This is a genomic window from Kitasatospora sp. NPDC058032, from assembly GCF_042885845.1.
Lineage (GTDB): Bacteria > Actinomycetota > Actinomycetes > Streptomycetales > Streptomycetaceae > Kitasatospora.
In genome coordinates this window covers 350,765-406,725 of the sequence record NZ_JBHVRK010000003.1, presented here as the reverse complement: position 1 = coordinate 406,725, position 55,961 = coordinate 350,765, and the positions used below count along the sequence as shown (strand labels likewise).

The following is a 55,961-nucleotide window of genomic DNA, read 5'->3' as shown; positions in this document are numbered from 1 at the left end:
CGAACGCCGGGCGCCCCGGGACGCCGACGGCCTGCCCGTCCGCCACCCCGACCCGGCGGCCGGGGGCTGGACCGAGGTGCTCAACGACGGCGGGTACCGCGAACCGGGACGGGCCAACAACAGCCTGGAGATCGCCCTCTCCGCCGTCGACACCTTCACCGGCCGGCCGACCTGCGCCGCCCCGCGCGTCCCCACCGAGGGCGACGCGGGCGAGCGCGGCGGCCGCGACCGCGCCGAGCGCGAACTCGGCGCACCGTTCCGCGACCTCGGCGACGGCGACCGGGCCTTCGTCCGGCTGGCGGGCGCGCTGCGCCGGGCCGGCCACGGTGCCCAGGCGGTGCTGCTCACCCTGGACGGCTTCGGCCGCCCGCACGCCTGGAACGCGGTGAACCACCGGGACACCGTGACCTACCTCGACCACCAGACGGGCCGCCGGGACCCGGCGCCGCTGCACCCCGCCGACCACGGCCTCTGGGCCGTCGCGCTCGGCCCCGAAGGCCGCCCCCTCGACCTGCTCGCCCCCACCCCGTGACCTCGGTGGCACCCGTAGACCGGTCCATGTGCGCGACGCCATCAGGTCCGTGAGGCCCCGCCGGGTTGTCGCTCAATCAGATGCCCACTCGTGTTCCAGGATCGAGTAGGTGATCGAGTCGCGCCACGCCCCGTGGACGAAGACATGGTCACGGATCCGGCCGTCCTCGGTCATCCCTGCGCGGAGAAGCGTTCGCGCGGATGCCTCGTTGAGCGGTGATCGGGCGGCCCAGATGCGATGCAGGCCGAGGACGTCGAAGCCGAGGGCGCAGAGCAGGTGGACGGTCTCGGTGCCGAGGCCCTTGCCCCATGCGGCCGGGTGGAGGGCGAAGCCGATGGTGGCGGCCTGCTGCGGCTCGGTGGCCAGGCGCGCGTAGCCGATCAGCCGATGTTCGCCGCGCCGGGTGACGGCCAGGCAGTACTCGGTGCGCGGGGTGGCGTGCGCGGAGTCGATGGAGCGGGCGGTGATCGCTTCGACCTGCTCGCGGGTGCGGGGTTCGAAGCTGAGGTGCCGGGTGGCCTCGGGGTCGCCGTAGATCGCCAGGAGGTCGTCGGTGTCTCCGGGTTCGACTTCGCGCAGTGCCAGGTTGGGGCCGGTCAGGCGGAGTGGGGTCATGGCCGCGGAGCCTATCCGCGAGGTCACCGGACCAGGGCCGAGGTGGGGGTGGCGGTGAAGGCCTCGATCTCCTGGCGCAGACCGGCTGCCGCGCCGCCGCTGCTGCGACGGCCGGCGCCGTGCAGGGCGGCGTGGACGCGTTGGGCGCTGCTGACGATGCCGAAGTTCCGATGTTCGACGGGGAGGTCGAGCACGGGGCGGACGGCCTCGGCGGCGCCCTCGATCTCGCCGCGGGCGATGCGGGCGAGGGCGAGGTCGGTCTGGGCGCCGGCCTGGTCGCCGAAGGCCCACTCGTCCTCGGTGGCATTGCGGTAGGCGGAGACGGCGGCTTCGGACTGGCTCTCGCCGAGGGCCGCGTCCTCCCCGAGCTGCACGGTGGCCTCGGCGACGTAGTAGAGCTGGCGGGGCAGCGGGAAGGTCATGATGCCGCCGAAGGCGTCGAGGTCGTCGGGTTCGACGGTCGCGCGGGCCTCCTCGGTCTGCTGGATGGCGGTGCGGGTGGCCTCGCCGTCGCCGAGGAGGGAGTGGGCGCGGGCGGAGAGGCAGGCCAGCCAGACGCTGGTGGTGCCGCGGACATCGCCGATGGCGTCCCGTCCGAGGGCGGCGTAGTCGGCGGCCTCGCCGGGGCGGCCGGCCCAGTAGGAGATCAGCGACTGGAGCGAGCGGACCCAGGCGCGCATGGCGTGGTGGTCGGCATTGTCGGCGCAGACGAAGGCGGTGCGGGCCTGCGTCATGGCGGCGCTCGGGTTGCCCAGGTCGTGGCTGGCCTTGGCGAGCATTCCGGAGGTGATGCCGGCGAGCAGGTACAACTCGCGGGCCTGCGACGGCTTGGCCCGTCCGTGTTCCAGCAGTTGGAAGGTGAGGTCCTGGACCTCGATCAGGTCGCCGAGCAGGGTCGGCAGTGCCAGCTTCGGGTAGGCGACAGTCAGCCGCCGCACCTCGTCGTTGATCTGGCCCAGGGTCTCCGAGCCGATGTTGCTGCCCTCCGCCATCGCGGTGAATCGAAGTGCACGACGAGCCGCCATCGTGACCTGCCTTTCCAATTCCGTGGTGCCCGCGTCGAAGCGGGGCTCGCTGCTGAACGGGCCACCGACAGGCAGCGCCGCTGCCTGCTCGGGTGGGAGGAGGACAGGGGCCGGCCGAGGTGGCGGGACGGCGAACGAGGCGGTGGTGGCGGGCACGGATACGGGGCCGGCTGGTGCGGGCGCGAGGAGTTGGTCCACGCCGACGCCGAACAGGGCCTCCAGCACCCGGCACTGGTCCGGGTAGGGGCGGGTCTTCACCGCGCCGCCGTACCAGCGCTCGAACTGCCGCTTGGAGACCGACAGGCCCCGGAGCCGGGGGTCGCGCTCCTGCTCGGCGGCCGAGTTCGCCGTCGCCTCGAACCGGAGACGGAAGGTCTCGTAGACCTGCCAGTGTCGCTGAAGCGTCAAAACCCTCAGGAGTGTGGGAGTTTCAGCCACCGCGGATCATCTCCGTCCCCGTTCGTCTGCCCTGACGATAGCCATCGTCGCTCGACAGGAAACCCGTTCGATGGCGTCCCGGCACAGATGACGGCGACCGTGACGGCAGTCGTGACGCACGCCGGCATGGCTCGGCTCTCGGGACGGCGAAACGGTGACGGCAGCCGCGTCGTATCGGTGCCGCACCTGGCGCCGCCATCCTGAACGCCACCTCGCTGTCCGTGCATTACCGATAGCGAAGCGTGAGATCAAGGGCGCTTGGATCGGCGCCTGATCGACTCCATCCAGCACCGCGTGCATTCCGGCTCGCCATGCCGCGAGCCGGCCCGGGAGGGAACCGATGGACAGCACCCTGACCGCTCTGGCCGGGCAGATCGCCCAGCTGGACGCCGTGGACTCCGCCCACCTGGAGCGGATGCGCCACGAAGCCCTGACCGCTCAGGCCCCCTGGAGGTCGGAGTACGGCGCCTACCAGTCCGGCGGCTGGTGGACCACCTCGCTGATGAACGCCTCCGGTGACGCCGCCGACGTGACGATCGGCGACTGCGCCGCCCGTCCGACCGACCTGCTGGGCCGGATGCCGGCCACCGCCGCGTTCCTGGCCGACCTCGGCCTGGACTTCATGTGGGTTCGGCTCGCCCGGCTGGAGGGCAACGCCTTCCTCTGGGAGCACCGCGACTACGACGAACTCGACCAGGTCGAGCGGCACCGGCTGCACGTCCCGCTGCACACCAACAGGTCCGCCTTCCTGGTCACCGGCGGCACCAAGGTGCACATGGCGGGCGGGCGGATCTGGCGGCTCACTCCGACCTACGCCCACGGGGTGTGCAACCTGCTCGGCCCGGACCGGATCCACCTGGTCGCCGACGTGTACGCCGACAATGCCTACCGCCACCTGGCCCGACGCCCCGCGCTCAGCCCGGTGGTCGCGGAGCCGCTGCCCGTCGCCGACCAGACGGTCCTGGCCACACGGCTGGAGAGCGCCCGCAACATGGCTGCCCTCGGCTACACGGAAGCGGCCGAGCGGATGCTGCTGCGGCTCTTCTACACCTACGCCCTGCCTGAGGGCACGGTCTACGACCTGATCGCCGAACTGCACGCCTCCCTCGGCGACATGGAGGCCGCGACCCGTTGGGAGACCGCCAAGCGCCGTCTCCTCGCCATCCCCGCCTGATCCCAGCCCGCACCCACGCCCGGAAGGAAGAAGCGCATGCCCACCCTGCAACTGGCGGCGATCACCCAGGCCAACCGGCCCGCGCAGCTGCCGCTGCTGTCGAAGCTCGCCGACATCCTGGCCACATCCCCGGCGGTGACCCACCTGATGGTCCGCGGGTCGCTGGCCCACGGCACCGCCGACCGCCTGTCCGACGTCGACTTCGTCGCCGGCGTCCACGACGCCTGGTTCCCGTCGTTCGTCGAGGCCCTGGACACCCTGATGCCGGTCGAGGCCGGCGCCCTGCTGCCCGGCTGGCGCGACACGATCGTCGCCGACCTCGGCGGCGTCGGGATGGTCTTCCTCGTCCCGGACGAGGGCAAGCTCCACCAGATCGACCTCTATGTCGCACCGGCCTCCCGGATCCCGCGGCTGCAGGAGACGATCAGCACCGCCGTCCTCCTCGACCGCAGGCCCGGACCGGTCGCCGCGCCGGACGTCGCGGCGGCCGAGAGCTTCGCCGCCGCCTTCCTCGCCCGGCCGCGCTCCTGCACCGAGTTGCTGATCGAGCACCTGGTGCTGGCCGTTCTCCTGCACAAGCGGATCAAGCGCGGCCAGCGGTTCGTGGCGTACTCCGAGTGGCACCGGCTGCACACGGCCACGAAGGACCTGATCAAGACCGCCCTGGCCCCCGCCTCGCGGTTCTGGGGCTGGTACCAGCTGCGCGAGGAGATCGCCGTCACCCCGATCGGCCGCGTCTGCCTGGGCGACCTGGACGCCGCGATCAGCGGCCCGGCCATCCCGGAGGCGGCCGACGTCACCGAGGCGATCGAGCGGGTGCTCGCCCTGGCCGAGCGGGCCTGCCCGCAGGCGCTCGACGGCCTGCACGACGCTGTCGCCGCCTACCGCACCTACCAGGAGCTGGTGTGAACGCACTCCACCTTGCGGGCCCGGCCGCCAGCCGGGCCCGCAAGGGCCTGACCGCCGTCTTCTTCGGCGGCGTAGTCCCCGCCTCCGCCCAGGAGGAGACGTTGGCCGAGGAGATCGGCCGGGCCCTGGCCCAGACCGGGTACCAGCTCCTGCACGGCGGCTACAACGGGCTCATGGAGGCCGCAGCCCGCGGAGCCGGAGGCCAAGGAGCCACGGTCACCGCCGTCACGCTGACCGGCAAGCACGACGAGTGGGGCGCGTTCAACCCCCACACCACCCAGTCCGTCCACCTGCCCGATCCCGGCGCCCGCCTCAACCACTACCTGGAGAACGCCGACCTGGTCGTCGCCATGGGCGGCGGAGTCGGCACCCTCCACGAGCTGACCGCCGCCCTCTACTACGCGACCACCATCCGGCCCGTGCCGGTCTGTCTCGCGGGCGCGTCGGCCCTGCGCCTGCTCGCCTTCCTGCGCGAGGAACGGTGGCTGTACGAGACCCCGACCCGGCCGCTCGGCTTCCTCGTCACCGCCGAGTCCGCCGACGCCTTCCGCGCCCACTTCGCCTCGCTCGACACCACCTCGATCGGAGGAGCATGACCACCCGCACCCCGTCGGCCGGCCTCGCCGCCCGACTCGCCGAAACCGCGTGCGTCAACGCCCCGTTCAAGCTCGCCGACGGCGGCCGGCTCGACGCGTACTTCGACGAGTACCGGCTCGCCTCCGACCCCGCGCTCCTGCGCGACACTGCCACCGCCATGGCCGGCCTCGTCCCCGACGGTGCCCAGGTGCTCGCCGGCATCGAACTCGGCGGCGTCCCCCTCGTCGTGGCGCTGTCCGCCGCCACCGGCCTGCCCGCTGTTTTCGTGCGCCGCAGGCCCAAGGGCTACGGCTCGTGCCACCAGGTCGAGGGCCCTCCCATCGACGGCCGCCGCATCGTCCTGGTCGACGACGTGGTCCGCTCCGGCGGCCAACTGCTCCACATGGCACGCATCCTGCGGATGGTGGGCGGACCTGTCACCCACGCGCTCTGTGTCCTGGAGCGACCGCTCGGCGGCCGGACGCTGCTGGCCGAGCATCGCGTGACCCTGAACTCGCTGTTCACCGAGGCCGACCTGCCGACGCCTCGGGCGGGTGGTGCCGCGTGAAGCGAGCCGTGCTCTTCGACCTCGACGGCGTCCTCGTCGACAGCCGAGACGCCCAACTCGCCACCCTGGCCGGCTATGCGACCGCCGCCTTCGGCAAGCGGGTAACCGTCGCCGATCTCCCGGCCGACGCCGCGACCACCCCGCGCGAGTACGTCCTGTCCAACCTCGGACTGGACGGATCGATCAACGAGGAAGGCTGGGCCGCGGCGAGTGCCACGGCCACCCTGACCGCCGAGGTGTTCCCGTACGTCGCCGAGACCCTTGCAGCGCTCCGCGAGGCCGGAGTCGGCACCGGTGTCGTCACCCTACGAAGCCGCGAACGCGTCAACTGGCTGCTGCCGCAGGACATCCTCGACCAGCTGGACACCGTCGTCTGCTACGAGGACGCCCAGCCCAAGCCCGCCCCCGACGGCGTCCTGCTCGCCCTCGACCGGCTCGACGTCACCCCGAGAGCGGGCATCTTCGTCGGCGACACCGAGACCGACATCCACGCCGCCCACGCCGCGGGCGTTACCGCCGTCGGCGCCGGCTGGGCTTCGCCGGCCCCGAAGCCCTCACCCGGGCCGGAGCCCACCTCGTGATGCCCCGCGCCGACCACGCCGCCTTCGTCCTCCCCCTCCTGGTCGGCATCGGCCGACAGGAGAACAAATCCAAGCGATCTTGACCCCGGAGCCGCTACTGTTGGTGGCGCAGTCGCAGCGGACCGTCGCGTCCGTTGTCGGCTACGCCACCTCAGAGCGACGGATACCGGAGTCATGGTCTACACCGTGGGGGCGCGAGCTATCTGCGCCGAGCTGGAGAACTGAGAACCACTCAGTCCTCGTTCTCGGCCCGGCTCGGCGTGTGATCACCCCCCACCTCTCCGCGACTCTTCCGTGAGGGCCCTACCGCCATGCGCTCGACGCAGATCCGTTCCACCTTCCTGGACTTCTTCACCTCGCGCGGCCACCGCCACGTCCCGTCCAGCCCGCTCATCCCCTCCGATCCGACCCTGCTGCTGGCCAACGCCGGCATGAACCAGTTCAAGCCCTACTTCCTGGGCGAGGTCACCCCGGAGTACCCCCGCGCCACCACCATCCAGAAGTGCGCCCGCACCTCCGACATCGACAACGTCGGACGCACCAACCGGCACGCCACGTTCTTCGAGATGATGGGCAACTTCTCCTTCGGCGACTACTTCAAGGCCGACGCCATCGCCTACGCCTGGGAACTCCTCACCCAGGGCTACAACCTGGAGAAGGACCGCCTCTGGATCACCGTCCACCAGGGCGACGACGAGGCCGAACAGCTCTGGCGCAAGATCGGCGTCCCCGCCGAACGCATCCAGCGCCTCGGCGCGGACAACTTCTGGGACATGGGCGTCCCCGGCCCCTGCGGCCCCTGCTCCGAGGTCAACTACGACCGGGGCCCGGCCTTCGGGCGTGCGGGCGGCCCGGCCGCCGACGGCGAACGGTACGTCGAGATCTGGAACCTCGTCTTCATGCAGTCCATGCGCGGCGAGGACGACGACAACGGCACCTTTCGGATCCTCGGCGACCTCGCCCAGCAGAGCATCGACACCGGCCTCGGCCTCGACCGTCTCGCCGCGATCCTCCAGGACGTCGAGAACGTCTGCAGCACCGACCTCCTCCTGCCCACCCTCACCACCGTCCAGGAACTCGCCGGCCGCGACTATCCGGGCAGCGGCGACGAGAAGGTCTCCTTCCAGGTCGTCTCCGAGCACGCCCGCTCCATCGCCTACCTGATCGCGGACGGCGTGCTGCCCGCCAAGGACGGCCGCGGCTACGTCCTGCGCCGCCTGATGCGCCGGGCGATCCGCCACGCCCGTCTGCTCGGCATCGACCAGCCCGTCCTCGCTCCGGCCACCGCCAGCGTCATCGCCAACCTCGGCGACGTCTGGCCCGAACTCAACCACCAGGCAAGCCTCATCGAGCAGGTCGTCGCCGCCGAGGAGGAGTCCTTCACCCGCACCCTCACCCAGGGCACCCGGCTGCTCAACGCCGCCATCACCCGCAGCCGCGACAGCCGCTCCACCACCCTCACCGGAGACACCGCCTTCGAACTGCACGACACCTACGGCTTCCCCGTCGAGCTGACCATCGAGGCCGCCCTCGACGCCGGGCTGACCGTCGACGAGGACCGCTTCACCGCCCTGCTCTCCGAACAGCAGAAGCGTGCCAAGGCCGGCGGCAAGGCCAGGACCGCCGAGGCCCTGCGCCGCCAGGACGCCTACCGCGAACTGTCCTCCCGCCACGGCCGCACCGACTTCACCGGCTACGACCGCCTCGACACCGAAGCCACCGTCCTCGGCCTCCTCTCCGACGGCGCCGTCGTGCCCGGCGCCGACCAGGGCAGCACGCTCGAACTGGTCCTGGACCGCAGCCCGTTCTATGCCGAGTCCGGAGGCCAGGTCGGTGACACCGGCACCATCCGCACGTCCTCCGGCGCGCTCCTGGAGGTCCTGGACACCAGGCTCGGCCTGGAAGGCTTCCACGTCCACACCGTCCGCATCCGCGAAGGCGAGATCCGCAGCGGCGAGCAGACCGAAGCCCTCGTCGACGGCCCGCGCCGCGCCGCCGTCGCCCGCTCCCACTCCGCCACCCACGTCCTGCACGCCATGCTCCGCCGCACCCTCGGCGACCACGCCCGCCAGCACGGTTCACTCGTCGACGCCGGCCGCCTGCGCTTCGACTTCGCCCACTTCTCCGCCGTCGACCCTGCCCAGCTCGCCGCCATCCAGGCCCTCGTCAACGACCACCTCCTCGACGACCCCGAAGTCCGCATCTGGCACGCCACCCGCTCCGAAGCCGAGGCCGCCGGAGCCACCGCCCTGTTCGGCGAGAAGTACGGCGACCACGTCCGCATCGTCGACATCGGCGACTTCTCCCGCGAACTCTGCGGCGGCACCCACGTCCCCCACGGCTCCAACGCCGGCCCCGTCCGCATCCTCGGCGAAGCCTCCATCGGCTCCAACCTCCGCCGCATCGAAGCCCTCACCGGCCGCGACGCCCTCACCTACCACGACACCGAACGCCACCTCCTCGAAGAACTCTCCACCCTCCTCGGTACCCGCCCCCAGAACGCCCCCGACACCCTCCGCAAGCGCCTCGATGCCCTCACCGCTGCCCAACAGGAACTCGCCCGCCTCCGCGACGCCGAGCTCCGCACCCGCGCCCAGCAACTCGCCGCCACCGCCCGTACCGTCCCGGGCGGCCGGATCGTCACCGAGAAGGTCACCGGCGTCGGCCCCGACGAACTCCGCGCACTGGCCGCCACCACCGCCGATCTCCTCAACAGCGACCTCACGGTTGTCGTCCTCGGTACTGAACGTGAGGGCAAGGCCCTTCTCGCCGCCGCCGTCACCCGAAGCCTTCACGATGTGGGCACCCAGGCGGGCCAGATCCTCACCGCCGCCGCCCGCGCAGTCGGCGGCGGGGCGGGCGGGAAGGGCCCCGTCGCCAGTGCCGGCGGGCGCCACACCGGAGCACTCGACCAAGCGCTCGCCCTCGCCGCCAAGGACGCGACCCGGGTTCTCAGCCAGTAGGGCCAGGCCGGCCGACCCGGGCCGGCGGTACTTCCCTTCCTCAGGGCGTCACCGTCGGCCCGTGCCGTCCCGGCAACGCGCCAGCAGGTCCTTCAGCAGGACCACGCTCTCGTAGTTGGTCACGTCCCACCGCCATGTCCCGACCGGCACATACCCTCTCCTGCAGTACCAGCCGACCAGGTCAACGGCTTGGACCGAGGTGTCGATGACCGCTTCCGAGGCCCCGAGCGCAACAATGCGATCCTCCGCCAAAGCCAGCAACTGCTGTCCCAGTCCCACCTTTCGATGCCTTGGATCCACTGCCAGTTGCCAGAACGATCCCGCTCCTGTCGGGGCCGGATACCCCTCAGGTGTCCCGTACGGGGCAGCCACGGTCACCGAGCCCACCAGCTCAGCGCCGATGAAGGCGAGCCAGCATTCCCCCTTCATCACTCGGTCAGCCGTGTCCTGCGCGGACTGGTACGAGGCGAAGAAGGCCCGACCTGCCTCGGCGTGCTCGGTATAGGCACGATGAAGCAGGCGGGTCAGGCCACCCATGGAATCGCCGGTGGTGAAGCGTCGCACCACGACACCTGCGCAGTGGCCCTGCGGTTCGGGGATGCCGGCTGATGGGGAGGCCACGTCGACCAGTGTCGGCCGGGCGCCGCCGCCCGGCATGTCGGGGCAGGAGCCGACCCCACCCAGCACTCACGGTAGCCCGCTCCGGAGTCCGAGAGGTCCGGCCCGGACCGCGCCTGTGCGGTCCGGGCCGGACGGTGCAGAGGCGGCGGGGATCGGCACAATGAGGTGGGCGCGGTGGGGCTGGGCACAAGGAGTCGGAGGTGGCCGCGGTGGCGGTGACGAGGGCGGCGGCGACCGAGGCGGCGCACCGGTGGATCAACGGCGACCTGCCGACGGCGCGCGCCCGGCGGGTCCGCCTCCACGAGTTCGAGCTGGGCTGGGTGGTCTGGGCGGAGCCCCCGCCGGTCCACGTCGACCCGCTGACCGGGGAGCGGCGGGCGCCCGAGGAGATCGGGGCGGCCTGCGCCGTGGTGGACCGGGTGGACGGCCGGTTCACCGTCTGGCCGTCCGTCCCGGTGCCCGAGGTGGTCCGGCTGTACCGGGACTTCGTCGGCGCGGGCGGGTACGACCCCACCCGGCCGCCCGCCACCGGACGCGGTACCCGCGCCGAGCTGACCTACCGTGACCCGGCGGGCGAACGGCGGGTCCTGGCCCTGCGGTCGGCGCCGGGCCTGCCGCACCCGGCACTGCGCGGCTGGTGGTGGCTGCGCGAGCAGGGCGTCCGGCCCGAAGAGGTGCTCGCCGTCCGCACCGACCTGCGGCCGAGCGCCCTGCCGGGCGGCTACTGGGCGTACGCGCTGGCGGCCGAACTCCCCGGCGTCCGCCTGGACTTCGACCTGCCGTACGGGCCGCGGTTCGACCAGCGGGCGGCGGCCGTGCGCGCGCTGCCGGTGGAGGAGGGCGCCGGGCCGGTCCGCAACCGGGTGCCGTTCCCGCGTGCCGTCCCGCCGTCGCCCGCCGAGCCGGAGCACGTGCTCGCGCAGCGGCTGACGGCGCGGTTCGGGCCGGACGGCGTCCGGCGGTTCGCACCGGCGGACGTCGCCCGGGCCGATCTGCCGGCGGCGGACGCCCGGCTGCTGCTGAGGGTCGGCGTGCCGGTGGCCGTCGACGGCTGCTTCGCCCTGGACGACCCGCGCCCGGACGCCGTCCCGGGCGCCCGCCCCGCCACCGTGCTCCCGCCGGTGGCCGACCACCTGGCGGCGGCGGGCCGCGGCACCCGGGTGGCCGAGCGGGAGCGCCGGGCGCTCGCCCCGCAGGTGGTGCTCGGCACGGACGGCTGGGCGCTGATCACCCTGGACACCGCCTGCGGCGCCGTCCGCGCCGTCGATCCCGACGACGCCACGGCCCGGCACTGCAACGCCTCGGTCACCGCCTTCGTGCGCTCCCTCGACCTGTTCGCCGGCCGGCTGCCGGGCCTGCGCGGGCTCGATCCGGAGGCCGCCGGGGCAGCCGTCGCCGAGCTGCAGCGCGGCCTCGCGGCGGTGGACCCGGAGGTCTTCGCCGACCCGGAGAACTGGTGGGCGGTCGTCGTCGAGCAGCTCTGGGACGGTCTGCTCTGAACCGATGAACCGATGAACCGATGAACCGATGAACCGATGAACCGGCCGACCGGTGCGCGGCCCCGCCGCACCCGCCGTCCACCGTCCGGGTGAACGCCGGAACAACACCGTCCGAATACTGTTCGAACGGCCCCGCCGATCCCGCCGTGGACCGCCCGCCGGAGCCGCGATCAGCGCCCGGACCAGCAAGAACACCGGTACGGGCCGGTCTCCTCCGGCCCCGGATCGCGTAGCGTGGAGATTTATGCGACTCGGTGTGCTCGACGTAGGTTCCAACACGGTCCACTTCCTCGTGGTGGACGCCCATCCGGGCGCCGCCCCCCTGCCCGCCTACTCCCACAAGGCCGAGTTGCGGCTCGCCGAACTCCTCGACGAGCAGGGTGCGATCAGTGAGACCGGCGTCGAGAGGCTGATCGCCATGATCTCCTCCTCGCTGCGGGTCGCCGAGGACAAGGGCGTGGTCGACATACTGCCCTTCGCGACCTCCGCCGTGCGCGAGGCCGCCAACGGCGAGGCGGTGCTGCGCCGGGTCGCCGACGAGACCGGCGTCGAACTGCGGGTGCTCTCCGGCCAGGACGAGGCCCGGCTGACCTTCCTGGCGGTCCGCCGCTGGTTCGGCTGGTCCTCCGGCCGGCTGCTCAACCTCGACATCGGCGGCGGCTCGCTGGAGATCGCCTGCGGCCTGGACGAGCAGCCGGACGCGGCCTGCTCGCTGCCGCTCGGCGCCGGCCGGCTGACCGCCAGCTGGCTGCCCGGCGACGTCGCCGACCCCGAGCAGCTGCGCGGCCTGCGGCGGCACATCCGCGCCGAGATCGCCACCGTCGTCGGCGAGATCTCCCGCCTCGGTGCCCCGGACCACGCCGTCGCCACCTCCAAGACCTTCAAGCAGCTCGCCCGGATGACCGGCGCCGCCCCGGCCGACGCCGGCCCGTACGCCGACCGCCGGCTCACCCGCAACAACCTGGCCGCCTGGCTGCCCCGGCTCTCCGCGATGACCGTCGCCGAACGGGCGCAGATCCCCGGCGTCTCCGAGGGCCGCGCCAAGCAGCTGCTCGCGGGCGCGCTGGTCGCCGACGCCGCGATGGACCTGTTCGGCCTCGACGAGCTGGACGTCTGTCCCTGGGCGCTGCGCGAGGGGATCATCCTGCGCCGGCTGGACGCCATGGACACCGCCGCCGACCGCCGCCGGCCCGCCCTCACTCCCTGAGGACTCCCTGAGGACTCCCTGGGGCCACCCCCGGACGGACGGCGCCCGGGACGGCCGGGCGGGCACCCGTCCGCTCCCCGTTCCGGGCGCCGTCCGCTTACGCTGTCTCCCGTGGCGCAACCAGCGGGCGAGGACGGAACGCGGGAGGGCCGCGCTCCCGAGGACGGGCAGCCGCGGTCGGAGGCCCCACGCCGCGACGCCCGCCCCCGCAAGCTCGGCAAGGCCGCCCGGGAGGCCGCCGGCGGCGTCGCCGAGAAGGCGGCCCGGAAGGCCGCCACCAGAGCGGCGAACAAGGCCACCGCCAAGGACCGGCCCACGGCCACACCCCTGGACGTGGCCGAGGCCGCGTCCAGGAAGGCCTCCAGGACCGCCCCCGAGGCCCCCGCCGCCCAGCCGGCCCGCGGCACCCGCACCGCCCGGGCCGCCGGCGCCGCCAAGGCCGCCGTCCAGTCGGTGAAGTCCGTCAAGGCCGCCCGCCAGGCCGCCGCCCGCCCCCCGCTGCTGCGCACCACCGACCGCCTGGTGCTGCCCGCGCATCCGACCCTGCACATCCCGGACACCAAGGTCGCCCTGTCCACCGCCTCCGTCTACCCGGCCAACACCGCGGTCGCCTTCGAGCTGGCCGCCAGGCTCGGCTACGACGGCGTCGAGGTGATGGTCTGGAACGACCCGGTCAGCCAGGACATCGAGGCGCTGCGCCGCCTCTCGGACGCCCACGGCATGCCGATCCTCGCCGTGCACGCGCCGTGCCTGCTGATCACCCAGCGGGTGTGGACCACCGACCCGTGGACCAAGCTGGTCCGCGCCCGGGCGGCGGCCGAGAAGCTCGGCGCGAACGCGGTCGTCGTCCACCCGCCGTTCCGCTGGCAGCGCCAGTACGCCCGCGAGTTCGTCGAGGGCATCCACCGGATGGCGGGGGAGACGGACGTCCGGTTCGCCGTCGAGAACATGTACCCGTGGCGCTACAAGGACCGCGAGATGCTCGCCTACGCGCCCGGCTGGGACGTCACCGACGAGGAGTACCGGCACTTCACCATCGACCTGTCGCACGCCGCCACCTCGCGGGTGGACGCCTTCGCGATGGTCGAGCGGATGGGGGACCGGCTCGCCCACATCCACCTGGCGGACGGCTCGGGCTCCGGCAAGGACGAGCACCTCATCCCGGGCCGGGGCAAGCAGCCCTGCGCCGAGCTGCTGGAGCACCTCGCCCGGACCGGGTTCGACGGCCATGTGGTGCTGGAGGTCAACACCCGCCGGGCCGCGTCGCCCGCCGAACGCGAGGCCGATCTCGCCGAGGCGCTGGCCTTCACGCGCCTGCACCTGGCCACGCCCGCGCGCGTACGCTGACAGCACACGAACTGCCGTCCAACGGGGGAGACATGGCGGAACACAGCGGAGCGGTGAACCGGCCCAGCAGCGACTTCCGGAAGCTCGCGGAGTCGTTCGGTGGGGTGGCGGCGGAGTACGACCGGGCGCGGCCGTCGTATCCGCAGGAGTTGTTCGACGAGTTGGAGCGGTTGTCCGGGCGGGGCTTGCGGGGTGCCCGGGTGCTGGATGTGGGTGCGGGGACGGGGATCTCGACCCGGTTGCTGGCGGGCCGGGGTGCGGATGTGGTCGGGGTGGAGCCGAGCGCGGGGATGGCGGCGCGGTTCCTGGCGTCCGGGCCGGGTCTGGCGCTGGTCCGGGGCAGCGGCGACGACCTGCCGTTCCACGACCGGTCGGCGGACTTCGTCACCTATGCGCAGGCCTTCCACTGGACGGATCCGGAGCGCTCCGTTCCCGAGGCGGTCCGGGTGCTGCGCCCCGGCGGGGCCCTCGCCGCCTGGTGGAACGTGAAGGACACCGGCGTCGCCTGGGTGCGGGCGATGGGCGAGCGGCTCGCCGCCGCCCTGTCCGAGAGCTACCACGGCTACGGCGCCATCGACGAGTTCGCCTCCCACCTCGCCCCGTACGGACTGCGGACCGGGCACACCGTGCTCCACTGGGAGCGCCGGATCACCGTCGACCACCTGATCACCGACCTCACCTCGCGCTCCTACCTCGCCGCGCTCACCCCGGATCGGCGCGCTCCGCTGCTGGCCGTCGAGCGGGAGGCCCTGCTGGCGGAGTTCCCGGACGGCTGGGTGATCGAGCCGTACGTGCTGGACCTCACCGTTGCCGTCACCCCGGCCTGACCGCGCGCGTACGCTGACGCGTGACGTGAACTGCCGGACGGGGGAGTGGACATGACGGACATACAGGAATTCCGGAAGCTCGCGGAGTCGTTCGGTGGGGTGGCGGCGGAGTACGACCAGGCGCGGCCGTCGTATCCGCAGGAGTTGTTCGACGAGTTGGAGCGGTTGTCCGGGCGGGGTCTGCGGGGTGCCCGGGTGCTGGATGTGGGTGCGGGTACCGGGATCTCGACGCGGCTGCTGGCGGGCCGTGGCGCGGATGTGGTCGGGGTGGAGCCGAGCGCGGGGATGGCGGCGCGGTTCCTGGCGTCCGGGCCGGGTCTGGCGCTGGTCCGGGGCAGCGGTGACGACCTGCCGTTCCACGACCGTTCGGCGGACTTCGTCACCTATGCCCAGGCCTTCCACTGGACGGATCCCGAGCGCTCCGTTCCCGAGGCGGTCCGGGTGCTGCGCCCCGGCGGGGCCCTCGCCGCCTGGTGGAACGTGATGGACCCGGACGTGCCCTGGGTCAGGGCGTCCGGAGACCGGGAACGCGCGCTGCTGCCCGGTGCCGTCCGCCAGTTCGACGAGCTGGAGTCGGCGGCTGACCAGTGGCGCCGTCTCGGTCTGGAGTCCGCCACCACGGTGCTCCGCTGGGAGCGCCGGACCACCGTCGACGACCTCGTCACCGACATGTCCTCGCGCTCCTACGTCGCCGTCCTTGACGAGGACCGGCGCCGTGCGCTGCTGGAGGGCGAGCGCGAGGCGCTGCGGGCCGAGTTCCCGGACGGCCTGATCACCGCGCCGTACCTGCTGGACCTCACCGTGGCGGTCGTCCCCGGCTGACCACCCGGCCGACCACCCGGCCGACGACCCGGCCGGCCACCCGGCTGACCGCATCGCGGACGCGGCGTCCGCCGCCCGGACGGCGGGCGTAGGCTCGACGGACACAGCGGCCCCGCACCCTCCGAACGACCGGGGCCGCCAGCCGCCTCCGAAGGAGTGGAGCACAGTGCCCGAGCTGAGGTCCCGTACGGTCACCCACGGTCGCAACATGGCAGGCGCCCGGGCGCTTCTCCGGGCGGCCGGCGTAGCCCGCGAGGACTTCGGCAAGCCGATCATCGCGGTCGCCAACTCCTTCACCGAGTTCGTCCCCGGCCACACCCACCTCCAGCCGGTCGGCCGGATCGTCTCCGAGGCGATCAAGGAGGCGGGCGGCATCCCGCGCGAGTTCAACACCATCGCCGTCGACGACGGCATCGCGATGGGCCACGGCGGCATGCTCTACTCGCTGCCCTCGCGCGACCTGATCGCCGACTCGGTCGAGTACATGGTCAACGCGCACTGCGCCGACGCGCTGATCTGCATCTCCAACTGCGACAAGATCACCCCCGGCATGCTGATGGCCGCGCTGCGCCTGAACATCCCGACGGTCTTCGTCTCCGGCGGCCCGATGGAGGCCGGCAAGGCCACCCTGGTCGACGGCACCGTGCGCAAGCTCGACCTGGTCGACGCGATCTCCCAGGCGGTCAACGAGAACGTCTCCGACGAGGACATCGCGATCATCGAGGAGAACGCCTGCCCGACCTGCGGCTCCTGCTCGGGCATGTTCACCGCCAACTCGATGAACTGCCTCACCGAGGCGATCGGCCTCTCGCTGCCCGGCAACGGCTCCGTGCTCGCCACCCACACCGCCCGCCGCGCCCTCTACGAGCGGGCCGGGCGCACCGTCGTCGAGATCACGAACCGGCACTACGGCCAGGACGACGAGTCCGTCCTGCCGCGCGCGATCGCCACCCGCGCCGCCTTCGAGAACGCCATGGCCCTGGACATCGCCATGGGCGGCTCGACCAACACCATCCTCCACCTGCTCGCCGCCGCCCAGGAGGCCGAGCTGGACTTCGACCAGCGGGCCATCGACGCGATCTCCCGCAAGGTGCCCTGCCTCTCCAAGGTCGCGCCCAACGGCGCGTACTACATGGAGGACGTGCACCGGGCCGGCGGCATCCCGGCCATCCTCGGCGAGCTCTACCGCGGCGGGCTGCTCAACGAGGACGTGCACACCGTGCACGCCGACTCGCTCGCCGAGTGGCTGAAGACCTGGGACGTCCGCGGCGGCTCGCCCTCCGACGAGGCCGTCGAGCTCTGGCACGCCGCCCCCGGCTGCGTCCGCTCCGCCGAGGCCTTCTCGCAGTCCGAGCGCTGGGAGTCGCTGGACACCGACGCCGCCCGGGGCTGCATCCGCAGCGTCGAACACGCCTACTCCGTCGAGGGCGGCCTCGCCGTGCTGTACGGCAACCTCGCCGAGGACGGCTGCATCGTGAAGACCGCCGGCGTCGACGAGTCGATCTGGACGTTCAGCGGCCCGGCCGTCGTCGTCGAGTCCCAGGAGGACGCGGTCGAGGCGATCCTCGCCAAGCGGGTCAAGGAGGGCGACGTCGTCGTCATCCGCTACGAGGGCCCCAAGGGCGGCCCCGGCATGCAGGAGATGCTCTACCCGACCTCCTTCCTCAAGGGCCGCGGTCTCGGCAAGGCCTGCGCGCTGGTCACCGACGGCCGCTTCTCCGGCGGCACCTCGGGCCTGTCCATCGGCCACGCCTCCCCGGAGGCCGCGTCCGGCGGCACCATCGCGCTGGTCGAGGACGGCGACACCATCGCCATCGACATCCCGGGCCGGCGGATCTCGCTGGAGGTGCCCGCCGAGGTCCTGGACGAGCGCCGCCGCGTGCTGGAGGCCGGCGGCGGCTACCGGCCGAAGAACCGCGACCGCCAGGTCAGCCAGGCCCTGCGCGCGTACGCCGCGATGGCCACCTCCGCCGACAAGGGCGCCGTCCGGGACGTCGGCAAGCTCGGCTGACCCCGCCCTCCGCGGCAACACCGACGAGGAGCCGTCCCGGCCACCGGGACGGCTCCTCCGTCGTTCCCGCCCAGCGGGGATAATCGGATCCGTGACCCAGGAACCCACCCCCTCCGCCCAGCCCGTCGGCGCCCCCGAGCCGGAGCCGATCCGCTGGTTCGGCACCAGCTGGGTCGAGCGCGGCGGCGACTACCGGCTGCGCCGCGTCCTCGTCCCCGTCGGCGCCCTGCTCTGCGCCGCGGCCGCCGCCCTGGTGCTGCGCTTCGCCGTCGACGGCATCCGGGTGGCCGACAACGGCGGTTTCCTCAACGGCCTGCTGGTCGCCGCCGTCGCGATCTGCTCGCTGCTGGCGGCGCTGCGCACCTGGAAGCTGCTCACCGAGGGCAAGGAGAACCTGACCGGCTGGATGGCCGAGGAGAAGTCGCTCGGCGTGGTCTGGATCATCGGCGGGGTCGGCGCCTTGCTCGCCTACTTCGTCCGCAGCCTGCGCGAGGCCCCGGGCGAGGCCGTCCGGCGCGCCCGCTACGAGCAGGAGCGCGACCGCTACGAGCGCCGGCAGGCCGGCCGCAGCGGCCGGCCCGGCACCAAGGCGCCGGGCCGGGCCAAGCGCCGGCGCTAGCCCGGCTCAGCTGCGGGTCACCGTCCCGCACTCGCCGTCGCCCTCCGACAGGTCCTTGCTGCGGTCGTACGGGTCGCTGGCGGTGCCGCTGGGCGCCGGCTCGGGGCCGCCGAACGAGGCCGCGAACTGGTCGAACTGCGGGTGCAGGTAGCCGTCGTAGACGTCGCAGGCGCTGTTGCCGATCTCGGACCGGCTGTTGATGTTCAGCTTCTTCGGGATCACGTTGAAGCGCTTCGGGTCGTAGAACCGGAAGGTCTCCACCCTGCGGACCACGGTGCGGGTGGTCCAGGTGTCCCCGGCGACGTCGGCGGCCGGCACCGTCCAGCCGACCGGCCGAGCCGTGCCGCCACCGGTACCGCCACCGTTCGTGCCACCGGTCCCACCGCCGCCGCCCTTGCCGCCCGGGGTGGACGGCCGCGGGGTGGGCGTCGGCTTGGGCGCGGCGGCCCGCTTGGCGGCGTCCGGTCCCGGCCGCAGCGCGTACACGTAGGTGAAGTCGGCGTGCACCAGCACGCCCTTCTCGCCGTCGCCCTCGACCGTGAGCATGCCCTGGAGCTTCACGGTGCTGTTGACCGGGATCGCCTCGGCCGGGTCGAAGCGGGTGAACCAGTGTGTCGGGTCGGTCTCGGCGGACGGCTTGGCGAGCGCCTTGACCGCCGAGTTCTGCTCATCGGCGTCCAGCATCGCCAGCGCGGCCGTCGGACGCCCGCCGGCCACCACCGCCGGGTCCAGGTTGGCCGCCGCCAGGTACTGCTTGACCAGCTCGACCTGCTCGGCGACCTCCTCGGCGGTGAACACCCCGACGGCGCCGGGGGTCTCCTTGGGCGCGAACGCCGCGATGTCGGTCGGCCACCCCTCGGCGGGGGAGCCGGCCCACGGGTGGTCGACGGTCGGGCGCTGCTCGGCCGCCGCCGATGGCGCGGCGGTCGGCCGGGCGGTCTCCGGGGCGACGGTCGGTACCGGCCCCGACGCGGCGGGCGTGCCGCCGGAGCCGTCGCCGAAGCGCGTCGAGTACCAGGACCGCAGCCCGTCGACGTTGAGCGCGGCGAGCACCAGGGCGACGGCCAGCAGCACGAACAGCGGCGTGCGCCACTCCAGTGAACGGCGTGGCCGCGGGTTGCCCCACGCGTCGACCGGCCGGCCCTTGCGGGCGAACCGTTTCTTCGGTGCCGGCCCGTCGTTCACCGAGCGGCGGCCGCCCGGGTCGACCGGCGGGGTGTGCTTCCACTGGGCGGCGAGCATTCGGGTGCGGCCCGTCTGCTCCTTGACGGAGGCTCCCCGGACGAACTCCTCGTCGAGCACGAGGTCGGCGAACGGGTCCTTCCCGTCCGGTCCGGTCGGGGCGGTCCCGTCCGGTTCCCGGCCCTCGGACGGGCGCGGTTCTGGATCTTCGGCGATCGGCATCGCGCCAGTATGCCGACGGGGTGTGACGGATGTTCGATCGGGGCCACACCGGTCGGTGAACACCCCGGCGGTGTGCGAGGATCAGCCCGTTTTGTCCCCTCCTGGGGGAGCGCGGCCACGCCCCGTCAGCCCTTGCCGCGGGCCTTCTTCACCGATCCGACCACCCCCGCGACGGTCACCAGCATGGCGGCCGGGAACAGCGACTCGAAGAACGCCTCGAACACGCCCGCGTCCCCGAGGAACAGCTGCGCCAGCATGTTCAGCACCAGCAGCCCGCCGCCCGCCGGGAGCGCCGCCTGCCACGGGTGCTCGTTCGCCCACTGCTGCAGCCGCCGGTCGCTGCCCTCCCGGCGCATCCGGGCGCCGACGGTGCCGACCAGGAAGAAGAAGAACAGGCCCCAGCCGGCCGGACCTGCCAGCATGCTCAGCGACCAGTCCCCGTCGATCAGATCGATCACCAGGTCCGTCGCCCCCACCACCGCACCGACTCCCGCGGCGGTCCGCCACGGCCCCAGGGTCGCCGCGGCGACGGCGACCTGCCGGTTCTCACGTCGGGACATCTCTCCGTGTGCCATGACTCCACGGTGCTCCCGCCTCCACCCCCGGGCCATAGGGGAGAACCCGGAGTTTCGCCCTAGGGGCTGACGTCGCCGGCCGTGCCCGCAGAGTGGACGCTGCGGCCGGGGGCGGGCGCGCGGTGCGAGGATGGCGGCGGTACCGGAACGCGATACCGGAGGCAAGGAGCGGCCATGACCAGCAGCGCGGCGCACGGACAGAAGATCGCCTTCCTCGGCACGGGCAAGATCGGGGAGGCCCTGCTCTCCGGTCTGCTGCGGGCGGGCAAGGACCCGGGGGACGTCCTGGTGACCGCCCGCCGCCCCGAGCGGGCCGCCGAACTGGCCGCCCGTTACGGCGTCGGCGTGGTCGGCAACACCGAGGCCGCCAAGCTCGCCGACACCCTGATCCTCGCGGTGAAGCCGCAGGACATGGGCACCCTGCTGGACGAGCTGGCGCCGCACGTCGCCCCGGACCGGCTGGTGATCTCGGCGGCGGCCGGCATCCCCACGGCCTGGTTCGAGGCCCGGCTGGCGGCCGGCACCCCGGTGGTCCGGGTGATGCCCAACACGCCCGTCCTGGTCGACGAGGGCATGAGCGTCATCTCCGGCGGCTCGCACGCCACCGAGGCGCACCTGGAGCGGGCCGAGGAGATCTTCCGCTCGGTCGGCAAGGCGCTGCGGCTGCCCGAGTCCCAGCAGGACGCGGCGACCGCGCTCTCCGGCTCCGGCCCGGCGTACTTCTACTTCCTGGTCGAGGCGATGACCGACGCCGGCATCCTGCTCGGCCTGCCCCGGCAGGTGGCGCACGACCTCATCGTGCAGTCGGCGATCGGCGCCTCGGTCATGCTGCGGGACTCCGGCGAGCACCCGGTGAAGCTGCGCGAGGCGGTCACCTCGCCGGCCGGCACCACCATCGCGGCCATCCGCGAGCTGGAGAACCACGGGGTGCGGGCGGCCCTGCTGGGCGCCCTGGAGGCGGCCCGGGACCGCTCCCGGGAGCTGGCCTCCGGCGGCAAGTGACCGCCGGGGCCGGGCCGACGGGCCGATAGGGTCGAACGCATGGCCTATGAACTGGTGATCTTCGACAACGACGGTGTCCTGGTGGACAGCGAGCCGCTCTCCAACCGGCTGCTGGCCGAGTACCTGACCGAACTCGGCTTCCCGACCACGATCGAGGACTCCTACCGGGACTTCATGGGCACCGCCGCCCACCGGGTGCACGACGTGATCGCCGAGCGCCACGACGGCGCCCGGCTCCCGGAGGGCTTCGACGAGGCCTTCCACGGCCGGGTCTTCGACGCCTTCGCCACCGAACTCGCCGCCGTCCGGGGCGCGGACGCGCTGCTGAAGGAGCTCCAGCGGCGCGCCGTGCCCTACTGCCTGGCCTCCTCCGCCCACCACAGCTGGATCCGCGCCGCCCTGGACGTCACCGGCCTGCGCGGGCACATCGCGGAGGAGCGGATCTTCAGCGCCCAGGACGTCGGCGTGGGCAAGCCCGCCCCGGACCTGTTCCTGCACGCGGCCCGCACCCTGGGCGTCGACCCGGCGGCCTGCCTGGTGCTGGAGGACAGCCCCAACGGCGTGCTCGCCGCCCGCGCGGCCGGCATGGACGTCTACGGCTACACCGCGCTGACCGACCCGGCGAAGCTGACCGCGGCCGGCGCCACCGGCCTGATCGCCGACCTGTCCGAGGTCCCCGCCCTGCTCGGCTGAGGTGCGCGCACCCCCTCCCGAAAACGGCCGTCTGCCCCTACGCTCTCGCCACCGACCGCCTTACCGGCCAGTAGCGAGGTGCATGTGCGTACCGAGGACGCCGAGAACGCCGACCCTGCCGAGAGCTCCGGAGGGCTCCCGATCACGCCCCCGGCCACGGCCCCGATCACGCCCGGGCTCCGGGCCGGCCGGGCCGCGCTGGCCGCGAGCTTCCTGCTCCAGGGCGTCACCTTCGCCCTGCTGGTCACCTGCATCCCGGAGATCCAGGACCGCTACGGGCTGAGCGACGCGCTGCTGCCGCTGTTCCTGGCCGCCGTTCCGGTGCTGGCCGGGGTGGGGTCGATCGCCTCCGAGCGGCTGGTCCGCCGGACCGGCGCGCGGGCCGTGCTGCGGGTGGTCCAGCCGGCGGTCTGCGCCACCCTGGCCGCCACCGGCCTCGGCGACACGCTCTGGCAACTGGCGCTCGCCCTGGGCGCCTTCGGGCTGCTGGTCGGCGCGCTGGACGCCAGCATGAACATGCTCGGGGTCGGCCTCCAGCACCGCTACGGCCGCTCGGTGATGCTCGGCTTCCACGCCGCGTTCAGCCTCGGCGGCATCCTCGGTGCGGCCGTCGCCGGCCTCGGTGCGCACGACGACCTCGGGCTGCCGGTGCTGTTCGGGACGGCCGCCGCGGTGATCGCCCCGCTCGTGCTGCTGGCCGGCGGCTTCCCCCGGCCCCCGGCCGGGGGGACCCCCGACGCCGGGACCGCCGAACTCGGCGACGCCGTCCGGGAGGCCGCCGAGGCCGCCGCCCGGACGATCCCCTGGCGCCCGCTGCTGCCGCTCTGCCTGGCGATGGCCTTCGCGTACATCGCCGACGCCTCGGTCTCCAACTACAGCGTCAAGTACCTGACCGACGGGCTGGACAGCCCCGAGGACATCGCCAAGCTCTCCTACCTCGGCTACATGGTGGCGATGCTGTTCGGCCGGGCGCTCGGCGACCGCGCCGTGCAGCACTGGGGCGCCGTCCCGGTGGTGCGCGGCGGCGCCGCCCTGGCCGCGCTCGGCTTCGCGGTGGCCGCCGCCGCGCCGGGCGCCTGGGCCGGGATCGCCGGGTTCACCGTGCTGGGCCTCGGCATCTGCGCGATCATCCCGCAGGTCTTCGCGGCCGGCGGGCGGCTCTTCCCGGCGGACTCGGACGCCGCGGTGGCCCGGCTCAACCTGTTCAACTACGTGGGCTTCCTCGTCGGTTCGCCCCTGGTCGGCGCGCTGGCGGACGCGAGCTCGTACCGCTGGGCGCTGCTCGCGCCGATGCTGCTGGTGCTGGCCGTCCTGCCGCTCGCCGACCGCTTCGCCCCGGCCCCGGCGGCGCCCGCCCCCGCCCGGGCCGTCCTCCGGGACCAGGTCTGACCCGCCCGTACGACCAGCGTTCAAGGACCCGTTGGCGGGCCCGGCCGCCCCCACCCACTACGGTGGACGGCATGCCCGAAGCCGAGCGTGACACCTCCTGCGGCCTGCACCTCTTCTGGGACGAGGCGGTCACCGCCTACGACTTCGGCCCAGGCCACCCGATGGACCCGACCCGGCTGGCGCTCACCATGCGCCTGGTGGAGGACCTCGGCCTGGCCGCCGGACCGGGTGTCACCCTCCGCTCCGCCCCGCCCGCCGGTGAGTCCACGCTGCGCCTGGTGCACACCGCCGAGTACGTCGAGGCGGTCAAGTACGCGGCCGCGCACCCCGAGCGGCAGGACGTCCGGCACGGCCTCGGCACCGACGACAACTGGTCCTTCCCGGCCGTCCACTCCGCCTCCGCGCTGATCGCCGGCCAGTCCGTCGCCGCCGCCGAGGCCGTCTGGCGCGGCGAGACCCCGCACGCCGTCAACTTCGCCGGCGGCCTGCACCACGCCATGCCCGACCGCGCCTCCGGTTTCTGCGTCTACAACGACCCGGCCCTCGCCATCGCCCGGCTGCTCGAACTCGGCGCCGAGCGGATCGCCTACATCGACGTCGACGTCCACCACGGCGACGGCGTCCAGCAGACCTTCTGGGACGACCCCCGGGTGCTCACCGTCTCCCTGCACGAGCACCCCGCCACCCTCTTCCCGCAGACCGGCTGGGCCACCGAGACCGGCGGTCCCGGCGCCGAGGGCTCCGCCGTCAACCTCCCGCTGCCCGCCGGCACCGGCGACACCGGCTGGCTGCGCGCCTTCCACGCCCTGGTGCCCGAGCTGCTGACCGCCTTCCGCCCGCAGGTCCTGGTCACCCAGCACGGTGCCGACACCCACCTGGAGGACCCGCTGGCCCACCTCGCGGTCACCGTGGACGCCCAGCGGGTGATCGCCCAGGAGCTGCACGAGCTGGCCCACGAGCACGCCGGCGGTCGCTGGATCGGCCTCGGCGGCGGCGGCTACGCCGTCGTCGACGTCGTCCCGCGGACCTGGACCCACCTGGTCGCCACCGCGGCCGGCCGCCCCGTCGACCCGGCCACCGAGACCCCGGAGTCCTGGCGCGCCGAGGTCTACCGGCGCACCCGCCGCCCGGCCCCGCTGCGGATGACCGACGGCGCCCGTCCGGTCTGGCGCGACTTCGACGCGGGTTACGATCCGGCGGACCGCCTCGATCAGGCGATCCTGGCCACCCGCCGCGCCGTCCTGCCGCACCACGGCCTGATGCCCTGACCGGGCGGCCGTTTCCCGGCCCGTGCCCGGCCCGTTCCCCGGCCCCTTGCCCGCCCCGGACGGCTGAACCGGTGCCACCGCTTGTGAAGACCTGGTGCCCCGTCGCGTTGAGTGCGCACGCCGACTAGTGCAGACCGCCGATCGGCTACGTACTGCAACCGGCTTATCCCTCACCGTACGAGGACTGCGCTTCTCCCTCTTCCCACTGGTACCACCCATAACTACTCTGGGGATACACGTGTGCCGGTGGAGTCACCGGAGGGGAAGCCGGTGCCTTGCACACGGGTAAGGGTCGGGTGATGGTCATGAGTTCCGGCGAACGCCCCTTGCAGGACGTCGTCTTCCTGACCGTGGCCGAGGTGGCCGCGGTCATGCGGGTCTCCAAGATGACGGTCTACCGGTTGGTGCACAGCGGTGAGCTGCCCGCCATCCGGGTCGGCCGCTCGTTCCGGGTGCCCCAGCAGGCAGTGCACGAGTACCTCAAGGAGTCCTACGTGCGGCTCGAGAGCGCGTAGGCGGACCGGTCCGGTACGGGGTCCGCCACGGTGGACCCCGTATCCGTTCGCCCCGGATTCGCCTTGAGTTCGCCCGCCTCGGGGAGCGCGATTACGGCCCTGGGCGTGCGGAATGTAGGCTAGGCCCTCCGTCAGTCGTATGGACTCCGTCTCTCACGGGCGAGAGTCTCAGTGAGCGAGGGTTGTTCCGTGGGCTCTGTCATCAAGAAGCGTCGCAAGCGTATGGCCAAGAAGAAGCACCGCAAGCTTCTGAAGAGGACCCGCGTCCAGCGTCGCAACAAGAAGTAAGCGCCCCCGGCCGCGCCTCGCGCGCCGAGCGCTTCGCACCGCCCGCCCCGGCCCTCGTGGCCTGGGCGGGCGGTGTCGTTTCCCGGCCCGTCGAGGCGGCGCGGTACGGTGCACGCAGGCCTCCCGGGCCGAGGAATGGGGTGCAGCGCTGTGGGAACGGTCGTGCTCGTCACCGGCGTGGCCCGCAACCTCGGGGCCCGCTTCGCCGCCGAGCTGCGCCGCCGCCCCGGGGTGGACCTGGTGGTCGGGGTGGACGTGCAGCCGCCGCGACCGGCGCTGCGCGCGCTCGCGGAGCCGGACGGGCCCGCCGCCCCGTACCGCTTCCACCAGCTCGACCTGCGCCGCCCCGCCGTGGCGCGGGTGATCGCCGAGCACGGCGTCGACACGGTCGTGCACCTCGCGGTCAGCGCCACCGGTCTGGGCTCCACCCACCGCTCCGCGGTGAAGGAGTCCAATGTGATCGGCACCATGCAGCTGCTCGGCGCCTGCCAGAAGGCCCCGGGGGTGCGGCGTCTGGTGGTGAAGTCGACCACCGGCGTCTACGGCTCGGCGCCGCGCGACCCGGCGGTGTTCACCGAGCGGACCCAGCCGAAGGTGCTGCCGGTCGGCGGCTTCGCCAAGGACGCCGTCGAGGTGGAGGGCTACGTCCGCGGCTTCGCCCGGCGCCGCCCGGACGTCGCGGTCACCGTGCTGCGGTTCGCCAACATCGTCGGCCCGGGCGCCGACACCCCGCTGAGCGAGTACTTCGCGCTGCCGGTGCTGCCGACCGTGCTCGGCTACGACCCCCGGTTGCAGTTCGCGCACGAGGACGACGTGGTCGAGGTGCTCTGCCGGGCCTCCTTCCCGGCCGAGCCGGGCACCGTGAACACCGGCACCTTCAACGTCGCGGGGGAGGGCGTGCTGCTGCTCTCCCAGTGCGCCCGCCGGCTGGGCCGGCCGACCCTGCCGCTGCTGCTGCCCGCCGTCAGCTGGATGGCCGGGCTGGCCCGGCAGACCCGGCTGGTCGACGTCTCGCCCGAGCAGCTGCGGCTGCTGACCCACGGCCGGGTGGTGGACACCGCGCGGCTGCGCGAGGCGTTCGGCTACCGCCCGTCGTTCACCACCCCGGAGGCGTTCGCGGACTTCGCCGCCGCGTTGTCGCCCGGGCTGCTGCCGCCGGGCCGGCTGACCGCCGTCACCGACGGCCTGGCCGCGCTGCTCGCCGGGTCCGGCACCGCCGCCCGGCCGCACCGACCGCACTGACCGCACCGACCCAGGAGCTGAACCCGCATGAGTGCCGCCGCCGAGAACGCGCCGGGCGAGGCGAAGGTCATCCCGATCGAGTCCGCCCCCAGCTGGACCGAGCCGCCGGCCGGCGGTCCGGGCCTGGCCGACCGGGTCGCCGACGCGGTCGGCGGCGCGCTGGCCGGGCGGCTCGGCGCCGCCGCGACCCGGGCGTTCGGCAAGGGCTGGGAGGAGCGGGCCGCCGACGGCCTGTCCTTCCTGCGCCGCCGGATCACCGGCGACTACGAGGTCGACGAGTTCGGCTTCGACCGGGAGCTCACCGAGGAGGTGCTGCTCGGGCTGCTGCGGCCGCTGGCGGAGAAGTACTTCCGGGTGGAGGTGCGCGGGATCGAGAACATCCCGGCCGAGGGCGGCGCGCTGATCGTCGCCAACCACTCCGGGACGGTCCCGCTGGACGCCCTGATGACCCAGGTGGTGATACACGACCACCACCCGCGCCACCGGCACCTGCGGATGCTCGCCGCCGACCTGGTGTTCGTGCTGCCGGGCGTCAACGAGCTGGCCCGCAAGGCCGGGCACACCCTGGCCTGCAACGAGGACGCCCAGGCGCTGCTGGAGCGCGGCGAGCTGGTCGGCGTCTGGCCGGAGGGGTTCAAGGGGATCGGCAAGCCGTTCGGCGAGCGGTACAAGCTGCAGCGGTTCGGCCGGGGCGGGTTCGTCTCCTCGGCGCTGCGGGCGGGGGTGCCGATCGTGCCGTGCTCGATCGTCGGGGCGGAGGAGACCTATCCGATGATCGGGAACTTCCGGACGCTGGCCCGGCTGCTGGGCCTGCCGTACGTGCCGATCACGCCGACCTTCCCCTGGCTGGGGCCGCTCGGGGCGGTGCCGCTGCCGACCAAGTGGATCATCGAGTTCGGCGAGCCGATCGCGACCGACCGGCACCCGGCGGACGCGGCGGACGATCCGATGCTGGTCTTCGACCTGGCCGACGAGGTGCGGGAGACCATCCAGCACACGCTCTACCAGCTGCTGGTGCAGCGGCGGTCGGTGTTCTTCTGACGGTCGGCGGGCCGACAGGGCGGGCCCCGGCGGACGAGGTGTCCGCCGGGGCCCGCTCCGATCTCCCGCCGTCCGGCCGGTGCCGGCCGATGCCGTCCGGTGCTGTCCGGTCAGCCGCCGAGGATCCGCAGACCGGGCAGCAGGCCCGGGATCAGCGGGGGCACCTCGACGCCCTGCTGGGCCGCGCCGCTCGCACTGGGCGCCGCCTCGGTCGGCGCGGCCGGGGGCTGGTCCGGCGTCGGCGCCGGGGCGGGCGCGTCCGCACTGGGCGAGGGTTTCGCCCCGGTGAGCCCGCTGGTGAGGTTGTCGACCAGTCCGCCGACCGGGGCCGGTACGACGTTGGCCGGGCCGCTCGGCAGCGGGAGGACCGGTACGGCGGGCGCCGCCGGGGCGGGGACACCGCCCTGGGCCGGGGCCTGCGGGGCGCCGCCGGGCCGGTCGCCGGCCGAACCGCCCGCCGGGCCGCCGGTGGCGCCGCCCTGGGCGGGTGCGGTGCCGGCCGCCGGGTTGCCGCCGGGCGCCGTCCCGGTGGCCGGCGCGCCGGCGCCGCCGCCGACGGGGCCGTGCGTTGCGCCGCTCGCCCCGCCGCCGGCCGGAGCGCCGCCGGGGGCGGGCGGCTGGACCAGGCGCAGGGGCGCGACGTCCTGGCTTATGGCGTCGAAGAGCTGGTCCACCAGGTGGGCCTGCGGGGTGAGCTGGACCGGGAGCCGGGACTGGATCTCCGACCAGGTGCCGTCCTCGTCCTGGGCGAAGCCGGCCAGGGTGCGCATCGGGTCGAGCGAGCCGTTGTTGCGGTAGACGGCGCGCAGCAGGTCGCGCCCCTTGAGGGCGTCGGCGTGCATGGCGTCGAGGGCCTTGCGGACCTGCTCGACGGTGCCCGGACTGAGCGCGCCGGCCGGGTCGGTCCGGCCGACCAGGGACTTCGCCTCGCCGAGGCGGGTGGCCGCGTTGTCCAGGAGCAGTTCGCCGCGCTCGCTGTCGGAGCCCGCGAGGTTGAGCCGTAGACCCTCCAGCCCGCGCTTCATGCCGTACAGCGGGTCGCCGGGGAGCGCGTTGCCGCTGGCGGCCGCGGCGCCGGCGAAGCTGCCGACGGCGAGGCCGGCGACCAGTCCGCCGATCGCGAACCGGCGGCTCCAGCGTCCGCGCGGCGCGGTGCGGACGGCCCGGTGGCGGCGCTGCCGTGGCACGGTCGCGCCCGGGCCGCCCGCGAAGGCCTGCTCGAACGCGGCCATCAGCTGGGCGCGTTGGACGGTCCGGACCTCCTGGTCGAGTTCCGGGACCGGCAGCGCGCGGAGCGCGCCGACCGTGTCGATGAGTTCCGTCATCGCGGCCGAACCGGCGTTCCCGCCGGTGGTGATGGCCGTTCCGTCGCCGTCGGCAGCGCGGTGCTCCGCCTGGTGGGCCTCCAGCGCCTCGGCGAAGGCCTTCGCCCGCCGGTGCTCCAGCACGTTTGCCGTCACGGGCCACACCTCCCTTCGTCGTTGTCGACACCCCGGCTCGCCGGACGGTTGCTCCGACAAGCCAAAGCCACTCCATCGGGTGAGAGGTCGCAATTCGACTTGACCGTACGCCTGGTGGAGGCTTGCACGCTGGCCAACGAGCGGTGCGGGCGGTCGGTTACGCACGGCTGATCATCGGACCGACCGTTCACCCGGATGTGTCGGGCCGCCCCGGAAGGTGACGGCCCGCTTCCTATCTCTCCTGCCGCTTGCCCGGAGCCCTCCCCGGAACACCGCCGGCTCATCGCGCGTCGGGCGGGAGCAGCCGGGCCAGCGTGCGCACGGCGCGGTACTGCAGGGTCTTGATGGCGCCCTCGTTCTTGCCCATGATCCGGGCGGTCTCGGCGACCGAGAGCCCCTGCAGGAAGCGGAGGGTGACGCACTCCTGCTGCTGCGGGTTCAGTCGCCGGACGGCCTCCAGCAGGGCGGCGTTGGAGAGCGACTCCAGCACCGACTCCTCGGGGCTGCGCTCGCACTCGTTGGAGTCGAGCATCTCGCCGGTGGTGACCTCCAGCCGGAAGCGGCTGGACTTGAAGTGGTCGGCGACCAGGTTGCGGGCGATGGTCACCAGCCAGGCGCCGAAGTCCCGGCCCTGCCAGGTGAAGGTGCCGATTCTGCGCAGCGCGCGCAGGAACGTCTCGCTGGTGAGGTCCTCGGCGGTGGCCCGGCTGCCGACCCGGTAGTAGATGTAGCGGTAGACGGTGTCCGCGTAGTGGTCGTAGAGCCGGCCGAAGGCGTCGCTCTCGCCGGCCTGGGCCCGCTCGACCAGCTCCATGATCGGGTTGTGCTCGGTCTCGTAACCGGGGCCGGTGGTGGTGCGGGCGCGGCTGCGGCCGCCGGTGGTGCCGGTGCGGCCGCGCGCGCCGGTGCCGGCTGATCCGGCGGCGGTGGTGCGCAGCAGCGGGCCGCCGAGGGCGGGTCCGGGGCCGAACGCGGCTCCGGCGGGCGCCGGTTGGGGAACGGCGGCGAGCTGGCTGCGGAGCAGGCTGCGCAGCAGCTCCAGGCCGGTGGAGATCTGCCGGGGCGGGACGGGGCGGACGCGGAGGCCGGTGCGGGAGCGCAGGGGCGCGGACGACGGGCGGGAGGGTGCAGGCGCGTCGTTCCGGACGGGTGGGTACACGGGACTCCCAGAGGCAGAACTGTGGACGGATCACCTCCGCCTGCGCGGAGAGCACGCCCGTCCCGCCCGGTCCTGCTTGGGGCGGGTGGGTGACGTGCATCCAGGAGAGAATAACGCTTTGTGCAATGACAGCTACACCGTGTGGTCGAAGTGGTCGTTTGGGATCCGCGCGGGGTGCAAATCCGGCCGATACTGACCGAACGCCTCAGCGATCGGCTGGCTCAACGTGACAGAACGAGTGCGCCAGGTGACCGATTCGGCGGCGTGGCGGGCGGTTTCCCGGCCTGGAGGTCAGATAATCCCCGACTTTCGCAAGGTGGCGAACGATCAGATCCGGTCACTGGGTGGCGGGTTCGGTCGGCAGGGTCGGACGGCCCTGCGGCGCGCGGGAGTTCGCCCGTACGAGCGGCCTGGTCGGCGTGCGGATTGACCGCGCTCACCCCGGCGAGGGGCGCCCGGACGGGGGCGCGGAGCGGGCCCGCGACCCGCGCCGGACCGGGCGCCGGGGGCGGCGGCTCAGGCCCGGCAGCGACGGTGCAGCGCGACGCCGGCCGCGGCGGCGCCGGCCGCCACGCCGAGCGCGGCGGCGGCCGGCAGGCCCACCCGGGCCGCCTTCCGCCCGGTCCGGAAGTCCCGCACCCGCCAGCCCTGCGCCCGGGCGTGCCGCCGCAGCGCGCCGTCCGGGTTCACCACGTACGGATGGCCGACCAGCGAGAGCATCGGGATGTCGTTGGCCGAGTCGCTGTAGGCGGCGCAGCGGTCGAGGTCCAGCCGCTCGCGCCGGGCCAGCGAGCGCACCGCGGCCGCCTTGGCCGGCCCGTGCAGCAGCTCGCCGACCAGCCGGCCGGTGTACGCGCCGTCGCGCGCCTCGGCCACGGTGCCGAGCGCGCCGGTCATGCCGAGCCGGGCCGCGATGATCCGGGCCACCTCCACCGGGGCGGCGGTGACCAGCCAGACCCGCTGGCCCGCGTCCAGGTGCATCTGCACCAGCGCACGGGTGCCCGGCCACACCTTGTCGGCGATGACGTCCTCGAAGACCTCCTCGCAGAGCGCCTCCAGATCGGCGGTCCGCTTGCCCGCCACCACACCGAGCGCGGTGTGCTTGGCGTCCGCCATGTGCTCCGGGTCCTCGGCGCCGTGCAGCCGGAACCAGGCCTGCTGCCAGGCGAACCGGGCGATGTCCCGGCGGCTGAGGAAGCCGCGCCGGTAGAGGCCGACGCCGAGGTAGAAGATCGCGGCGCCGCGCAGGATGGTGTTGTCGCAGTCGAAGAACGCGGCGGCCCGCGGGTCGTCCGGCTCGGGCGTGTGGTTCTCCGCCGGGGCCTTGGGTGCCTTGCCGCGCCTGGCCGGCTGCGACTCCGTCGGCTGCTCCCCGGCGGGCCGCTCCTGCGCGGGCGGTGCCCCCGCCGGCTGCTCCGCCACGGGCTCCCCGGCCGGAGGCTCCCCGACCGGAGGCTGCGGCGCGGCCCGCAGGGCGGCCTCCGCCGCCTCGGCCGCGGCCTCGCCCGCGAGGGCGGTCCGCGAGCTGGTGGAACGCCTTGCCTGGGTGAGCCTTCGGAGCACGGCCATGTCATCGAGCATAGCCAGCCACCTGGGCGGCGGCCGTGACGGCGGCGTGCCCGAGGGGTGAACGGGAGGAGGGCCGGCCGTGTCCGGCGCGTCCGTAGGGGCGTCGCACAATGGCGGGGTGAGCCCACTGCTGCGACGTGACAAGAACCCGGGGCCGAAGCCGGCCGACCGGACGGTGACCCTGGTGGCCAAGCCCGGCTGCCACCTGTGCGACGACGCCCGGGAGGTGATCGCCCGGGTCACGGCCGAGCTGGGCGCCTCCTTCGAGGAGAAGGACATCACCCAGGACGAGGAGCTCTACCGGCGCTACTGGGAGCAGATCCCGGTCACCCTGATCGACGGCCGCCAGCACGACTTCTGGCGGGTGGACGAGAAGCGGCTGCGCACCGCCCTCGGCGCCTGACCCCGGCGCCGTCCGGCCTCGCCCGAGGCGCCCCGACCCCCGCCGTCCGGCGGGGGCGGTTCGCCGAATCGTTGCCGATTTTCCGGGTGCGCGGTTTGGGCCGCCCCCCGTCGCCCGGCTTACGATCGAACTCGTTTGCGCCCATGGGGGGCTGAGCACGCGAGGAGTGCCGCCATGCTTCCCGGCCCGCCACCGGCAGCGCCCGCCGACCCGTCGGCCGCGCGCGGGGGCTTCGCCGTGGTGGACGTGGAGGCGACCGGCCGCAGCCCCTGGCGGCACCGGGTGGTCGAGGTGGCCGTGGTGCTGCTGGACGCGTCGCTCCGCCCGGAGGGCGAGTTCTGCACCCTGCTGGACCCGCTGGGCCCGGTCGGCCCGACCCATGTGCACCGGATCGCGCAGGAGGACGTCGAGGGCGCCCCGCGGTTCCGCGAGATCGCGCCGAGGCTGCTGGAACTGCTGGCCGGCCGGGTACTGGTCGGTCATCACGTCACCTGCGACCACGCCTTCCTGGACCGCGAGTTCGCCCGGATCGGGGTGCCGCTGCCGCCGGTGCCGCTGCTGTGCACCATGCGGCTGGCCCGCGCCCACCTGCCGCAGGCCCGCGGTTTCGGCCTGGCGGCCTGCGTGGAGGCGGCCGGCCTCGGCGCCTTCGCGGCGCACACCGCGCTGGGCGACGCCCGGGCCACCGCCGGCCTGCTGCGGCACTGCCTGGACGCGCCGTCCTGCCCGCCGGGGGACTGGACGGAGCCGCTGCGGCGGGCGGCCCGGGTGCCGTGGCCGCGGCTGGGGCGGGCGCGCTCGCGCCCGTCGGGCGAGCCGGTTCCGCTGGTCCTGCGCGACCCCGCCCGCCCGGCCCCGGTCCCCGCCCCGCGTGACCTGCCGGACCGTCTTCCGTACGGTCCCAGGCCACCCGCTGCACCGCCCCCGGCGGCGGCCCGGAAATCGACCGGTGCTATGGGGTCGACGGCGTGATGCGCATCACTGTGCGGGGACAAAACGGACACCATCTTTGTGCACACGTTCACAAACGCATAGCCTGGCTGCCAAAGCCCAGCTTCACCCACAGGAGCAGCGTGGCAATCGGCCGATCACCACAGAGCAGTTCGCAGACGCCCGACCCGGGCGCCGCGCGCCGACCCTCGCGTGCCCGGGGAATCCCGGAGGCGACGGTCGCCCGGCTGCCCCTCTATCTGCGTGCGCTCACCGCGCTCTCCGAGCGCTCGGTGCCGACGGTCTCCTCCGAGGAGCTGGCCGCCGCGGCCGGGGTGAACTCCGCCAAGCTCCGCAAGGACTTCTCCTACCTGGGCTCCTACGGCACCCGCGGTGTCGGCTACGACGTCGAGTACCTCGTCTACCAGATCTCCCGCGAGCTGGGCCTGACCCAGGACTGGCCGGTCGTCATCGTCGGCATCGGCAACCTCGGCCACGCGCTCGCCAACTACGGCGGCTTCGCCTCCCGCGGCTTCCGGGTCGCCGCCCTGCTCGACGCCGACCCGGCCGTGGTCGGCAGCACCGCGGCCGGCCTGCCCGTGCGCCACATGGACGAACTGGAGTCCATCGTGGAGAGCCAGCACGTCTCGATCGGCGTCATCACCACCCCGCCCGGCGCGGCCCAGCAGGTCTGCGACCGGCTGGTCGAGGCCGGCGTCACCAGCATCCTGAACTTCGCCCCGACCGTGCTGACCGTCCCGGACGGCGTGGACGTGCGCAAGGTGGACCTCTCCATCGAGCTGCAGATCCTCGCCTTCCACGAGCAGCGCAAGGCCGGCGACGAGCCGGACCGCACCGAGTCCGTGCTCGACCGGGCCCCCGGCCCGGTCCGCGCCGCCGCCGCCAAGCTGCGCCGGGCGGCCGGGGGCAGCGGCAAGACGCGCCCGGCCGCCGAGCCGGCCGGCAAGGACGCGGACCCGGCGGCGAAGGGCAAGCCCGGCAAGACCGGCGAGGGCGAGCTGTCCGCGGTGATGCCGGCATGAGCACCGAGATTCGTGGGACCAGGGAGCGGGCGTGAGTCTTCTCGTCGTAGGGCTGAGCCATCGCACGGCCCCGGTCGGGGTACTGGAGCGCGCCGCGCTGACCGGTGCGGTGCCGACCCGGCTGCTGCACGACGCGGCCGCGTCCGCGACCGTCGCCGAGGCCGCGCTGCTGAACACCTGCAACCGGATCGAGCTGTACGCCGACGTGGACAAGTTCCACGCCGGCGTCGCCGAGCTGTCGCTGCTGCTCGCCCACCACAGCGGGGTGGACCTGGAGGAGCTGACCTCGCACCTCTACGTCCACTACGAGGACCGCGCCGTCCACCACCTCTTCTCGGTGGCCTGCGGCCTCGACTCGATGGTGGTCGGCGAGGGCCAGATCCTCGGCCAGCTGCGCGACGCCCTGGCCAAGGCCCAGGAGGAGCACACCGCCGGGCGCGGCCTGAACGAGCTGTTCCAGCAGGCGCTGCGGGTCGGCAAGCGGGCGCACAGCGAGACCGGCATCGACAAGGCCGGCCAGTCCCTGGTGACCTTCGGCCTGGAGCAGGTCGCGGCCGGCGCGGGCGAGATCGCCGGCAAGCGGGCGCTGGTGGTCGGCGCGGGCTCGATGAGCTCGCTGGCCGCCACCACCCTGGTCCGCTCGGGCGTGACCGATCTGCTGATCGCCAACCGGACGCCGGCCCGTGCCGAGCGGCTGGCCGAGATCCTCGGCACGGACGTCGCCCGCACCCTGGAGCTGGCCAAGGTGCCCGAGGCGCTGGCCGACGTCGACCTGGTGATCTCCTGCACCGGCGCGGCCGGTGTGGTGATCAAGGCGGACGACGTCGCCGCCGCGGTCGCCGCGCGCGCCGGCGCCACCCCGCTCGCCTTCCTCGACCTCGCCATGCCGCGTGACGTCGACCACGCCGTGCACGAGCTGCCCGGCGCACTGCTGGTCGACCTGGAGAGCCTCTCGCACGCCCACGCCGCCACCCCCGGCGCGGGCGACGTCGACGCCGTCACCGGCATCGTCTCCGACGAGGTCACCGCCTTCGCCGCCGCCCAGCGCGCCGCGCGGATCGCCCCGACCGTGGTGGCGCTGCGCGCGATGGCCTCCGAGGTGGTCGCCGCCGAGCTGGGCCGCCTGGACTCCCGGCTGCCCGGACTGGACGAGCGCTCGCGCGCCGAGATCGGCCAGACCGTCCGCCGGGTGGTCGACAAGCTGCTGCACGCGCCCACCGTGCGGGTGAAGCAGCTGGCCGCCGAGCCCGGCGGCGCCTCCTACGCGGAGGCCCTGCGTGAACTCTTCGACCTGGACCCGGCCGCCGTGCACGCGGTCTCGGGTACCCCGATCGGCGCCCAGCAGCCCGCGGGCGGGGGCGCCGCATGAACCGTCAGCCATCCCACGAGTACCACCGGGACGATCACCTCATGAATGGTCAACCGCTCACCGGTCAGGCACCGGACGCCACCACCGCCCCCCTGCGGCTCGGCACCCGGCGCAGCGCGCTCGCCATGGCCCAGTCGGGCATGGTCGCCCGCGAGGTGACCCGCCTCACCGGACGCCCCGTCGAGCTGGTGGAGATCACCACCTACGGCGACACCTCCCGCGAGGCGCTGGCCCAGATCGGCGGCACCGGTGTCTTCGTCTCCGCGCTGCGCGACGCGCTGCTCGAAGGCCGGATCGACTTCGCCGTGCACTCCCTCAAGGACCTGCCGACCGCCGAGCCCGAGGGCCTGGCGCTGGCGGCCGTGCCGCAGCGCGAGGACACCCGCGACGCCCTGGTGGCGCGCGAGGGCCTGACGCTGGTCGAACTGGTCGAGAAGCTGGCCGGCGCCGGCCGTCCGGCCCGGATCGGCACCGGTTCGCCGCGCCGGATGGCGCAGCTGAACGCCTGGGCCCGGGCCCGCGGCTTCCAGCTGGAGACCGTCGCGATCCGCGGCAACGTGGACACCCGGATCGGCTTCGTCACCTCCGGCGAGCTGGACGCGGTGGTGCTGGCCACCGCCGGCCTGAACCGGCTCGGCCGCAGCGCCGAGATCAGCGAGCACCTCGACCCCGAGCTGATGATCCCGGCCCCGGGCCAGGGCGCGCTCGCCGTCGAGTGCACCACGGCGAACAGCGGACTGACCGCCGCGCTGTCGGCCCTCGACCACGCCCCCACCCGGGTCGCGGTGGCCGCCGAGCGCGCGCTGCTGGCCGCCCTGGAGGCCGGCTGCTCCGCGCCGGTCGCCGCGCTGGCCGGCTGGGAGCACCAGACCGAACTGCGGCTGGAGGGCGTGGTCGGCACCGCCGACGGCGCCACCCTGCTGAAGATGTCCGCCCACGGTCCGATCGTCCTCGACGAGACCGCCGAGCAGCAGGCGGCGGCCCTCGGCCGCGCGCTGGCCGCCCGGCTGCTCGACGCGGGCGCGGCCGCCCTGATGGGGGAGCGAGCCCGATGAGCCCCACCGCCGCCACCGACAGCCCGTTCCCGGCCGACAGCCCGTTCGGGGGCACCGTCCCCGCCGCCGGCCGCTGCACCTTCCTGGGCGCGGGCCCCGGTGACCCGGGCCTGCTGACCCTGCGCGCGGTCGAGGTGCTCTCCTCCGCCGACGTGCTGGTCGCCGACCCGCTGACCGCCGCCGCCGTGCGCAGCCACTGTCCGAACGGTGTGCAGGTGCACACCCCCGGTGCGGAGGGGCCGGAGTTCGACCTCGCCGACCTGGTCGCCGAGGCCGTGCGCTCCGGCAAGCACGTGGTGCGGACCGTCGACGGCGACCCGGGCCTGGACGGCTGCGCGGCCGAGGAGATGCTCGGCTGCGCCGGTGCCGGGATCGCCTTCGAGGTGATCCCGGGCGTCGCCCAGTCGGTCGGCGTACCGGCCTACGCGGGCGTGCCGCTGCGCGGCGCGGCCGGCACCGACGTCCGCTTCGTGGAGGCCGCGGCGCTGCTGGCCGGCTCCCCGGTGGACCTGGGCGCGCCGGAGACCACCCTGGTGGTGCGCACCACCCTGGGCCAGCTGCCGGCCACCGCCAACGCGCTGGTCTCCAACGGCCGCAAGCCGGACTCCGCGCTGAGCGCCACGCTCTCCGGCACCACCACCCGTCAGCGCACCTTCACCGCGACCCTGGCCTCCATCGCGGCGGACCTCAAGGCCGCCCGGGTGCTGCCCTCCCCGGTCTCCGCCCCGGTGGACCCGGCCACCGCGGTCATAGCCGTGGTCGGTGAGCAGGTCGCCCACCGCGCCTCGCACTCCTGGTTCGAGACCAAGCCGCTGTTCGGCTGGAACGTCCTGGTGCCGCGCACCAAGGAGCAGGCGCACGGCCTCTCCGAGCAGCTGCGCTCGTACGGCGCGGTGCCGCAGGAGGTGCCGACCATCGCGGTCGAGCCGCCGCGCACCCCGCAGCAGATGGAGCGGGCGATCAAGGGCCTGGTCACCGGCCGCTACGAGTGGATCGCCTTCACCTCGGTGAACGCGGTGCGCGCGGTGCGCGAGAAGTTCGAGGAGTACGGCCTGGACGCCCGGGCGTTCGCCGGCATCAAGGTCGCGGCGGTCGGCGAGACCACCGCGCAGGCGCTGGTGGACTTCGGCGTGAAGCCCGACCTGGTGCCGTCCGGCGAGCAGTCCGCGGCCGGGCTGCTGGAGGACTGGCCGCCGTACGACCCGGTGTTCGACCCGATCGACCGGGTGCTGCTGCCGCGTGCCGACATCGCCACCGAGACCCTGGTGGCCGGCCTGGTCGAGCTGGGCTGGGAGGTCGACGACGTGACGGCGTACCGGACGGTGCGCGCCTCGCCGCCGCCGGCCGAGACCCGGGAGGCGATCAAGGGCGGCGGTTTCGACGCGGTGCTGTTCACCTCGTCCTCGACCGTGCGGAACCTGGTCGGCATCGCGGGCAAGCCGCACAACGTGACGGTCATCGCCTGCATCGGCCCGGCCACCGCCAAGACCGCCGAGGAGCACGGCCTGCGGGTCGACGTGATGGCCCCGGCGCCGTCGGCGGCCTCGCTGGCCCAGGCGCTGGCAGACTTCGGGGCCAAGCGGCGGGACACCGCGACCGCCGCGGGCGAGCCGGTCTACCGGCCCAGTGAGCGCCGTCCGGGCTCGCGCCGCAAGGCCGCCCGCTGACGTAGAGGCCGGGGGCGGCCCGACCGCCGCCCCCGGCACCGCACCATCGTTCGGAGAGAGAAGCCGTGTCCGCCGAATTCCCGTACGTCCGCCCGCGCCGTCTGCGCTCGACCCCGGCGGTGCGCCGCCTGGTCGCCGAGACCCGGCTGCACCCCGCGGAGCTGATCCTTCCCGCCTTCGTCCGCGAGGACATCACCGAGCCGAAGCCGATCTCCTCGATGCCCGGGGTGTTCCAGCACACCCGGGACTCCCTGCGGAAGGCCGCGGTGGAGGCCGCCGAGGCGGGCGTGGGCGGCATCATGCTGTTCGGCCTGCCCGAGGTGAAGGACGCCGTCGGTTCCGAGGGGACCAACCCGGAGGGCATCCTCCAGCAGGCGATCCGCGACGTGGTCGCGGAGGTCGGCGACCGGCTCGTGGTCATGTCGGACCTCTGCCTGGACGAGTTCACCGACCACGGGCACTGCGGCGTGCTGGCCGGGGACGGCAGCGTGGACAACGACGCCACCCTGGCGCGCTACGCCGAGATGGCCGTGGTCCAGGCCGAGGCCGGCGTCCACGTGGTCGGCCCGTCGGGCATGATGGACGGCCAGATCGGTGTGATCCGCCGGGCGCTGGACGAGGCGGGGCACCAGGGCGTGGCCGTCCTCGCCTACACCGCCAAGTACGCCTCCGCCCTGTACGGGCCGTTCCGCGAGGCCGTCAACTCCTCGCTGCAGGGCGACCGCAAGACCTACCAGCAGGACCCGGCGAACGCCCGGGAGGCGCTGCGCGAGCTGGAGCTGGACCTCGCCGAGGGCGCCGACCTGGTGATGGTCAAGCCCGCGATGCTCTACCTGGACGTGCTGCGGCAGGTCGCCGACGCCTCCCCGGTGCCGGTGTCCGCGTACCAGATCTCCGGTGAGTACGCGATGGTTGAGGCCGCCGCCGCCAACGGCTGGATCGAGCGGGAGCGCACCATTCTGGAGACCCTCACCTCGATCCGCCGGGCCGGCGCCGAGCAGATCCTGACCTACTGGGCCGTCGAGGCCGCCAGGATGCTGAAGTAGGCCCCGCGCACGCACACGCGAAGGCCGGGCCCCTCCGACGGGAGGGACCCGGCCTTCGTCGTGCGTTCTACCAGTCGGCGATGTGGGCGAAGGCCTCGCCGCCGCCGACGCCGTCGGTGGAGGTCGCGGCGCCCCAGCCCAGCTCGCCGGCCGCGATGTGCGAGGTGTGGGCGATGCCCCAGCCCTCGCCGGCCGCGAACACCGGGTCGGCGGAGGCGACGAACTCGCCGCCGCCGGCCACACCGACGTGCGCGGACGCCGCCGGGACGGCGAGCCCGGCCAGCGCCAGCGCGCCGATGGCGGTCAGGGTGATCTTGCCCAGCGTGCTCTTCATGGATCTGCCCTTTCTTCCGGAGCGCCCGGGGCGGACGCTCTGCCTGTGGGGGTGCGCCCGGACGCCGGGAGGGCCCGGGGAGCAGACGTCCCCGGGCCCTCCGTCGCGCCGTGCGCCTGGATCAGCCGATCAGGTGCGAGACACCCGCGTCGCCCGAGGACTGGGTGTTCTGGCCGACGTTGCAGATCTGCTTCGGGGTGCTGTTGAGGATCGGAACCTCGATCGGCACCGCGATGCCGATGACGCCGACGGCGACGTTGTGGATCTCCGGCAGGCAGATGTTCGGGTTGTCGAGCACGTGCGAGTTCGGGCTGTTGTCGCCGTAGGTGCCGGTGTGGTTGGTGCCACCGTTGCCCTGGGCCGAGACGGCGGCGCCGTCCGAGTCGGCGATGGCGCCCGCGGAGCCCGCGGACATCGCGATGGCGGCCGCGGCCAGACCCGCGGCGGCGAGGGACTTCTTGATCATTTCGGTGTTCCTCTCAGGGGGTGAATCGGGGAGCGATTCGAAGGTGGTCGGTTCGGAGGGGATGACGCCGCCGGGACGGGCGGGTCAGCCGATCAGGTGGGAGACGCCCGCGTCGCCGTGGCTCTGGGTGCCCTGGCCCTGGGTGCAGTACTGCTTGCCGCCGCTGTTGGCGATCGGGACCTCGACCGGGACGGCCACACCGAGCACGCCGACGGCGATGTTGTGGATCTCCGGCAGGCAGATGTTCGCGTTGTCCAGGAAGTGGAAGTTCGGGCTGTTGTCGCCGACGGTGCCGGTGAAGTTGGAGCCGCCGTTGCCCTGGAACGACCCGGCGGCGCCGTCCGCGTCGCCGATGGCCGAGGCCGGCGCGGCGGCGGCGGCCAGCGCGGCGGCGGCCAGGCCTGCGGCGGCGATGGACTTCTGGATCATGAGGAGATCCCTCTCTGAAAAGCTCGGTTTCCGTGCGGTTTCCGTGCGTACAACGCGTTCAACGCTCAGACCCGGTCCGCGGTCACTGACGTCCAGATCAAAGAATCACGGCACGGAAGGTTACGGGGATTTTGGAAAAGAGTCCGGGAGGCGCGGCGGTCAACGGTTTCCGGTCGGATTATTAACCCGAACCGGTTAATCGCCGCAATCGGGGACACCGGTGGCTCGTTGAGCCCATTGCTTTCGGCTGCGCCCGCGCAGCCGCCCCCCATTGGATCTCCAGTACGGACAGGCGGAACGGTGAAAAGCATGAGGTTCTCCAAGCGGGCCGGCGCGATGCTGCTGGCGGTCGGTGCGGGCGTGCTCGCCTCCCAGGGGGCGGCGTCCGCCGCTCCGCTCGGCCCCGAGCAGGTCGGGGCGCTGGAGGACCAGCTGGCCACCCAGCAGGTGCCGCTGGACATCCCGCTGGCACCGCTGGACAGCCGGATCTCGGGCGCCGTCCCGACCTCGCTGCTGATGCCGCCGGCCCCCGCCCACACCACCGGGGACGCGCTGATCCCGGACCGCGTCGTGCCCGCGCTCGGCATCGGCAAGGTCGGCCCGACCGCCAAGGCCGAGCTGCCGCTGCCGCTGCTCGACCGGGGCGCCGACCTCGGCGAGCTGCTGCTGGACGCCCCGGCCGCGCCGCTGCACGCCGACACCCCGGCGGTCGGCCTCGGCAAGCCGCTCTCGCTCGTCCAGGACGGCACCGGCCAGCTCGCCGACGGCCGGATCAAGCTGGACGAGATCGACCCGCGGCTGGTGACCGGCGCCGTCCAGGCCGTGCCCGGCGCCAAGGCCAGCCTGGGCAACGAGGACGAGCGGATCTCGGTGACCGACACGCTGGGGAGCCTGGCCACCGCCACCACCGCCACCACCACCGGCGTGGTCTCGGGCACCGGCGCGGCCGGCCTGGCCCAGCTCTAGGGCCTGCGGGAAGCACGAGAGCCCGGCACCCCGTCGTGAAGGGGTGCCGGGCTCTCGTGCGGTCGGCCGGCGGCTCAGCCCGGCAGAACCCCGAGCAGTCCGCCGACCAGCGGCAGGTCGCGCGGACCGCCGCCGGCGCTGAGCGGGCTGGTCAGCGTCCCGGTGCCGATCGGCGCCAGGCCGGAGTCCGGCTGGACCGTCGCACCGTTGTTCAGCACGTCGGCCGAGGAGTTGGCCCACGGGTCCAGCCGCAGGTCCTTGAGCGGCGCGATGCCGTAGCCGAGGCCCGTGGTGGCTCCGCCGAGCCCCTGGGCGAGGTCGGTCTTGGCCAGGGCGGCCTCGCCACCGGCCGGGGCCGCGTGCGCCGTGCCCGCACCCGCGCCGCCGAGCAGCATCGCGGCGCCCAGGGCGGCGACGAGGCCGGCCCCGCTCTTCTTCACAACCATGCGTCTTCACCTTCGGGGAGAGGGGTTCCCCGGGCAGCCGGACCGCGCCCGGGGTACGCCGAACCGCCCCCCGGCCGGGAGCCGGAGGGCAGTGCGGGCGGAACGCGTGCCGATCGGGATCAGCAGTCGTCCTCGACGTGCTCGTGCTGCGGCGGGGCCTCCACGTTGGCGCAGGCGTTGCCGAACGCCGGGTTCAGCAGGCCGATCAGGTTGATGGAGTTGCCGCACACGTTCAGCGGGACGTGCACCGGGATCTGGATCTGGTTGCCGGAGACGACGCCGGGCGAGCCGGCGGCGACGCCCTCCGCACCGGCGCTGGCGGCGGCACCGCCCGCCGCACCCAGCACCAGGCCTGCGGCGGCGGCGGAGAGGACGGCGGCCTTCTTCACGTTCTGCATGGGGGTTGATCTCCTCGATCACACACGGGTTGAGCGGCCGCACCCCGCCCGGTGGCGGGGTGCGGCACGAGTGCGGGGAATCCGCGGCCGCCGGCTCGGCGGCCACCGGTTCAGCCGGCGTTGACGCAGGCGTTGCCGAACGCCGGGTTCAGCAGGGCGATGATGTCGATGGTGTTGCCGCACAGGTTGATCGGGATGTGCACCGGGATCTGGAGCTGGTTGCCGGAGAGCACACCGGGGGAGTTGGCGGCGACGCCCTCGGCGCCGGAGCTGGCGAACGCGCCGCCGGCCGCACCGACCACCAGGCCGGCGGTGGCGAGAGACAGCGCGGCGGCCTTCTTGACGTTACGCATGTGTTCTTCCTCCGTATTCTGCCCGACCGTCTGTGGAAATAGTCGGGAGCCGGGCGAGGGGAAATCCTGGCCCGTTGGCTTCTGGGAATGCCGTGATGGTCACTCGGGCGGCCCAGATGGCGTGTGTCGCCCATGGCTCGGGCGATGAGCGGCCGCCGCGGCACCGTGCGCCGCGAACAATTCCCGCACGGCCGGGAAGTATTCGAATCGACGCGCGACCGGGAGAATTCCGGACGGGCTTGGACCGGCGGCGGATCTCCTCGTCGTAGCGGGGCGGGTGGAGCGTGTTCCGACTGGAGAACGAGGCAGTGGGCGGGGGGAAACGGCCGGATTCGGGTGTCACCCGATTGCCCGGGACGGGGGCTCCGTTCCTCCGGACGGGTGACAGTGGGGTAGCCCTCGCAACCGGCCAGAGCGGGTCTCGTTGGAGATGTCGCACTCCCCGTGCATCTCTGTCGAACAGTCAGGAGGCTCCTCATGAGCATCAAGAAGACGGCCGCCGTCGGCGCCGCTGTGGTCGGCATCGTCGCCGCCGGTGCCGGTTCCGCCGTGGCCAGCTCCGGCGCGGAGGGCGTTGCCGCCGGCTCCCCCGGTGTCATCTCCGGCAACCAGATCCAGGTGCCGCTGCACGTCCCGATCAACCTGTGCGGCAACACCATCGACATCGTCGGCCTGCTGAACCCGGCCTTCGGCAACCACTGCGCCAACGTCGGCTGACCAGCCGCCGGTCCGGTCGGTGCGAGCCGCCGCTCCTGCGCTTCCCTCCTGGGGTGCGGGGCGGCGGCTCTCGGCGTTCCCGGGGCCGGTCGCCGACACCGGCGCCCCGGCCCGGCTGCGGCGGCTCGGCGAGCCCGGCACCGTCCACCTGCACGGTTGACCCGTCCCCGAACCACCGGCCGTCCACCGGGCGGGCTCCCCGCCCGCCCGGTGGCGGCGGTGCCGTAGGCTCGCCCGGCGTCGCGCTGTCGGTCGGCGCACCGGTCACGAGCGGGGCGGGGAGTACCAGAGCTGATGAGCGCGGCATCGAGCACCGAGTCGTCGGACGGGAGTGCGGGCGCGCCCCCGCCGTCCGCCACCCCGTCGTCCGCCACCGCGGCGGACCCGGAGACCGGGCAGGACCCGCGGGCTCCCGGGGAGCCCGCGGCGGCGGAGCGGTCCCCGGGCTGGTTCGGCGCCCTGGTGGACCGCTACGCCCCCGCGCTCGGCGCGTACGCGGTGGTCAAGGCGACCGGCCTGACCGTCTTCCTGCTGCTGCTCTCGCACACCGAGGACTTCCTGAAGAAGGACCCGGGGCGCGGCGGCGGCGCCCGGCCCTGGGACGTGCTCGGCACCTGGGACGGCATCTGGTACCAGCGGATCGCCGAGAACGGCTACGACCCGCAGCTGATCCCGCTGCACGGCTACCCGCTGGCCACCTACTACGAGAACTCCGCCGCGTTCTTCCCGCTCTACCCCTGGCTGATGCGGCTGGTGGGGGCGGTGACCGGGCTCGGCCCGTACGGCTCGGGCATCGTCGTCTCGGTGATCGCCTCCTTCGTCGCCGCGGCCGGGATCTTCGCGGTCGCCGCGCGGCTCGGCGGCTTCCGGGCCGGTGTGATCGCGGCGGTGATCTGGGGCCTGTTCCCGGGCTCGGGCGTGGAGTGGGCGGTCTACTCGGACTCGCTGTTCGTCGCCCTCTCGGCCTGGGCCTGCTACTGCGTGATGACCCGCCAGTGGCTCGCCGCCGGGGTGCTCGCCCTGGTGGCCGGCCTCAACCGGCCGACCGCGGTCGCGCTGATCGCCGCCGTCTCGATCTCGGCGCTGGTGGCGCTGGTGCGGCGCACCGACGGGGTGGCCCGCCCGCTGACCGCGATGCTGATCACCCCGTGGGGCCTGCTCGGGTACGTCGCCTGGGTCGGCTACCGGATGGGCGACTGGACCGGCTACTTCAAGCTCCAGCGCGGTGCCTGGAACCGCTACTTCGACTGGGGCGCCTCCACCGCCCGCAGCACCCTGGACACGGTCACCGGGCACTGGACGTTCTGGCAGTCCAACCCGGCGCCGGACCTCATCGCGGTGGGCCTGCTGATCGCCCTGCCCGGGCTGCTGGTGCTGCTGCTGCGCCTGCGGCCGCCGCTGGTCCTGGTGCTCTACACCGTGCTGACCATCGTCCTGGCGCTCAGCAGCAACCAGATCTACGGCAACATCTCGCGCTACCTGCTGCCGGCCTTCCCGCTGTTCATCGGCCTGGCGGTGGCGCTGCGCCGGCTGCGGCCGTCGACCCTGGGCGGCCTGGTCGCGATGCCGGCGGTGGCGGCCGGATGGTACGCGGGGTACGCGCTGTTCGAGCTCGGCATCCCCTAGAACCGGCCTCCGTAGGGCCGCGTAACCTCGACGGCATGACGACCAGCGGCACGCCGACCGTGCGCCAGATCCGCGACCTCTCCGGTCTGCTGGACCACGCGAGCCACGTCCTGGCGACCCGGATGGCGGCGGCGTTCACCGAGCTCGGCGTCACCCCGCGCGCCTACTGCGTGCTCTTCCACGCGCTGGCGGCCGAGCGCACCCAGAGCCGGCTGGCCGAGCTGGCCGACCTCGACAAGACCACCATGGTGGTGACCGTCGACCAGCTGGAGCGGGCCGGCCTGGCCGAGCGCCGGCCGGCCGCGGCCGACCGCCGGGCCCGGATCGTCCGGGTCACCGAGGCGGGCGAGCGGGCCGTCGAGCGGGGCACGGCGATCGCCGACCGGGTGCACCGGGAGGTGCTGGACTCGCTGCCGCGGGAGGAGCGGACGGTCTTCGTCGCGGCGCTGGCCCGCCTGGTGGACGGGGGCGGGGCACTGGCCGATCCGGTCGGCTCGGAGCCTACGGTGCGCAGGGCCCGCCGCCCGCGCGGCCGGGGGCCGGGGGACGAGCCCAGGGCGCGGCGGTAGTCGGTTTCCGGTCGGCTTGTATGCTCCACCTGGCGCCAGGGGGGACGTCCTGGCCGCTGATCGTTCGATGGCACAGCCGTGAAGAGGTGCGGGGATGTCGGGTCGCCGAGACAGGAGTCAGTCCGGCGTGGCCCGGCCGCGTCCGGAGGGCTCGACCGGCTCGGCGGGTTCCACCGGCGCCCGGAGCGGCTCGACGGGCGGCGCGGGCACCGGTGCGGCCGGCGGTTCCGTCCCCGCGCCCAGGCCGGGCGGCCGGGCCGAGGCCCGGCGGGCGGCGCAGTCCAAGGGACGCGGCGGGCAGGGCGGACAGGGCGGCGACGGCGGGTCGAACGGCCAGGGCCACCGCCGCTCCGGCGGGCGCGGCAAGAAGCCCCGACGCAACGTCAAGAAGGTCGTCGGCTGGACGGCCGTCGGCGCACTGGTCCTGATAGCCGGCACCGGTGGCGCGATCTACTACAAGCTCAACGGCAACATCAAGACCATCGACTCGGACGCGCTCAGCAAGGACCGCCCGCCGGAGGCCGAGGCCGACGCCAACGGCAACAAGCCGGTGAACATCCTGCTGATCGGCTCCGACAGCCGCGGCGGCGACAACTCGGACCTGGGTGGCGGTGACTCCGAGGGTGCCCGCTCGGACACCACGATCCTGCTGCACGTCTACGCCGACCACAAGAACGCCATCGGCGTCTCGATCCCGCGCAACACCCTGGTCACCATCCCGCCGTGCAAGCTCCCGAACGGGAAGTGGACCAAGGAACAAAAGGGCAAGGACGTCCTGTTCAACGCCGCGTTCACGGTGGGCGGCTCGCCGGACGGCAACCCCGCCTGCACCCAGAACACCCTGGAGAAGCTGACCGGGATCCGCGTCGACCACACCATCGTGGTCGACTTCCAGGGCTTCTCGGCGATGACCAAGGCCGTCGGCGGCGTCGATGTCTGCCTGCCCAAGGACATCTACGAGAAGGACCTCAACGAGAAGCTGCCCGCGAAGGGCGCCCTCGTCCTGAAGAAGGGCCCGCAGAAGGTGGAGGGCCAGCAGGCGCTCGACTACGTCCGGCTGCGGCACGGCATCGGCGACGGTTCCGACATTGGCCGGATGAAGCGTCAGCAGGCCTTCATGGGCTCGATGATCAGCACGGTGAAGAAGAAGGGCCTGGAGCCCACCACCCTGCTGCCGCTGGCCGACGCCGCCACCAAGTCGCTGCGCGTCGACGAGGGGCTCGGCTCGGTCGACAAGCTGATGTCCTTCGCGCTGTCGCTGAAGAACATCGACCTGCACGACCTCAAGTTCGTGACCCCGCCGTGGCGTTACAACGAGGCCAACCTCGACCTGGTGAAGCCGGACGTGGACAAGCTGTGGGAGGCCATCCGGGCCGACCGCACCCTGGACGGCAAGGACGCCACCGGCCAGCAGCCCGACGCACCCGCCACCCCGGCGGCCCCGGCCACCCCGGAGGCCCCGCCGACCACCACCGCGGCCGCCACGAAGACCGCGGCCGCGGCCCCGGTGCCCGCGATCAAGGTCTTCAACGGAACGACCGCCAACGGGCTGGGCGCCAAGGCGGGCGAGGCCCTGAAGGCGGCGCAGTTCACCGTCGCCTCGGTGGGCCAGGCGAAGTCCACCAACAAGCTCACCACCAGCATCGAGTACGGCGCCGGGCAGAAGGCCAACGCCGAGAAGGTCGCCGAACTGTTCCCCGGGGCCACCCTCGCCCCCACCTCGGCGCCCGGTATCAGCGTCGTCCTCGGCAAGGACTACGCCGACGCCAACGGCACGACCGCCCCGGGCGCCTCGGCGGCCCCGGCCGCACCCGCCCCGCTGCCGCCCTCGGTCACCGAGGACGCCCGCTCGGCGGACGACGACATCTGCGCCAACACCAGCTACGGCTCCGGCGGCTGACCGCCCGGCAGTCCGCGAGCGGGAAACGCGGAGCGGGGCCCCGGCGTTCGGCCGGGGCCCCGCTTCCGTCGGGGAACGGTCAGGGCCAGACCAGGCAGTACAGCTGGTGGCCGGCCTCGTGCAGGCGGTTGGCGAAGTCCTGCCACTCGTGCAGCATGCTGTAGATCACGAAGGCGTCGCGCGGGCCCCGGCGGTCGGGGACGGTGGACCAGATGAAGGCGGCGGCGCCGAGTTCGGTCTCGTCCGCCTTGCGCAGCGGTTCGACGACGTTGTGCGGCAGCTGGACGACGGCGTAGTCCGGGTGCAGCACCACCAGTTCCAGCGGCGGCACCTGGTGCAGCGGCACGCCCTGGATGCCGGTGAGGACCATGGCGCTCATGGTCTCCGGTTTGATCTTGGTGGAGAGGTGGCCGTTGGGCGAGCCGCTGGTCTCCATCAGGTCGCCGAGTCGGCCGAGCGAGCCGAGCTCGCCCGCGTCCAGCCCGAGACCGCCCGGCCCGAGGGCGGTCGGGACCCGGGCCGCGGTCGCCCGGTCGGGTGCGCCGAAGTACTTGTACGTCACCCCCACGCGTCCCTCACCCCGCCTCTCACGGCCTCGGCCGCTACGCCCCGTTCCCGCTCCCGTACCCCCGCGTGCGGTCTCGGCGGGCCGGCGGGGGCCACCCGCGACCTCGTCGTGGCCGTCCTGCGCCTCGGACACTCGGACCATCCTCACCGGAATTCGCCGGAATCGACAGACCCCCGCACGTCCGGTGTCCCACCGGACGTGCTCCTTACCCGTCATGCGCCGCCGTACCCAGTCGCGGTACGTGGCAGTCCTCTCCACACCCCTGCATCGACCCGGAGCGTCCGCCCGTCCTCGCGGCCGGAGGAACTTCGGAGACACTCTGGGTACATAGTCTGACTGGTCCGGGTAGCCGGCGCAGCCAGGGGCCCCGTTGTACGGATAACCGTACAGACTCGGGCGCCCGGATCATCGTTCCAGATGATGAGGTCCGACATGCAGAGGTGAAGGACACGATTTGAGACCATGTCTCCCGTGAGCTACCCCTACGAAGCACCCAAGTCCCAGTCGCTCTTCGACCGCGCGTCGGTCGTGACCCCCGGCGGCGTCAACTCCCCGGTGCGTGCCTTCCGCGCCGTCGGCGGTACGCCGCGCTTCATGGTGTCCGGCAGCGGCCCCTGTCTGACCGACGCCGACGGCCGCGAGTACGTCGACCTGGTCTGCTCGTGGGGCCCGATGATCCTCGGCCACGCGCACCCCGCCGTCCTGGACGCCGTGCAGCGGGCGGTGACCCGCGGCACCTCCTTCGGCACCCCCGGCGAGGGCGAGGTCGAGCTGGCCGAGGAGATCGTCGCCCGGGTCGCCCCGGTCGAGCAGGTCCGCCTGGTCTCCTCGGGCACCGAGGCCACCATGTCGGCGATCCGGCTGGCCCGCGGCTTCACCGGCCGCGCGAAGGTCGTGAAGTTCGCCGGCTGCTACCACGGACATGTGGACGCACTGCTGGCCGCCGCCGGTTCCGGCGTCGCCACCTTCGGCCTGCCGGACACCCCGGGCGTCACCGGCGCCCAGGCCGGCGACACCATCGTGCTGCCCTACAACGACCTCGCCGCCGTGGAGGAGGCCTTCCGGGCCCACCCCGGCGAGATCGCCTGCGTGATCACCGAGGCCTCGCCCGGCAACATGGGCGTCGTCCCGCCGCTGCCCGGCTTCAACGGCGGCCTGGCCCGGCTCTGCCGGGAGAACGGCGCGCTGTTCATCTCCGACGAGGTGATGACCGGCTTCCGCGTCTCCAAGGCCGGCTGGTACGGCCTGGAGGCGGCGAACGAGGGCTGGGCGCCCGACCTGCTGACCTTCGGCAAGGTCATGGGCGGCGGCTTCCCGGCCGCGGCCTTCGGCGGTCGTGCCGACGTGATGGCCCACCTCGCCCCGGCCGGCCCGGTCTACCAGGCCGGCACCCTCTCCGGGAACCCGATCGCCACCGCGGCCGGCCTGGCCCAGCTGCGGGGCTGCACCGACGAGGTGTACACGGCCGTCGACCGGGTCGCCGCCGAGGTCTCCGGGCTGGTCTCCACCGCGCTCACCAAGGAGGGCGTGGCGCACCGGCTGCAGGCCGCCGGCAACATGTTCTCGGTGTTCTTCACCGAGGACACCGTGACGAACTACGCCGAGGCGAAGACCCAGGAGGCGTTCCGCTTCACCGCGTTCTTCCACGCGATGCTCGCCGAGGGCGTCTACCTGCCGCCGTCCGCCTTCGAGTCCTGGTTCGTCTCCGCCGCGCACGACGAGCGGGCGCTGGAGCGGATCGCCGCCGCGCTGCCCGCCGCCGCCCGGGCCGCCGCCGAAGCCACGGCCTAGTCCTTACGAGCCCCAGGAGTACTGAGAAGTGAGCGCCAAGGACATCACCGTCGTCCATCTGATGCGGCACGGCGAGGTGCACAACCCGGAGGGCGTCCTGTACGGGCGCCTGCCGGGCTACCGGCTGTCCGAGCTGGGCCGCGAGATGGCCGAGCGGGTCGCCGAGGACCTCGCCGGGCGGGACATCACCCACGTGGTGGCGTCCCCGCTGGAGCGCGCCCAGGAGACCGCCGCGCCGATCGCCAAGGCGCACGGCCTGGACCTCGCGGTGGACGGGCGGCTCATCGAGGCGGAGAACATCTTCGAGGGCAAGACCTTCGGAGTGGGCGACGGCTCGCTGCGCAACCCGTCCTACTGGAAGTACCTGACCAACCCGTTCAAGCCGTCCTGGGGCGAGCCGTACCTGGAGCAGGCGGTGCGGATGATGGGCGCGCTGGCCGCCGCCCGGGACGCCGCGCGCGGGCACGAGGCGGTCTGCGTCAGCCACCAGCTGCCGATCTGGATCGTCCGCTCCTTCGTGGAGCGCCGCCGGCTCTGGCACGACCCGCGCAACCGGCAGTGCTCGCTGGCCTCGCTGACCAGCTTCACCTACGAGGGGGACCGGATCGTCTCGGTCGGCTACCGCGAGCCGGCTCGCGACCTGCTGCCGGCCCACCTGGTCGGCAAGGGCGGCAAGAGCAAGCCGGTGGGCAAGAGCTTCGGCGCCTGAGAAAGGGCTTGACACCGGCTCCGGGAGCACCCGGAATCCGGGTACGCCGAAGAGACCCGGACGTGCGGAACGGTGCCCATGGTTCCCGAATCGGCGTAAGAGCTGTGTGAGTAAGACCTGGGTCACACCCCCGCGACACCAGGGTCGATGGTCCCATCGCAGGTCAGAGGGGGTCCGGCAGACAAGGCCGGACCCCCCGGGGCCCGCCCGTGACTCCATGCGAAACTTTTCACATGTCTGGCATGACGCGCCCCCGTCCCCGTGTCGCAGCCGCCGCGGTCACCGCCGCCGCTGCCGCGCTGGTCCTCACCGGCTGCAGCTCGTCCGGCTCCTCGGCCGGCGGTGACGGACAGATCGGCTTCGTCACCGCCAAGGGCAGCACCATCTCGACGGTCGCCGCGGGACACCGCCAGGACGCGCCGGACATCAGCGGAACCACCCTGGAGGGGACCCCGACCAAGCTCTCCGACTACCGGGGCAAGGTCGTCGTGATGAACGTCTGGGGCTCCTGGTGCGGACCGTGCCGCTCGGAGGCCGACGACCTCCAGCGGGTCTGGGAGAAGTACAAGGACCAGGGCGTGCAGTTCCTCGGGATCAACACCAGGGACCCCGAGGTCAAGAACGCCCTCCGCTTCGAGCAGGAGAAGGGCGTCACCTTCCCCAGCATCTACGACCCGGCCGGCACCGAGCTGCTCAAGTTCCCCAAGGGCAGCCTCAACTCGAACACGATCCCGACCACCCTGGTGATCGACCGGGAGGGCAAGCTGGCCGCCCGCGCCCTCGGCGGCCAGACCGACGACAACCTGGAGTCGATGCTCCAGCCGATCGTGGCGGAGCAGCAGCAGTGAGTGCGGCGGTCCAACTCGCCGACAGCATCGGGACCGTCCAGAGCGGCGCGCTGCTGGTCGCGGCGCCGATCGCGTTGGCGGCGGGCCTGGTGTCGTTCTTCTCGCCGTGCGTGCTGCCGCTCGTGCCGGGCTACCTCTCCTACGTCACCGGCTTCTCCGCCGCCGACCTCGCCGACGCGCGCGGGGCCCGGCGCGGCCGGATGCTGGCGGGCGCGCTGCTGTTCATCCTCGGCTTCACCGCCGTGTTCGTCTCCAGCGGGGCGCTGTTCGGCCAGTTCGGCGACACGCTCAAGGAGCACCAGTCGGTCATCAACAAGGTGCTCGGGGCGCTCACGATCGTGATGGGCCTGGCCTTCATGGGCCTGGTGCCCGGCCTGAGCATGCGCGAGGTGCGCACCCACCGCCGCCCGGTGATCGGCCTGCTCGGCGCGCCGTTGCTCGGCGTGGTCTTCGGGGTGGGATGGACGCCGTGCATGGGGCCGACCCTGGCCACCGTCACCAACCTCGCGCTCAACCAGGCCGATGCCCAGCGCGGTGCGCTGCTGATGTTCTTCTACTGCATGGGCCTGGGCGTACCGTTCGTCGTGGCCGCGGTGGCCTTCCGCCGGGCGCTCGGCGCCTTCGGCTGGGTCAAGCGGCACTACCCGCTCGTCATGCGGATCGGTGGCGGCATGCTCGTCGTGGTCGGTCTGCTGCTCGTCACCGGGGTCTGGGACTCGCTGGTGAACGAGATGCGAGTCTGGACCGCCGACTTCTCGATCGGAATCTGACCCGTGACCAAGACCACGACCGACCGCGAGCAGCGCGGGGACGCGGCGCAGGGCGCGGCCGAGGACGCGGCCGAGCGGCTGACCACCGCCCCGGCCGACACCGACGGCCCCACCGGCATCGGCGCGCTCGGCTGGCTGCGCTGGATGTGGCGCCAGCTGACCTCGATGCGGGTCGCGCTGATCCTGCTGTTCCTGCTGTCGCTGGCGGCCATCCCCGGCTCGCTGATCCCGCAGAACGGCCAGAACCAGTTCAAGGTCCAGGCCTGGAAGGCGCAGCACACCACGGTCGCGCCGATCTACGAGAAGCTCCAGCTGTTCGACGTCTACAGCTCGGTGTGGTTCTCGGCGATCTACATCCTGCTGTTCGTCTCGCTGGCCGGCTGCATCGTCCCGCGCACCTGGCAGTTCGTCGGCGTGCTGCGTTCCCGGCCGCCGGCGGCGCCGCGCAACCTGACCCGGATGCCGGTGTACGCGGCCTGGCGGACGGACGCGGACGCCGCGACCGTCAGCACCGCCGCCCATCGGCTGCTGCGCGGGCGGCGGTTCCGGGCGCACCTGGACGGCGGCGCGGTGGCGGCCGAGAAGGGCTACCTGCGCGAGGTCGGCAACCTGGTCTTCCACCTGTCGCTGTTCGCGCTGCTCGGCGGCTTCGCCTGGGCGAGCCTGGCCAGCGGCACCGGCGGCAAGCTGCTGGTCGAGGGCGACGGCTACGGCAACACCATCACGCAACTGGACGACTTCACCGGTACCCGCTTCTACGGCAGCGACGACCTCGACCCCTTCTACGTGAAGCTGAACAACTTCACCTCGAAGTTCCAGGACCGGGGCGACCAGGTCGGCAGCGCCCGGCAGTTCACCGCGCACGTCGAGTACTTCGAGGGCAGCGACCCGTCGAAGCTCAAGCCGGGCACGATCGAGGTCAACCACCCGCTGGAGATCGCGGGCAGCAAGGTGTACCTGATCGGCCACGGCTACGCCCCGGTGATCACGGTGCGCAACAAGGCGGGCGACATCGTCTACACCGGCGCCACCCCGTTCCTCCCGCAGGACGGCAACCTGACCTCCACCGGTGTCGTCAAGGTGTCCGACTACGGCGAGAAGGACGGCCAGAGGACCCAGCTGGGCTTCTCCGGCTTCTTCCTGCCGACCGCCCCGGAGGCCTTCGACCGCAACACCGGCCCGCGCTCGCTGTTCCCCGGTGACGCGGACCCGGCGCTGGTGCTCAACGTCTACGCGGGCGACCTGGGCACCGACTCCGGTCTGCCGCAGAACATTTACCAGCTCAACACCAGGAAGCTGACCCAGCTCCAGCAGGACGGCCAGCCGGCCAAGGCCCGGCTGAAGCCCGGCCAGGCCTGGGAGCTGCCGGACGACTACGGCACGGTCACCTTCGAGGGTTACAAGCAGTGGGCGAGCTTCAACATCTCGCACCGCCCGGGCAACGGCATCGCCCTGGTCGGCGCGGTGGCGGCGATCGCCGGTCTGATCGGCTCGCTGTTCGTCCAGCGGCGCCGGATCTGGGTGCGGGCGGTGGCGCTGCCGGACGGCGGCACGCTGGTCGAGCTGGCCGGGCTGGGCCGCAGTGAGTCGGCGAAGATCGCCGAGGAGCTGGCCGCACTCGCGGTGGACCTCCAGGACGACGCCCCCGCGCTCGACGACGAGTCCGACGCGTCCGACGCGGTGGAGAAGTCCGACGCCTCCGAGAAGTCCGACGAGCCCGACGAGGCCGCGGCACCCGAAGAATCCGCAGTTCCCGCCGACCCGAACTCCAAGGAGTAGACGGTGCACCTCGCCTCGGAGGTCGACCCGCAGCTGGCCGACCTGTCCAACAAGCTGATCTATTCGGCGATGGCGGTCTATCTGATCGCCATGTTCGCCTACATGTTCGAGTGGACCTTCGGCTCGAAGGGCGCCGTCGCCGTCCGCTCCATCGAGCAGGCCGGCCTCGCCGCGACCGTCGCGGACGCCGAGGCCAAGGCCAAGGGCGCCAGGAAGGTGACCGTCACCGTCGCCTCGGCGGGCGGCGGCACCACCACACTCACCCGCACCGCACTGGCCGGCGAGGGCGCGACGGTGGTGACCAGCGGGCGCGGCGACGACGAGGTCGACGGCCCGGGTGCGGCCGGCACCAGCGATCGGGCCGACCTGGCCGGCCGGATCGCGGTCTCGCTCACCGTCCTCGGCCTCCTGCTGCACACGGGCGGCGTCCTCACCCGCGGCCTCTCGGTCTCCCGCTGGCCGTGGGGCAACATGTACGAGTTCTCCTGCGCCTTCGCGCTCGCCATGACGGCGGCCTTCGTCGGCCTGCTGGTGGCGAAGAAGCCGGTCCGCTGGCTCGGCCTGCCGGTCACCCTGGCCGTCGTGCTCACCCTCGGCATCGCCACCGAGGTGCTGTACACCGAGTCCGAGCAGCTCGTCCCGGCGCTGCACTCGTACTGGCTGGCGATCCACGTCTCCACCGCGATCGTCTGCGGCGGCGCCTTCTACGCGGCGTTCGTCACGACGCTGCTGTACCTGGGCAAGGACTCCTTCGACAAGCGGATGGCGGCCGGCCTGGCCAAGGGCCCGCTCGGCACCTCGCCGTCCATCTGGCGCCGGCTGCCCGCCGCCGCGACCCTGGACAAGCTGTCCTACCGGATCAACGCCCTGGTCTTCCCGCTGTGGACGTTCACCATCATCGCGGGCGCGATCTGGGCCGAGGCCGCCTGGGGCAAGTACTGGGAGTGGGACCCGAAGGAGACCTGGTCGTTCATCACCTGGGTCGCCTACGCGTGCTACCTGCACGCCCGCGCCACCGCCGGCTGGAAGGGGCGCAAGGCCGCGTACCTGGCGCTCGCCGCCTTCGCCTGCTGGCTGTTCAACTACTACGGGGTCAACATCTTCGTCACCGGCAAGCACTCCTACGCGGGGCTCTGACCGGTACCGGAACCCACCCACCGGCCCGGCACTCCAGACGAGGAAGCCGGGCCGAGGTGCGATTGGGGTAGTTCGTGCCGGCCGCCCGGTCCGGCACGGGGAGGAACTGAGGAGGAAATCGCGCAATGGAGTGCGACGAGGTCATGCTGACCGTCCGAATCACCGCCGCCGAGCACCTGCTGCTCCGCCGGCTCGCCCAGGGGCACCGCAGCGACGTGTCCGAGGTGGTGGCCGACGGGCTGCTGGACATCATCCCCACGGTCAGCTCGCCGGCCGACGCCTACCGGCTGCTGGGCGCGCTCGCGGCCCCCGCGCCGTGCGCGCTGACCGTCTGGCTGCCGGCGCCGCTGGCCGACCTGCTGGTGCCGGGCGCGGCCCGGGTCGCCCAGGTGACCCAGGTGCGGATCGGCTCGGCCAGCGCGATGCTGGGCGCCGCGCTGCGGCTGTGGCTGGCCCAGGACCCGGGGCGGCTGGCGGAGAACCTCTCGGTGATGCACGCCGGGCGGCCGTCCGCGCTGGTGGCCGCCTGACCCGGCGCCCGACCCGGTGCCCGACCCAGGGCCGGCCTCGGCCGGCCTCGGCGCCCCCGCCCGATCCGGCCGGGGCGCCGGGGCGGAGGTGGGGTGCGGGCCGCCCCGCCCGGGCCGGGGCCGCGCGGGCGCGGGCGGGGCGGCGGCGGCGCGGGGGGGGGGGCGCCGGGGGC

General features: G+C 73.4%; 57 protein-coding genes (1 of these 57 cut by a window edge). 42 read left to right on the top strand and 15 right to left on the bottom strand.

Going from position 1 to position 55,961, the window contains the following annotated elements; genetic code table 11:
* Positions 1–532 carry the end of a toxin glutamine deamidase domain-containing protein gene (locus tag ACFVUH_RS07355; protein WP_387911716.1) on the top strand. The gene continues 2,408 nt to the left of window position 1, outside the view, so the window shows 532 of its 2,940 coding nt (coding positions 2,409–2,940); the start codon falls outside the window, past its left edge; its stop codon occupies positions 530–532.
* Positions 533–604: 72 nt separating this feature from the next.
* Here ACFVUH_RS07355 and ACFVUH_RS07350 read toward each other — a convergent pair whose 3' ends face one another.
* Together ACFVUH_RS07350 and ACFVUH_RS07345 are read right to left on the bottom strand one after the other, a co-directional pair.
* Positions 605–1,147: a GNAT family N-acetyltransferase gene (locus ACFVUH_RS07350; protein ID WP_387911714.1), complete on the bottom strand. Its 543-nt coding sequence runs from the start codon at positions 1,145–1,147 to the stop codon at positions 605–607.
* Between the two features lie 23 nt (positions 1,148–1,170).
* Positions 1,171–2,580: a hypothetical protein gene (locus tag ACFVUH_RS07345; RefSeq protein ID WP_387911712.1), complete on the bottom strand. Its 1,410-nt coding sequence runs from the start codon at positions 2,578–2,580 to the stop codon at positions 1,171–1,173.
* A gap of 370 nt (positions 2,581–2,950) precedes the next feature.
* Between ACFVUH_RS07345 and ACFVUH_RS07340 the strand changes: the two genes are divergently transcribed.
* The 6 genes from ACFVUH_RS07340 to alaS all read left to right on the top strand — a co-directional run bounded on the left by ACFVUH_RS07340 (position 2,951) and on the right by alaS (position 9,381).
* On the top strand, positions 2,951–3,784 hold the full coding sequence (locus tag ACFVUH_RS07340) for an aspartyl/asparaginyl beta-hydroxylase domain-containing protein (protein WP_387911711.1): 834 nt from the start codon (positions 2,951–2,953) through the stop codon (positions 3,782–3,784).
* 36 nt (positions 3,785–3,820) lie between these two features.
* Positions 3,821–4,693, top strand: a complete 873-nt coding sequence (locus ACFVUH_RS07335; protein ID WP_387911709.1) for a hypothetical protein — start codon at positions 3,821–3,823, stop codon at positions 4,691–4,693.
* Entirely contained in the window at positions 4,690–5,289 is a 600-nt protein-coding gene (locus ACFVUH_RS07330; protein WP_387911707.1) for an LOG family protein, read from the top strand. Before ACFVUH_RS07335 ends, ACFVUH_RS07330 begins: the two co-directional genes overlap by 4 nt.
* Entirely contained in the window at positions 5,286–5,837 is a 552-nt protein-coding gene (locus tag ACFVUH_RS07325; protein ID WP_387911705.1) for an orotate phosphoribosyltransferase, read from the top strand. The genes ACFVUH_RS07330 and ACFVUH_RS07325 overlap by 4 nt, the downstream gene beginning before the upstream one ends.
* Positions 5,834–6,418 carry an HAD family hydrolase gene (locus ACFVUH_RS07320; protein ID WP_387911704.1) on the top strand — a complete coding sequence of 195 codons (585 nt, stop codon included), beginning with the start codon at positions 5,834–5,836 and terminating at the stop codon, positions 6,416–6,418. The genes ACFVUH_RS07325 and ACFVUH_RS07320 overlap by 4 nt, the downstream gene beginning before the upstream one ends.
* A 311-nt stretch (positions 6,419–6,729) precedes the next feature.
* The gene (gene alaS, locus ACFVUH_RS07315) at positions 6,730–9,381 is read left to right on the top strand and encodes an alanine--tRNA ligase (protein WP_387911703.1); all 2,652 of its coding nucleotides are present in this window, start codon (positions 6,730–6,732) and stop codon (positions 9,379–9,381) included.
* 48 nt (positions 9,382–9,429) lie between these two features.
* On the opposite strand, the gene ACFVUH_RS07310 is transcribed toward alaS, so the two are convergent.
* Entirely contained in the window at positions 9,430–9,945 is a 516-nt protein-coding gene (locus tag ACFVUH_RS07310; RefSeq protein WP_387911701.1) for a GNAT family N-acetyltransferase, read from the bottom strand.
* Positions 9,946–10,202: 257 nt separating this feature from the next.
* On the opposite strand from ACFVUH_RS07310, the gene ACFVUH_RS07305 reads away from it, so the two are divergent.
* The 7 genes from ACFVUH_RS07305 to ACFVUH_RS07275 all read left to right on the top strand — a co-directional run bounded on the left by ACFVUH_RS07305 (position 10,203) and on the right by ACFVUH_RS07275 (position 18,334).
* Entirely contained in the window at positions 10,203–11,501 is a 1,299-nt protein-coding gene (locus ACFVUH_RS07305) for an SUKH-4 family immunity protein (protein ID WP_387911699.1), read from the top strand.
* Positions 11,502–11,745: 244 nt separating this feature from the next.
* Positions 11,746–12,708, top strand: coding sequence for a Ppx/GppA family phosphatase (locus ACFVUH_RS07300; protein WP_387911697.1), 963 nt, complete (start codon positions 11,746–11,748; stop codon positions 12,706–12,708).
* A gap of 519 nt (positions 12,709–13,227) precedes the next feature.
* Positions 13,228–14,055 carry a sugar phosphate isomerase/epimerase family protein gene (locus tag ACFVUH_RS07295; RefSeq protein WP_380688602.1) on the top strand — a complete coding sequence of 276 codons (828 nt, stop codon included), beginning with the start codon at positions 13,228–13,230 and terminating at the stop codon, positions 14,053–14,055.
* A gap of 32 nt (positions 14,056–14,087) precedes the next feature.
* Positions 14,088–14,882, top strand: coding sequence for a class I SAM-dependent methyltransferase (locus ACFVUH_RS07290; RefSeq protein WP_387911695.1), 795 nt, complete (start codon positions 14,088–14,090; stop codon positions 14,880–14,882).
* 51 nt (positions 14,883–14,933) lie between these two features.
* On the top strand, positions 14,934–15,704 hold the full coding sequence (locus ACFVUH_RS07285) for a class I SAM-dependent methyltransferase (protein ID WP_387911693.1): 771 nt from the start codon (positions 14,934–14,936) through the stop codon (positions 15,702–15,704).
* Positions 15,705–15,870: 166 nt separating this feature from the next.
* On the top strand, positions 15,871–17,715 hold the full coding sequence (gene ilvD / locus ACFVUH_RS07280; RefSeq protein WP_387911691.1) for a dihydroxy-acid dehydratase: 1,845 nt from the start codon (positions 15,871–15,873) through the stop codon (positions 17,713–17,715).
* 91 nt (positions 17,716–17,806) lie between these two features.
* Complete coding sequence (locus ACFVUH_RS07275; protein WP_355357932.1) at positions 17,807–18,334, top strand: hypothetical protein; 528 nt, start codon at positions 17,807–17,809, stop codon at positions 18,332–18,334.
* Positions 18,335–18,340: 6 nt separating this feature from the next.
* On the opposite strand, the gene ACFVUH_RS07270 is transcribed toward ACFVUH_RS07275, so the two are convergent.
* Together ACFVUH_RS07270 and ACFVUH_RS07265 are read right to left on the bottom strand one after the other, a co-directional pair.
* The gene (locus ACFVUH_RS07270; protein ID WP_387911690.1) at positions 18,341–19,738 is read right to left on the bottom strand and encodes a hypothetical protein; all 1,398 of its coding nucleotides are present in this window, start codon (positions 19,736–19,738) and stop codon (positions 18,341–18,343) included.
* 125 nt (positions 19,739–19,863) lie between these two features.
* A complete protein-coding gene (locus ACFVUH_RS07265) occupies positions 19,864–20,298 on the bottom strand; it encodes a hypothetical protein (protein WP_355357938.1) in 435 nt (144 codons plus the stop codon).
* 189 nt (positions 20,299–20,487) lie between these two features.
* Here ACFVUH_RS07265 and proC point away from each other — a divergent pair, with 189 nt between their 5' ends.
* From proC to ACFVUH_RS07225, 8 genes are all read left to right on the top strand, one after another.
* A complete protein-coding gene (proC, locus tag ACFVUH_RS07260; RefSeq protein WP_355357941.1) occupies positions 20,488–21,315 on the top strand; it encodes a pyrroline-5-carboxylate reductase in 828 nt (275 codons plus the stop codon).
* Positions 21,316–21,354: 39 nt separating this feature from the next.
* A complete protein-coding gene (locus ACFVUH_RS07255; RefSeq protein ID WP_355357944.1) occupies positions 21,355–22,008 on the top strand; it encodes an HAD family hydrolase in 654 nt (217 codons plus the stop codon).
* Positions 22,009–22,173: 165 nt separating this feature from the next.
* A complete protein-coding gene (locus tag ACFVUH_RS07250; protein ID WP_387911824.1) occupies positions 22,174–23,397 on the top strand; it encodes an MFS transporter in 1,224 nt (407 codons plus the stop codon).
* A 71-nt stretch (positions 23,398–23,468) separates the two neighbouring features.
* On the top strand, positions 23,469–24,665 hold the full coding sequence (locus ACFVUH_RS07245; RefSeq protein WP_355357947.1) for an acetoin utilization protein AcuC: 1,197 nt from the start codon (positions 23,469–23,471) through the stop codon (positions 24,663–24,665).
* Between the two features lie 305 nt (positions 24,666–24,970).
* A complete protein-coding gene (locus tag ACFVUH_RS07240) occupies positions 24,971–25,180 on the top strand; it encodes a helix-turn-helix domain-containing protein (RefSeq protein WP_045937940.1) in 210 nt (69 codons plus the stop codon).
* A gap of 189 nt (positions 25,181–25,369) precedes the next feature.
* The gene (locus tag ACFVUH_RS07235) at positions 25,370–25,468 is read left to right on the top strand and encodes a 30S ribosomal protein bS22 (protein ID WP_003948845.1); all 99 of its coding nucleotides are present in this window, start codon (positions 25,370–25,372) and stop codon (positions 25,466–25,468) included.
* 150 nt (positions 25,469–25,618) lie between these two features.
* Positions 25,619–26,710 (top strand): NAD-dependent epimerase/dehydratase family protein, encoded by a 1,092-nt coding sequence (locus tag ACFVUH_RS07230; protein WP_387911687.1) that lies wholly within the window; start codon positions 25,619–25,621, stop codon positions 26,708–26,710.
* A gap of 27 nt (positions 26,711–26,737) precedes the next feature.
* The gene (locus ACFVUH_RS07225) at positions 26,738–27,751 is read left to right on the top strand and encodes a lysophospholipid acyltransferase family protein (RefSeq protein WP_355357953.1); all 1,014 of its coding nucleotides are present in this window, start codon (positions 26,738–26,740) and stop codon (positions 27,749–27,751) included.
* A gap of 110 nt (positions 27,752–27,861) precedes the next feature.
* Here ACFVUH_RS07225 and ACFVUH_RS07220 read toward each other — a convergent pair whose 3' ends face one another.
* The 3 genes from ACFVUH_RS07220 to ACFVUH_RS07210 form a co-directional block, all read right to left on the bottom strand.
* Positions 27,862–29,211, bottom strand: coding sequence for a DUF5667 domain-containing protein (locus tag ACFVUH_RS07220; protein WP_387911685.1), 1,350 nt, complete (start codon positions 29,209–29,211; stop codon positions 27,862–27,864).
* A gap of 280 nt (positions 29,212–29,491) precedes the next feature.
* Complete coding sequence (locus ACFVUH_RS07215) at positions 29,492–30,265, bottom strand: ECF subfamily RNA polymerase sigma factor, BldN family (RefSeq protein ID WP_387911823.1); 774 nt, start codon at positions 30,263–30,265, stop codon at positions 29,492–29,494.
* Between the two features lie 621 nt (positions 30,266–30,886).
* Positions 30,887–31,939 carry an HAD-IB family hydrolase gene (locus tag ACFVUH_RS07210; protein ID WP_387911683.1) on the bottom strand — a complete coding sequence of 351 codons (1,053 nt, stop codon included), beginning with the start codon at positions 31,937–31,939 and terminating at the stop codon, positions 30,887–30,889.
* Between the two features lie 118 nt (positions 31,940–32,057).
* Here ACFVUH_RS07210 and ACFVUH_RS07205 point away from each other — a divergent pair, with 118 nt between their 5' ends.
* The 7 genes from ACFVUH_RS07205 to hemB all read left to right on the top strand — a co-directional run bounded on the left by ACFVUH_RS07205 (position 32,058) and on the right by hemB (position 39,452).
* Positions 32,058–32,342: a glutaredoxin family protein gene (locus ACFVUH_RS07205; protein WP_355357961.1), complete on the top strand. Its 285-nt coding sequence runs from the start codon at positions 32,058–32,060 to the stop codon at positions 32,340–32,342.
* 174 nt (positions 32,343–32,516) lie between these two features.
* On the top strand, positions 32,517–33,314 hold the full coding sequence (locus ACFVUH_RS07200; protein ID WP_387911681.1) for an exonuclease domain-containing protein: 798 nt from the start codon (positions 32,517–32,519) through the stop codon (positions 33,312–33,314).
* 101 nt (positions 33,315–33,415) lie between these two features.
* Positions 33,416–34,315 carry a redox-sensing transcriptional repressor Rex gene (locus tag ACFVUH_RS07195; protein ID WP_387911680.1) on the top strand — a complete coding sequence of 300 codons (900 nt, stop codon included), beginning with the start codon at positions 33,416–33,418 and terminating at the stop codon, positions 34,313–34,315.
* A gap of 31 nt (positions 34,316–34,346) precedes the next feature.
* A complete protein-coding gene (locus ACFVUH_RS07190) occupies positions 34,347–35,684 on the top strand; it encodes a glutamyl-tRNA reductase (protein ID WP_387911678.1) in 1,338 nt (445 codons plus the stop codon).
* A 41-nt stretch (positions 35,685–35,725) separates the two neighbouring features.
* Complete coding sequence (hemC, locus tag ACFVUH_RS07185; RefSeq protein WP_355357973.1) at positions 35,726–36,739, top strand: hydroxymethylbilane synthase; 1,014 nt, start codon at positions 35,726–35,728, stop codon at positions 36,737–36,739.
* Complete coding sequence (locus ACFVUH_RS07180) at positions 36,736–38,406, top strand: bifunctional uroporphyrinogen-III C-methyltransferase/uroporphyrinogen-III synthase (protein ID WP_355357976.1); 1,671 nt, start codon at positions 36,736–36,738, stop codon at positions 38,404–38,406. Before hemC ends, ACFVUH_RS07180 begins: the two co-directional genes overlap by 4 nt.
* Positions 38,407–38,471: 65 nt before the next feature.
* The gene (gene hemB, locus ACFVUH_RS07175; RefSeq protein ID WP_387911676.1) at positions 38,472–39,452 is read left to right on the top strand and encodes a porphobilinogen synthase; all 981 of its coding nucleotides are present in this window, start codon (positions 38,472–38,474) and stop codon (positions 39,450–39,452) included.
* 67 nt (positions 39,453–39,519) lie between these two features.
* Here the strand turns inward: hemB and ACFVUH_RS07170 are convergent, their stop codons facing one another.
* The 3 genes from ACFVUH_RS07170 to ACFVUH_RS07160 form a co-directional block, all read right to left on the bottom strand.
* Positions 39,520–39,786, bottom strand: coding sequence for a hypothetical protein (locus ACFVUH_RS07170; protein WP_387911675.1), 267 nt, complete (start codon positions 39,784–39,786; stop codon positions 39,520–39,522).
* A gap of 121 nt (positions 39,787–39,907) precedes the next feature.
* A complete protein-coding gene (locus ACFVUH_RS07165; RefSeq protein ID WP_380690400.1) occupies positions 39,908–40,252 on the bottom strand; it encodes a rodlet layer protein in 345 nt (114 codons plus the stop codon).
* Between the two features lie 84 nt (positions 40,253–40,336).
* Positions 40,337–40,681, bottom strand: a complete 345-nt coding sequence (locus ACFVUH_RS07160) for a rodlet layer protein (protein WP_355357988.1) — start codon at positions 40,679–40,681, stop codon at positions 40,337–40,339.
* 309 nt (positions 40,682–40,990) lie between these two features.
* Here ACFVUH_RS07160 and ACFVUH_RS07155 point away from each other — a divergent pair, with 309 nt between their 5' ends.
* Entirely contained in the window at positions 40,991–41,647 is a 657-nt protein-coding gene (locus ACFVUH_RS07155; protein ID WP_387911674.1) for a hypothetical protein, read from the top strand.
* A 74-nt stretch (positions 41,648–41,721) separates the two neighbouring features.
* Here ACFVUH_RS07155 and ACFVUH_RS07150 read toward each other — a convergent pair whose 3' ends face one another.
* The 3 genes from ACFVUH_RS07150 to ACFVUH_RS07140 all read right to left on the bottom strand — a co-directional run bounded on the left by ACFVUH_RS07150 (position 41,722) and on the right by ACFVUH_RS07140 (position 42,844).
* Complete coding sequence (locus ACFVUH_RS07150; RefSeq protein ID WP_355357994.1) at positions 41,722–42,093, bottom strand: hypothetical protein; 372 nt, start codon at positions 42,091–42,093, stop codon at positions 41,722–41,724.
* A 119-nt stretch (positions 42,094–42,212) separates the two neighbouring features.
* Positions 42,213–42,491 carry a chaplin gene (locus tag ACFVUH_RS07145; protein WP_387911672.1) on the bottom strand — a complete coding sequence of 93 codons (279 nt, stop codon included), beginning with the start codon at positions 42,489–42,491 and terminating at the stop codon, positions 42,213–42,215.
* A 110-nt stretch (positions 42,492–42,601) separates the two neighbouring features.
* The gene (locus ACFVUH_RS07140; protein WP_355358000.1) at positions 42,602–42,844 is read right to left on the bottom strand and encodes a chaplin; all 243 of its coding nucleotides are present in this window, start codon (positions 42,842–42,844) and stop codon (positions 42,602–42,604) included.
* Positions 42,845–43,321: 477 nt separating this feature from the next.
* On the opposite strand from ACFVUH_RS07140, the gene ACFVUH_RS07135 reads away from it, so the two are divergent.
* The 5 genes from ACFVUH_RS07135 (at position 43,322) to ACFVUH_RS07115 (ending at position 47,656) form a co-directional block, all read left to right on the top strand.
* Complete coding sequence (locus ACFVUH_RS07135) at positions 43,322–43,561, top strand: chaplin (protein ID WP_387911670.1); 240 nt, start codon at positions 43,322–43,324, stop codon at positions 43,559–43,561.
* Between the two features lie 19 nt (positions 43,562–43,580).
* Positions 43,581–43,721, top strand: a complete 141-nt coding sequence (locus tag ACFVUH_RS07130) for a hypothetical protein (protein ID WP_387911668.1) — start codon at positions 43,581–43,583, stop codon at positions 43,719–43,721.
* 134 nt (positions 43,722–43,855) lie between these two features.
* On the top strand, positions 43,856–45,187 hold the full coding sequence (locus ACFVUH_RS07125) for a glycosyltransferase family 39 protein (protein WP_355358006.1): 1,332 nt from the start codon (positions 43,856–43,858) through the stop codon (positions 45,185–45,187).
* Between the two features lie 35 nt (positions 45,188–45,222).
* Entirely contained in the window at positions 45,223–45,756 is a 534-nt protein-coding gene (locus ACFVUH_RS07120; protein ID WP_387911665.1) for a MarR family winged helix-turn-helix transcriptional regulator, read from the top strand.
* Between the two features lie 127 nt (positions 45,757–45,883).
* Positions 45,884–47,656 carry an LCP family protein gene (locus ACFVUH_RS07115; protein WP_387911663.1) on the top strand — a complete coding sequence of 591 codons (1,773 nt, stop codon included), beginning with the start codon at positions 45,884–45,886 and terminating at the stop codon, positions 47,654–47,656.
* Positions 47,657–47,735: 79 nt separating this feature from the next.
* On the opposite strand, the gene ACFVUH_RS07110 is transcribed toward ACFVUH_RS07115, so the two are convergent.
* Positions 47,736–48,218: a hypothetical protein gene (locus ACFVUH_RS07110; RefSeq protein ID WP_078881187.1), complete on the bottom strand. Its 483-nt coding sequence runs from the start codon at positions 48,216–48,218 to the stop codon at positions 47,736–47,738.
* A 468-nt stretch (positions 48,219–48,686) separates the two neighbouring features.
* On the opposite strand from ACFVUH_RS07110, the gene hemL reads away from it, so the two are divergent.
* The 7 genes from hemL to ACFVUH_RS07075 all read left to right on the top strand — a co-directional run bounded on the left by hemL (position 48,687) and on the right by ACFVUH_RS07075 (position 55,788).
* Positions 48,687–50,015, top strand: coding sequence for a glutamate-1-semialdehyde 2,1-aminomutase (gene hemL, locus ACFVUH_RS07105; RefSeq protein WP_387911661.1), 1,329 nt, complete (start codon positions 48,687–48,689; stop codon positions 50,013–50,015).
* 61 nt (positions 50,016–50,076) lie between these two features.
* The gene (locus ACFVUH_RS07100) at positions 50,077–50,724 is read left to right on the top strand and encodes a histidine phosphatase family protein (protein ID WP_355358893.1); all 648 of its coding nucleotides are present in this window, start codon (positions 50,077–50,079) and stop codon (positions 50,722–50,724) included.
* A gap of 242 nt (positions 50,725–50,966) precedes the next feature.
* Complete coding sequence (locus tag ACFVUH_RS07095; protein ID WP_355358018.1) at positions 50,967–51,572, top strand: TlpA disulfide reductase family protein; 606 nt, start codon at positions 50,967–50,969, stop codon at positions 51,570–51,572.
* Positions 51,569–52,342 carry a cytochrome c biogenesis CcdA family protein gene (locus ACFVUH_RS07090; RefSeq protein WP_387911659.1) on the top strand — a complete coding sequence of 258 codons (774 nt, stop codon included), beginning with the start codon at positions 51,569–51,571 and terminating at the stop codon, positions 52,340–52,342. Before ACFVUH_RS07095 ends, ACFVUH_RS07090 begins: the two co-directional genes overlap by 4 nt.
* Positions 52,343–52,345: 3 nt before the next feature.
* Entirely contained in the window at positions 52,346–54,121 is a 1,776-nt protein-coding gene (locus ACFVUH_RS07085; protein WP_355358024.1) for a cytochrome c biogenesis protein ResB, read from the top strand.
* Positions 54,122–54,124: 3 nt separating this feature from the next.
* On the top strand, positions 54,125–55,258 hold the full coding sequence (ccsB, locus tag ACFVUH_RS07080; protein WP_355358027.1) for a c-type cytochrome biogenesis protein CcsB: 1,134 nt from the start codon (positions 54,125–54,127) through the stop codon (positions 55,256–55,258).
* A gap of 143 nt (positions 55,259–55,401) precedes the next feature.
* Entirely contained in the window at positions 55,402–55,788 is a 387-nt protein-coding gene (locus ACFVUH_RS07075) for a hypothetical protein (RefSeq protein ID WP_387911657.1), read from the top strand.
* The last annotated feature ends 173 nt before the right edge of the window (positions 55,789–55,961 follow it).

Excerpts from the sequence above, each read along its gene's own strand:
- ACFVUH_RS07180 (WP_355357976.1), top strand. The coding sequence starts at position 36,736 with ATGAGCCCCACCGCCGCCACCGACAGCCCGTTCCCGGCCGACAGCCCG.
- ACFVUH_RS07165 (WP_380690400.1), bottom strand. The coding sequence starts at position 40,252 with ATGATCAAGAAGTCCCTCGCCGCCGCGGGTCTGGCCGCGGCCGCCATC.
- ACFVUH_RS07325 (WP_387911705.1), top strand. The coding sequence starts at position 5,286 with ATGACCACCCGCACCCCGTCGGCCGGCCTCGCCGCCCGACTCGCCGAA.
- ACFVUH_RS07095 (WP_355358018.1), top strand. The coding sequence starts at position 50,967 with ATGACGCGCCCCCGTCCCCGTGTCGCAGCCGCCGCGGTCACCGCCGCC.
- ACFVUH_RS07270 (WP_387911690.1), bottom strand. The coding sequence starts at position 19,738 with ATGCCGATCGCCGAAGATCCAGAACCGCGCCCGTCCGAGGGCCGGGAA.
- ACFVUH_RS07290 (WP_387911695.1), top strand. The coding sequence starts at position 14,088 with ATGGCGGAACACAGCGGAGCGGTGAACCGGCCCAGCAGCGACTTCCGG.
- ACFVUH_RS07145 (WP_387911672.1), bottom strand. The coding sequence starts at position 42,491 with ATGCAGAACGTGAAGAAGGCCGCCGTCCTCTCCGCCGCCGCCGCAGGC.
- ACFVUH_RS07210 (WP_387911683.1), bottom strand. The coding sequence starts at position 31,939 with ATGGCCGTGCTCCGAAGGCTCACCCAGGCAAGGCGTTCCACCAGCTCG.
- ACFVUH_RS07120 (WP_387911665.1), top strand. The coding sequence starts at position 45,223 with ATGACGACCAGCGGCACGCCGACCGTGCGCCAGATCCGCGACCTCTCC.
- ACFVUH_RS07155 (WP_387911674.1), top strand. The coding sequence starts at position 40,991 with ATGAGGTTCTCCAAGCGGGCCGGCGCGATGCTGCTGGCGGTCGGTGCG.
- hemC (WP_355357973.1), top strand. The coding sequence starts at position 35,726 with ATGAATGGTCAACCGCTCACCGGTCAGGCACCGGACGCCACCACCGCC.
- ACFVUH_RS07225 (WP_355357953.1), top strand. The coding sequence starts at position 26,738 with ATGAGTGCCGCCGCCGAGAACGCGCCGGGCGAGGCGAAGGTCATCCCG.
- ACFVUH_RS07340 (WP_387911711.1), top strand. The coding sequence starts at position 2,951 with ATGGACAGCACCCTGACCGCTCTGGCCGGGCAGATCGCCCAGCTGGAC.
- ACFVUH_RS07240 (WP_045937940.1), top strand. The coding sequence starts at position 24,971 with ATGAGTTCCGGCGAACGCCCCTTGCAGGACGTCGTCTTCCTGACCGTG.
- ACFVUH_RS07255 (WP_355357944.1), top strand. The coding sequence starts at position 21,355 with ATGGCCTATGAACTGGTGATCTTCGACAACGACGGTGTCCTGGTGGAC.
- ACFVUH_RS07170 (WP_387911675.1), bottom strand. The coding sequence starts at position 39,786 with ATGAAGAGCACGCTGGGCAAGATCACCCTGACCGCCATCGGCGCGCTG.
- ACFVUH_RS07200 (WP_387911681.1), top strand. The coding sequence starts at position 32,517 with ATGCTTCCCGGCCCGCCACCGGCAGCGCCCGCCGACCCGTCGGCCGCG.
- ACFVUH_RS07125 (WP_355358006.1), top strand. The coding sequence starts at position 43,856 with ATGAGCGCGGCATCGAGCACCGAGTCGTCGGACGGGAGTGCGGGCGCG.
- ACFVUH_RS07245 (WP_355357947.1), top strand. The coding sequence starts at position 23,469 with ATGCCCGAAGCCGAGCGTGACACCTCCTGCGGCCTGCACCTCTTCTGG.
- ACFVUH_RS07100 (WP_355358893.1), top strand. The coding sequence starts at position 50,077 with ATGCGGCACGGCGAGGTGCACAACCCGGAGGGCGTCCTGTACGGGCGC.
- ACFVUH_RS07075 (WP_387911657.1), top strand. The coding sequence starts at position 55,402 with ATGCTGACCGTCCGAATCACCGCCGCCGAGCACCTGCTGCTCCGCCGG.
- alaS (WP_387911703.1), top strand. The coding sequence starts at position 6,730 with ATGCGCTCGACGCAGATCCGTTCCACCTTCCTGGACTTCTTCACCTCG.
- ACFVUH_RS07150 (WP_355357994.1), bottom strand. The coding sequence starts at position 42,093 with ATGGTTGTGAAGAAGAGCGGGGCCGGCCTCGTCGCCGCCCTGGGCGCC.
- hemL (WP_387911661.1), top strand. The coding sequence starts at position 48,687 with ATGTCTCCCGTGAGCTACCCCTACGAAGCACCCAAGTCCCAGTCGCTC.
- ACFVUH_RS07160 (WP_355357988.1), bottom strand. The coding sequence starts at position 40,681 with ATGATCCAGAAGTCCATCGCCGCCGCAGGCCTGGCCGCCGCCGCGCTG.
- ACFVUH_RS07265 (WP_355357938.1), bottom strand. The coding sequence starts at position 20,298 with ATGTCCCGACGTGAGAACCGGCAGGTCGCCGTCGCCGCGGCGACCCTG.
- ACFVUH_RS07335 (WP_387911709.1), top strand. The coding sequence starts at position 3,821 with ATGCCCACCCTGCAACTGGCGGCGATCACCCAGGCCAACCGGCCCGCG.
- proC (WP_355357941.1), top strand. The coding sequence starts at position 20,488 with ATGACCAGCAGCGCGGCGCACGGACAGAAGATCGCCTTCCTCGGCACG.
- ACFVUH_RS07300 (WP_387911697.1), top strand. The coding sequence starts at position 11,746 with ATGCGACTCGGTGTGCTCGACGTAGGTTCCAACACGGTCCACTTCCTC.
- ACFVUH_RS07350 (WP_387911714.1), bottom strand. The coding sequence starts at position 1,147 with ATGACCCCACTCCGCCTGACCGGCCCCAACCTGGCACTGCGCGAAGTC.
- ACFVUH_RS07140 (WP_355358000.1), bottom strand. The coding sequence starts at position 42,844 with ATGCGTAACGTCAAGAAGGCCGCCGCGCTGTCTCTCGCCACCGCCGGC.
- ACFVUH_RS07285 (WP_387911693.1), top strand. The coding sequence starts at position 14,934 with ATGACGGACATACAGGAATTCCGGAAGCTCGCGGAGTCGTTCGGTGGG.
- ACFVUH_RS07135 (WP_387911670.1), top strand. The coding sequence starts at position 43,322 with ATGAGCATCAAGAAGACGGCCGCCGTCGGCGCCGCTGTGGTCGGCATC.